The sequence below is a fragment of the Thermosynechococcus sp. M3746_W2019_013 genome (assembly GCF_015296045.1).
Taxonomy (GTDB): Bacteria; Cyanobacteriota; Cyanobacteriia; order Thermosynechococcales; family Thermosynechococcaceae; genus Thermosynechococcus.
Genome location: NZ_DVDW01000022.1, coordinates 1 through 55844 on the forward strand (window position 1 = coordinate 1; position 55844 = coordinate 55844).

General features: G+C 54.0%; 58 protein-coding genes and 2 tRNA genes (1 of these 60 running past the window's edge). 33 read left to right on the forward strand and 27 right to left on the reverse strand.

The annotated features are described in order from the left end of the window. The 3 genes from IGQ16_RS04160 to IGQ16_RS04170 form a co-directional block, all read left to right on the forward strand. Positions 1 to 260 (forward strand): DUF4351 domain-containing protein (locus tag IGQ16_RS04160; protein ID WP_297060352.1); only part of this gene is annotated, 260 nt, incomplete at its 5' end. Between the two features lie 128 nt (positions 261 to 388). Then, a complete protein-coding gene (gene fabG, locus IGQ16_RS04165; RefSeq protein WP_024124566.1) occupies positions 389 to 1126 on the forward strand; it encodes a 3-oxoacyl-[acyl-carrier-protein] reductase in 738 nt (245 codons plus the stop codon). A 25-nt stretch (positions 1127 to 1151) separates the two neighbouring features. Then, complete coding sequence (locus tag IGQ16_RS04170) at positions 1152 to 3893, forward strand: valine--tRNA ligase (protein ID WP_297060354.1); 2742 nt, start codon at positions 1152 to 1154, stop codon at positions 3891 to 3893. 139 nt (positions 3894 to 4032) lie between these two features. On the opposite strand, the gene IGQ16_RS04175 is transcribed toward IGQ16_RS04170, so the two are convergent. The 3 genes from IGQ16_RS04175 to IGQ16_RS04185 are packed head-to-tail and all read right to left on the reverse strand — an operon-like array spanning position 4033 to position 6281. Then, positions 4033 to 4389 carry a ribulose bisphosphate carboxylase small subunit gene (locus tag IGQ16_RS04175; RefSeq protein ID WP_024124568.1) on the reverse strand — a complete coding sequence of 119 codons (357 nt, stop codon included), beginning with the start codon at positions 4387 to 4389 and terminating at the stop codon, positions 4033 to 4035. A gap of 30 nt (positions 4390 to 4419) precedes the next feature. Then, positions 4420 to 4800 carry a chaperonin family protein RbcX gene (locus IGQ16_RS04180; RefSeq protein WP_024124569.1) on the reverse strand — a complete coding sequence of 127 codons (381 nt, stop codon included), beginning with the start codon at positions 4798 to 4800 and terminating at the stop codon, positions 4420 to 4422. A gap of 53 nt (positions 4801 to 4853) precedes the next feature. Continuing rightward, a complete protein-coding gene (locus tag IGQ16_RS04185; protein WP_297060357.1) occupies positions 4854 to 6281 on the reverse strand; it encodes a form I ribulose bisphosphate carboxylase large subunit in 1428 nt (475 codons plus the stop codon). 412 nt (positions 6282 to 6693) lie between these two features. On the opposite strand from IGQ16_RS04185, the gene ylqF reads away from it, so the two are divergent. Next, entirely contained in the window at positions 6694 to 7557 is an 864-nt protein-coding gene (gene ylqF / locus IGQ16_RS04190) for a ribosome biogenesis GTPase YlqF (RefSeq protein WP_024124571.1), read from the forward strand. A gap of 276 nt (positions 7558 to 7833) precedes the next feature. Next, complete coding sequence (locus tag IGQ16_RS04195; RefSeq protein WP_162147170.1) at positions 7834 to 7986, forward strand: hypothetical protein; 153 nt, start codon at positions 7834 to 7836, stop codon at positions 7984 to 7986. A gap of 21 nt (positions 7987 to 8007) precedes the next feature. On the opposite strand, the gene bchI is transcribed toward IGQ16_RS04195, so the two are convergent. Continuing rightward, positions 8008 to 9075: a magnesium chelatase ATPase subunit I gene (gene bchI, locus IGQ16_RS04200; RefSeq protein WP_200865518.1), complete on the reverse strand. Its 1068-nt coding sequence runs from the start codon at positions 9073 to 9075 to the stop codon at positions 8008 to 8010. A 341-nt stretch (positions 9076 to 9416) separates the two neighbouring features. On the opposite strand from bchI, the gene IGQ16_RS04205 reads away from it, so the two are divergent. From IGQ16_RS04205 to rsmI, 3 genes are read left to right on the forward strand one after another with little or no spacing between them, the layout of a single operon-like run. Next, the gene (locus tag IGQ16_RS04205) at positions 9417 to 9896 is read left to right on the forward strand and encodes an RNA-binding protein (protein ID WP_297060359.1); all 480 of its coding nucleotides are present in this window, start codon (positions 9417 to 9419) and stop codon (positions 9894 to 9896) included. A gap of 18 nt (positions 9897 to 9914) precedes the next feature. Further along, positions 9915 to 10517 carry a precorrin-6Y C5,15-methyltransferase subunit CbiT gene (cbiT, locus tag IGQ16_RS04210; protein ID WP_297060360.1) on the forward strand — a complete coding sequence of 201 codons (603 nt, stop codon included), beginning with the start codon at positions 9915 to 9917 and terminating at the stop codon, positions 10515 to 10517. Continuing rightward, positions 10517 to 11362, forward strand: a complete 846-nt coding sequence (gene rsmI / locus IGQ16_RS04215) for a 16S rRNA (cytidine(1402)-2'-O)-methyltransferase (protein ID WP_297060363.1) — start codon at positions 10517 to 10519, stop codon at positions 11360 to 11362. Before cbiT ends, rsmI begins: the two co-directional genes overlap by 1 nt. Here the strand turns inward: rsmI and cofG are convergent. From cofG to IGQ16_RS04240, 5 genes are all read right to left on the reverse strand, one after another. Next, complete coding sequence (cofG, locus tag IGQ16_RS04220) at positions 11343 to 12290, reverse strand: 7,8-didemethyl-8-hydroxy-5-deazariboflavin synthase subunit CofG (protein ID WP_024124575.1); 948 nt, start codon at positions 12288 to 12290, stop codon at positions 11343 to 11345. The two genes, rsmI and cofG, sit on opposite strands and share 20 nt — an antisense overlap. A 59-nt stretch (positions 12291 to 12349) precedes the next feature. Beyond that, the gene (locus tag IGQ16_RS04225; protein ID WP_024124576.1) at positions 12350 to 12583 is read right to left on the reverse strand and encodes a hypothetical protein; all 234 of its coding nucleotides are present in this window, start codon (positions 12581 to 12583) and stop codon (positions 12350 to 12352) included. Positions 12584 to 12592: 9 nt separating this feature from the next. Beyond that, positions 12593 to 12838 carry a ferredoxin-thioredoxin reductase variable chain gene (locus tag IGQ16_RS04230; protein WP_041429066.1) on the reverse strand — a complete coding sequence of 82 codons (246 nt, stop codon included), beginning with the start codon at positions 12836 to 12838 and terminating at the stop codon, positions 12593 to 12595. A 119-nt stretch (positions 12839 to 12957) separates the two neighbouring features. Further along, positions 12958 to 13950, reverse strand: coding sequence for a CHAD domain-containing protein (locus IGQ16_RS04235; RefSeq protein ID WP_297060365.1), 993 nt, complete (start codon positions 13948 to 13950; stop codon positions 12958 to 12960). 207 nt (positions 13951 to 14157) lie between these two features. After that, complete coding sequence (locus tag IGQ16_RS04240) at positions 14158 to 14760, reverse strand: superoxide dismutase (protein ID WP_024124579.1); 603 nt, start codon at positions 14758 to 14760, stop codon at positions 14158 to 14160. A 191-nt stretch (positions 14761 to 14951) separates the two neighbouring features. Between IGQ16_RS04240 and IGQ16_RS04245 the strand changes: the two genes are divergently transcribed. From IGQ16_RS04245 to IGQ16_RS04260, 4 genes are read left to right on the forward strand one after another with little or no spacing between them, the layout of a single operon-like run. Next, positions 14952 to 16430, forward strand: a complete 1479-nt coding sequence (locus IGQ16_RS04245; RefSeq protein WP_297060367.1) for a phosphoglucomutase/phosphomannomutase family protein — start codon at positions 14952 to 14954, stop codon at positions 16428 to 16430. A gap of 34 nt (positions 16431 to 16464) precedes the next feature. Continuing rightward, the gene (locus IGQ16_RS04250) at positions 16465 to 17898 is read left to right on the forward strand and encodes an MFS transporter (RefSeq protein ID WP_297060369.1); all 1434 of its coding nucleotides are present in this window, start codon (positions 16465 to 16467) and stop codon (positions 17896 to 17898) included. Beyond that, a complete protein-coding gene (folP, locus tag IGQ16_RS04255) occupies positions 17895 to 18737 on the forward strand; it encodes a dihydropteroate synthase (protein WP_024124582.1) in 843 nt (280 codons plus the stop codon). The genes IGQ16_RS04250 and folP overlap by 4 nt, the downstream gene beginning before the upstream one ends. Before the next feature lie 46 nt (positions 18738 to 18783). Beyond that, positions 18784 to 18948, forward strand: coding sequence for a hypothetical protein (locus IGQ16_RS04260; RefSeq protein ID WP_297040539.1), 165 nt, complete (start codon positions 18784 to 18786; stop codon positions 18946 to 18948). Positions 18949 to 18955: 7 nt separating this feature from the next. Here IGQ16_RS04260 and IGQ16_RS04265 read toward each other — a convergent pair whose 3' ends face one another. Genes IGQ16_RS04265 through IGQ16_RS04275 form a run of 3 tightly spaced genes read right to left on the reverse strand, consistent with a single transcriptional unit; the run spans position 18956 to position 20286 of the window. Further along, entirely contained in the window at positions 18956 to 19426 is a 471-nt protein-coding gene (locus IGQ16_RS04265) for a hypothetical protein (RefSeq protein WP_297060371.1), read from the reverse strand. An 11-nt stretch (positions 19427 to 19437) separates the two neighbouring features. Next, positions 19438 to 19731 carry an Asp-tRNA(Asn)/Glu-tRNA(Gln) amidotransferase subunit GatC gene (gene gatC, locus IGQ16_RS04270; RefSeq protein WP_297060372.1) on the reverse strand — a complete coding sequence of 98 codons (294 nt, stop codon included), beginning with the start codon at positions 19729 to 19731 and terminating at the stop codon, positions 19438 to 19440. Between the two features lie 33 nt (positions 19732 to 19764). Next, positions 19765 to 20286, reverse strand: coding sequence for a photosystem I assembly protein Ycf3 (locus IGQ16_RS04275; RefSeq protein WP_024124585.1), 522 nt, complete (start codon positions 20284 to 20286; stop codon positions 19765 to 19767). Positions 20287 to 20461: 175 nt separating this feature from the next. On the opposite strand from IGQ16_RS04275, the gene IGQ16_RS04280 reads away from it, so the two are divergent. From IGQ16_RS04280 to IGQ16_RS04290, 3 genes are read left to right on the forward strand one after another with little or no spacing between them, the layout of a single operon-like run. Further along, positions 20462 to 21316, forward strand: coding sequence for a universal stress protein (locus IGQ16_RS04280; protein WP_024124586.1), 855 nt, complete (start codon positions 20462 to 20464; stop codon positions 21314 to 21316). A gap of 15 nt (positions 21317 to 21331) precedes the next feature. Continuing rightward, positions 21332 to 21955, forward strand: a complete 624-nt coding sequence (locus IGQ16_RS04285; protein WP_024124587.1) for a DUF4129 domain-containing protein — start codon at positions 21332 to 21334, stop codon at positions 21953 to 21955. Then, on the forward strand, positions 21952 to 23079 hold the full coding sequence (locus tag IGQ16_RS04290) for a DUF4350 domain-containing protein (RefSeq protein WP_297060374.1): 1128 nt from the start codon (positions 21952 to 21954) through the stop codon (positions 23077 to 23079). The genes IGQ16_RS04285 and IGQ16_RS04290 overlap by 4 nt, the downstream gene beginning before the upstream one ends. A gap of 4 nt (positions 23080 to 23083) precedes the next feature. Here IGQ16_RS04290 and IGQ16_RS04295 read toward each other — a convergent pair whose 3' ends face one another. Continuing rightward, the gene (locus tag IGQ16_RS04295) at positions 23084 to 23410 is read right to left on the reverse strand and encodes a 2Fe-2S iron-sulfur cluster-binding protein (RefSeq protein WP_157869660.1); all 327 of its coding nucleotides are present in this window, start codon (positions 23408 to 23410) and stop codon (positions 23084 to 23086) included. Positions 23411 to 23599: 189 nt separating this feature from the next. On the opposite strand from IGQ16_RS04295, the gene psbB reads away from it, so the two are divergent. The 4 genes from psbB (at position 23600) to IGQ16_RS04315 (ending at position 28097) form a co-directional block, all read left to right on the forward strand. Further along, positions 23600 to 25132 carry a photosystem II chlorophyll-binding protein CP47 gene (gene psbB / locus IGQ16_RS04300; RefSeq protein WP_024124590.1) on the forward strand — a complete coding sequence of 511 codons (1533 nt, stop codon included), beginning with the start codon at positions 23600 to 23602 and terminating at the stop codon, positions 25130 to 25132. Positions 25133 to 25151: 19 nt separating this feature from the next. Further along, entirely contained in the window at positions 25152 to 25250 is a 99-nt protein-coding gene (locus IGQ16_RS04305) for a photosystem II reaction center protein T (protein WP_011057371.1), read from the forward strand. A gap of 147 nt (positions 25251 to 25397) precedes the next feature. Beyond that, positions 25398 to 26804: a histidine phosphatase family protein gene (locus IGQ16_RS04310; RefSeq protein ID WP_297060377.1), complete on the forward strand. Its 1407-nt coding sequence runs from the start codon at positions 25398 to 25400 to the stop codon at positions 26802 to 26804. A gap of 3 nt (positions 26805 to 26807) precedes the next feature. Continuing rightward, positions 26808 to 28097 carry a dihydroorotase gene (locus IGQ16_RS04315; RefSeq protein WP_297060379.1) on the forward strand — a complete coding sequence of 430 codons (1290 nt, stop codon included), beginning with the start codon at positions 26808 to 26810 and terminating at the stop codon, positions 28095 to 28097. On the opposite strand, the gene fumC is transcribed toward IGQ16_RS04315, so the two are convergent. Further along, complete coding sequence (gene fumC / locus IGQ16_RS04320; protein ID WP_297060381.1) at positions 28025 to 29428, reverse strand: class II fumarate hydratase; 1404 nt, start codon at positions 29426 to 29428, stop codon at positions 28025 to 28027. The two genes, IGQ16_RS04315 and fumC, sit on opposite strands and share 73 nt — an antisense overlap. A 423-nt stretch (positions 29429 to 29851) precedes the next feature. Between fumC and hisH the strand changes: the two genes are divergently transcribed. After that, entirely contained in the window at positions 29852 to 30481 is a 630-nt protein-coding gene (gene hisH, locus IGQ16_RS04325; RefSeq protein ID WP_024124594.1) for an imidazole glycerol phosphate synthase subunit HisH, read from the forward strand. 74 nt (positions 30482 to 30555) lie between these two features. Here the strand turns inward: hisH and IGQ16_RS04330 are convergent, their stop codons facing one another. Then, positions 30556 to 31860: a PrsW family glutamic-type intramembrane protease gene (locus tag IGQ16_RS04330; protein ID WP_225871785.1), complete on the reverse strand. Its 1305-nt coding sequence runs from the start codon at positions 31858 to 31860 to the stop codon at positions 30556 to 30558. A gap of 225 nt (positions 31861 to 32085) precedes the next feature. Between IGQ16_RS04330 and IGQ16_RS04335 the strand changes: the two genes are divergently transcribed. Then, a tRNA-Ala gene (locus IGQ16_RS04335) sits at positions 32086 to 32158 on the forward strand. Positions 32159 to 32582: 424 nt separating this feature from the next. On the opposite strand, the gene IGQ16_RS04340 is transcribed toward IGQ16_RS04335, so the two are convergent. After that, positions 32583 to 33518 carry an RluA family pseudouridine synthase gene (locus tag IGQ16_RS04340; RefSeq protein ID WP_024124596.1) on the reverse strand — a complete coding sequence of 312 codons (936 nt, stop codon included), beginning with the start codon at positions 33516 to 33518 and terminating at the stop codon, positions 32583 to 32585. Between the two features lie 9 nt (positions 33519 to 33527). Beyond that, a complete protein-coding gene (chlG, locus tag IGQ16_RS04345) occupies positions 33528 to 34523 on the reverse strand; it encodes a chlorophyll synthase ChlG (protein ID WP_024124597.1) in 996 nt (331 codons plus the stop codon). A 205-nt stretch (positions 34524 to 34728) separates the two neighbouring features. Here chlG and IGQ16_RS04350 point away from each other — a divergent pair, with 205 nt between their 5' ends. The 5 genes from IGQ16_RS04350 to IGQ16_RS04370 all read left to right on the forward strand — a co-directional run bounded on the left by IGQ16_RS04350 (position 34729) and on the right by IGQ16_RS04370 (position 38489). Further along, positions 34729 to 37662: a CHASE2 domain-containing protein gene (locus tag IGQ16_RS04350; protein WP_297060384.1), complete on the forward strand. Its 2934-nt coding sequence runs from the start codon at positions 34729 to 34731 to the stop codon at positions 37660 to 37662. A gap of 139 nt (positions 37663 to 37801) precedes the next feature. Further along, a complete protein-coding gene (gene psbE / locus IGQ16_RS04355) occupies positions 37802 to 38056 on the forward strand; it encodes a cytochrome b559 subunit alpha (protein ID WP_024124599.1) in 255 nt (84 codons plus the stop codon). Positions 38057 to 38063: 7 nt separating this feature from the next. Further along, on the forward strand, positions 38064 to 38201 hold the full coding sequence (gene psbF, locus IGQ16_RS04360) for a cytochrome b559 subunit beta (protein WP_011057382.1): 138 nt from the start codon (positions 38064 to 38066) through the stop codon (positions 38199 to 38201). 12 nt (positions 38202 to 38213) lie between these two features. Beyond that, positions 38214 to 38327, forward strand: coding sequence for a photosystem II reaction center protein L (locus tag IGQ16_RS04365; RefSeq protein ID WP_011057383.1), 114 nt, complete (start codon positions 38214 to 38216; stop codon positions 38325 to 38327). A gap of 42 nt (positions 38328 to 38369) precedes the next feature. Next, a complete protein-coding gene (locus IGQ16_RS04370; RefSeq protein WP_071823295.1) occupies positions 38370 to 38489 on the forward strand; it encodes a photosystem II reaction center protein J in 120 nt (39 codons plus the stop codon). Here IGQ16_RS04370 and IGQ16_RS04375 read toward each other — a convergent pair. Continuing rightward, complete coding sequence (locus tag IGQ16_RS04375; protein ID WP_365970950.1) at positions 38486 to 39382, reverse strand: sugar ABC transporter permease; 897 nt, start codon at positions 39380 to 39382, stop codon at positions 38486 to 38488. The genes IGQ16_RS04370 and IGQ16_RS04375 overlap by 4 nt on opposite strands. A gap of 74 nt (positions 39383 to 39456) precedes the next feature. On the opposite strand from IGQ16_RS04375, the gene IGQ16_RS04380 reads away from it, so the two are divergent. The 4 genes from IGQ16_RS04380 (at position 39457) to IGQ16_RS04395 (ending at position 44438) form a co-directional block, all read left to right on the forward strand. Next, positions 39457 to 40491: a ribose-phosphate pyrophosphokinase gene (locus IGQ16_RS04380; protein ID WP_051372882.1), complete on the forward strand. Its 1035-nt coding sequence runs from the start codon at positions 39457 to 39459 to the stop codon at positions 40489 to 40491. Positions 40492 to 40527: 36 nt separating this feature from the next. Next, a complete protein-coding gene (purH, locus tag IGQ16_RS04385; RefSeq protein WP_024124602.1) occupies positions 40528 to 42084 on the forward strand; it encodes a bifunctional phosphoribosylaminoimidazolecarboxamide formyltransferase/IMP cyclohydrolase in 1557 nt (518 codons plus the stop codon). A gap of 9 nt (positions 42085 to 42093) precedes the next feature. Next, positions 42094 to 43188, forward strand: coding sequence for a metallophosphoesterase (locus IGQ16_RS04390; RefSeq protein ID WP_297041143.1), 1095 nt, complete (start codon positions 42094 to 42096; stop codon positions 43186 to 43188). 110 nt (positions 43189 to 43298) lie between these two features. Then, entirely contained in the window at positions 43299 to 44438 is a 1140-nt protein-coding gene (locus tag IGQ16_RS04395; RefSeq protein WP_024124604.1) for an AI-2E family transporter, read from the forward strand. Positions 44439 to 45690: 1252 nt separating this feature from the next. Here the strand turns inward: IGQ16_RS04395 and apcD are convergent. Beyond that, positions 45691 to 46176 carry an allophycocyanin subunit alpha-B gene (apcD, locus tag IGQ16_RS04400; RefSeq protein ID WP_024124606.1) on the reverse strand — a complete coding sequence of 162 codons (486 nt, stop codon included), beginning with the start codon at positions 46174 to 46176 and terminating at the stop codon, positions 45691 to 45693. A gap of 197 nt (positions 46177 to 46373) precedes the next feature. Between apcD and serS the strand changes: the two genes are divergently transcribed. The 3 genes from serS (at position 46374) to IGQ16_RS04415 (ending at position 49126) form a co-directional block, all read left to right on the forward strand. After that, the gene (serS, locus tag IGQ16_RS04405; RefSeq protein WP_024124607.1) at positions 46374 to 47666 is read left to right on the forward strand and encodes a serine--tRNA ligase; all 1293 of its coding nucleotides are present in this window, start codon (positions 46374 to 46376) and stop codon (positions 47664 to 47666) included. After that, a complete protein-coding gene (gene murF, locus IGQ16_RS04410) occupies positions 47663 to 49006 on the forward strand; it encodes a UDP-N-acetylmuramoyl-tripeptide--D-alanyl-D-alanine ligase (protein WP_297060386.1) in 1344 nt (447 codons plus the stop codon). Before serS ends, murF begins: the two co-directional genes overlap by 4 nt. A 48-nt stretch (positions 49007 to 49054) precedes the next feature. Beyond that, positions 49055 to 49126 (forward strand) — tRNA-Asn (locus IGQ16_RS04415). Between the two features lies 1 nt (position 49127). Here the strand turns inward: IGQ16_RS04415 and IGQ16_RS04420 are convergent. The 8 genes from IGQ16_RS04420 to pds all read right to left on the reverse strand — a co-directional run. Further along, the gene (locus IGQ16_RS04420) at positions 49128 to 49742 is read right to left on the reverse strand and encodes a hypothetical protein (protein ID WP_024124609.1); all 615 of its coding nucleotides are present in this window, start codon (positions 49740 to 49742) and stop codon (positions 49128 to 49130) included. A gap of 119 nt (positions 49743 to 49861) precedes the next feature. After that, positions 49862 to 50770 (reverse strand): MoxR family ATPase, encoded by a 909-nt coding sequence (locus tag IGQ16_RS04425; RefSeq protein WP_024124610.1) that lies wholly within the window; start codon positions 50768 to 50770, stop codon positions 49862 to 49864. Then, on the reverse strand, positions 50763 to 51710 hold the full coding sequence (locus IGQ16_RS04430; protein WP_024124611.1) for a bifunctional riboflavin kinase/FAD synthetase: 948 nt from the start codon (positions 51708 to 51710) through the stop codon (positions 50763 to 50765). The genes IGQ16_RS04425 and IGQ16_RS04430 overlap by 8 nt, the downstream gene beginning before the upstream one ends. A 106-nt stretch (positions 51711 to 51816) precedes the next feature. Beyond that, on the reverse strand, positions 51817 to 52077 hold the full coding sequence (locus IGQ16_RS04435) for a 2Fe-2S iron-sulfur cluster-binding protein (protein WP_297060387.1): 261 nt from the start codon (positions 52075 to 52077) through the stop codon (positions 51817 to 51819). Continuing rightward, complete coding sequence (locus tag IGQ16_RS04440) at positions 52074 to 53069, reverse strand: aspartate carbamoyltransferase catalytic subunit (RefSeq protein ID WP_024124613.1); 996 nt, start codon at positions 53067 to 53069, stop codon at positions 52074 to 52076. The genes IGQ16_RS04435 and IGQ16_RS04440 overlap by 4 nt, the downstream gene beginning before the upstream one ends. Beyond that, entirely contained in the window at positions 53066 to 53584 is a 519-nt protein-coding gene (locus tag IGQ16_RS04445; RefSeq protein WP_024124614.1) for a phosphoribosyltransferase, read from the reverse strand. The genes IGQ16_RS04440 and IGQ16_RS04445 overlap by 4 nt, the downstream gene beginning before the upstream one ends. Before the next feature lie 5 nt (positions 53585 to 53589). Further along, positions 53590 to 54525, reverse strand: a complete 936-nt coding sequence (locus tag IGQ16_RS04450; RefSeq protein WP_024124615.1) for a phytoene synthase — start codon at positions 54523 to 54525, stop codon at positions 53590 to 53592. Continuing rightward, positions 54509 to 55844: the 3' portion of a 15-cis-phytoene desaturase gene (gene pds / locus IGQ16_RS04455; protein WP_024124616.1), read on the reverse strand. Its footprint extends 98 nt past the window's final position; 1336 of the gene's 1434 nt are visible here — the last part of the coding sequence; its start codon lies beyond the right edge, outside the window — the gene reads right to left on this strand; it ends in the stop codon at positions 54509 to 54511. Before pds ends, IGQ16_RS04450 begins: the two co-directional genes overlap by 17 nt.

The window sequence follows — 55844 nt, forward strand, 5'->3', positions numbered from 1 at the left end:
AGGCGCGGGAGGAAGGATTACAGCAGGGATTACAGCAGGGATTACAGCAGGGATTGCAACAGGGATTACAGCAAGGCTTGCAGGAGGGAGAAGTGCTAGTTGTCTTGCGCCTGCTGAGGCGGCGGTTTGGGAGTGTGCCTAGGGAGCTTGAAGAATGCATTCGTCACCTCTCTCCCAATCAAATCGAAGCTTTGGCAGAAGCACTTCTAGACTTCACTGACCTAGAGGAAGTATTTGCGTGGCTAAATCGCTCCGCCTAACAATACCGCCTCGATTGCTGATCAATTGCGATGACATGCCATAGCCCCAAGAGGGGTAACATCCGCTGTTAAAATTTGTGATGGGTTATTCATAGGTGGAGCATTTTTGCCCTTAGGAGAGAATTAATTTGAGCGAAGCAACCGTTGCCATTGTCACTGGTGCCTCACGGGGGATTGGTCGGGCGATCGCCCTCGAATTGGCCAAGGAAGGAGCCACTGTGGTTGTCAACTACGCCCGTTCTGCTGAAGCGGCCCTTGAAGTCGTTCAAATGATTGAACAACAAGGGGGGACAGCGATCGCGATCGCTGCCGATGTGTCTGTCCCTGAGCAGGTCGATACTCTCGTAGCCAAAACCGTAGAAACCTACGGCCGTGTGGATGTACTGGTCAACAATGCCGGTATTACCCGCGACACGCTGCTGCTGCGTATGAGCCTCGAGGACTGGCAGGCGGTGATTAACCTGAACCTGACAGGGGTTTTTCTGTGTACTCGGGCGGTAAGTAAACTGATGCTCAAGCAAAAGCGGGGACGGATTATCAACATTGCGTCGGTGGCAGGGCAAATGGGCAACCCCGGCCAAGCCAACTACAGTGCTGCCAAAGCTGGTGTGATTGGGTTTAGCAAAACCGTGGCCAAAGAACTCGCCAGTCGAGGTATTACCGTCAATGCCGTTGCCCCCGGCTTTATTGCCACTGAGATGACAGCTGGACTCAAAGCAGAGGAGATTCTTAAATTCATTCCCCTAGGACGGTATGGCGAACCCACAGAAGTGGCGGGGATGGTGCGCTTTTTAGCCTTGGATCCAGCAGCCGCCTACATTACGGGGCAAGTCTTCAATGTGGATGGTGGTATGGTGATGGCCTAGGCGCCTTGGAGTAGTGCAGCAACCCATGACCGACGCGATTACCCTCCCCAGTCAATACGATCCCAAGCAAACGGAGGCCAAGTGGCAACAGCTCTGGGAAAGCAGTGGTGTCTTTCACGCGGACCCCAACCACCCTGGTAAACCCTATTGCATTGTCATTCCGCCTCCTAATGTCACTGGTAGCTTACACATGGGGCACGCCTTTGAGCATGCCCTGATTGATGTTCTGATTCGCTATCACCGCATGATTGGCCGCAACGTTCTCTGGCTACCGGGGACAGACCATGCCAGTATTGCCGTTAGCACGATTTTGGATCAACAGTTGCAGGCGGAGGGCACCAACCGCTTTGCCTTGGGACGGGAGGCCTATCTAAAGCGAGCTTGGGCATGGAAAGAGTCCTCAGGGAAGACAATTGTCGGCCAAATTCGCCGCTTGGGGCTGTCGGTGGATTGGTCGCGGGAACGCTTTACGATGGATGAGGGGCTGTCGCGGGCAGTTCTTACAGCTTTTAATCAGCTTTATGAAGCAGGACTCATCTATCGCGGTAAGTATTTAGTAAACTGGTGTCCCTCCAGTCAATCGGCGGTCTCGGATTTAGAGGTAGAAAACCGTGAGGTGCAGGGGCATCTCTGGCATTTGCGCTATCCCCTGACAGATGGGTCAGGGTATTTGGAGGTGGCCACAACCCGTCCGGAAACGATGCTGGGGGATACGGCAGTGGCGGTTCACCCAGAGGACGATCGCTATCGCCATTTGATTGGCAAAACACTGCGCCTGCCGCTTATGAATCGGGAGATTCCGATTATTGGGGATCCCTTGGTGGATCCCACCTTTGGCACCGGCTGTGTCAAGGTCACCCCTGCTCACGATCCCAATGACTTTGTCATGGGGCAACGCCATCGCTTACCGATGATTAACCTGATGAACAAAGATGGCACGCTCAATGAGAATGCCGGCGAGTTTGCGGGTCTGGACCGCTTTGTGGCTCGTAAACAGGTGGTGGCTCGTCTAGAAGTGGAGGGCTTTTTGGTGCGGGTGGAGGACTATAAGCACACCGTTCCCTATAGCGATCGCGGCAAAGTACCCATTGAACCGCTGCTGTCTACCCAATGGTTTGTGAAAATTCGTCCCTTGGCGGATGCCGCCCTCAAAGCCTTGGATAGACGGCATTCCCCTCGCTTTATTCCGGATCGCTGGGCAAAGGTCTATCGCGATTGGCTGGTGAACTTGCGGGATTGGTGTATTTCACGGCAACTGTGGTGGGGGCATCAAATTCCCGCTTGGTACGTGGTCAGTGAAACCGAGGGCGAAGTGCGCGATGATACTCCCTTTGTGGTGGCAATGGATGAGACGGCTGCCCGCGCCAAGGCAATTGCCCAATTTGGCGAGGACATTCAACTCCAGCAGGATCAAGACGTATTGGATACGTGGTTTTCCTCTGGCCTATGGCCCTTTTCTACGTTGGGTTGGCCCGATGATACGCCAGACTATCGCCGCTATTACCCCAACACCACCCTTGTTACCGGGTTTGACATTATCTTTTTCTGGGTGGCACGGATGACAATGATGGGTCAGTACTTCACAGGTAAAATCCCCTTCCGTGATGTCTATATCCACGGCTTGGTGCGGGATGAAAACAACAAAAAAATGTCCAAGTCCGCCAATAATGGCATTGACCCGCTGATTTTAATTGAAAAATACGGCACCGATGCGCTGCGCTATAGCTTGGTCAAGGAAGTCGTGGGTGCTGGTCAGGATATTCGCTTGGCCTACAACCGCAAAACCGATGAGTCGGCAACCGTCGAGGCGGCGCGCAACTTTGCCAACAAACTTTGGAATGCCTCCCGCTTTGTGCTGCTGAATCTAGAGGGACAAACCCCTAGCCAGTTGGGAACCCCGCGACGCCAGGACCTGACCGCTAGCGATCGCTGGATTCTCAGTCGCTACCATACAGCCATTCAAACCACCCGCGAGCGCATTGAAAGCTATGGCCTGGGGGAGGCGGCCAAGGGACTCTACGAATTCATCTGGGGGGATTTTTGCGACTGGTACATTGAACTGGCGAAACCTCGTTTACAAGGGGAAAACGCCAAAGCCAAGCGCACTGCTCAGCAAGTACTGGCCACGGTTCTCGATGGCACCTTGAAGCTGCTCCATCCTTTCATGCCCCACATTACAGAGGAAATTTGGCACACGCTGCATCAGGTGGGAGACAGTGAAGTTTTAGCGGTACAACCCTACCCGAAAGTGAATCGCCGCGCCATTGACCCTGAGCTTGAAGCCAAATTTAGTCTTTTGATTGAAACCATCCGCACAATTCGGAATCTGCGGGCAGAGGCAGGGATTAAGCCGGGATTGTATATTGCCGCCCTGATTGAGGCAAGTGCTGAGGAAGCATCCATCTTCAAAGCTGGAGCTGCTGATATTCAACACTTGGCTCGCCTCGAGTCCCTAACCATTGGCACCGGGCTGCAAATTCCACAGCAGGTCTTTAGTGGTGTTGTTGGCAAGAGCGAGGTGCTCATTCCCCTAGGGGGGGTCGTAGATCTGGAGGCCTTGATAACGAAGCTCCAGAAGGAGAGCGATCGCCTGAGGAAAGACCTTCAATCTTTAACAGCTCGCCTCAACAACCCTAATTTTGTCAACAAAGCCCAGCCAGAGGTGGTTGCTACGGCCCAGGCACAATTGGCTGCCGCCCAACAGCAACTGGCAATTATTGAGCACCGACTCCAATCCTTGGGGGTCGATGACAAAACCCAACCCTGACGAGTAGAAAACGGCACAGCAAGCTCTCGTGTTGAGATCGCGAGCCTGTCAAACGTAGCGGAATGACTAGGGGGGAAACACCCCCCTAGTCTGCAATTCAACTGTAATGAACTGAGAAGATCTCAGCTTTAATTCAGCTTTAATAGCGATAACCGCTGTAGCCGCTGTTAGTCTGATTGGGCTTATAGACAATAAAGCCCATCACTTGGCACTGCTTGATATTGTCAAAGGCAACAACACGAATGAAGCAGTTGGGATATTCCGAGCGGCACTGCTGCACTTCATTCAGCACCTCTTGGGCATTAGTGCAGTTAAACAGCGGCAGTTTCCACATCGTCCAGTAGTGGGTTTCGGCATCGGAGGTCTCATTGAACTCCACACAGGGGTGATAGCCCTGATCAATCGCGTACTGGATTTGGCGAGCAATTTGGGCATCGCTGAGGGGAGGCAGGTAGGAGAAGGTTTCGTAACGACGCTCTTTAGGCAGTGTCTTCATAGCTTCCTCAATTGGTTCACAGTCAACAAACTATTCAGGGGTTTCTGGGTTGCTGCCCTCAACATTGGCTTCAGAGACTTGGGTCATCCGCTCCAGTTGTTGACAGCGCTGTTGCAAGTTGGCCTGCTGGATGCCCGCACGTAGCATTTCCGGTAGATAGTCCGCCACCATTTCCGCGAGATGTTCGCGTACCGTGAGAATGCGAAAACCGAGATCGGGCTGTTGGCGAAAGAGGGCTTCCAAGTAACGTTCACCATCTTGGACACTTTCTTGACTCGTGAACTGGTGTAGCCAGAGGGATCGCGGTGGATCAGTTTCGGCCAGTTGCCCAATCACGGTTCGCACCGCCTGATAGGTGAGATAACTAATCAGGGTTTTGGTGGTTTGCTTGGCAATGTGCTTGACATCCATAGACCTACGGGGAAATCGTTGCCTTAGCTCCGATTGAACCCCAACTCCACCAGCTAGATCGTGTCTTGCGCTTCAAACTCGAACTTGATTTCTTTCCAGAGTTCGCAGGCAGCAGCCAGTTCCGGACTCCAGCGAGCTGCTTCGCGGATAATGTCGCCGCCTTCGCGCATGAGGTCACGACCTTCGTTACGAGCTTGGATACAGGCTTCTAGGGCAACCCGGTTTGCAGTTGCTCCCGGTGCATTCCCCCAAGGGTGACCCAAGGTACCACCACCAAATTGCAGCACTGCATCATCACCGAAGATGTCCACGAGGGCAGGCATGTGCCAAACGTGAATCCCACCCGAGGCCACGGCCATCACACCGGGCATCGAGGCCCAGTCTTGGGTGAAGTAAATGCCACGGGAGCGATCCTGCTCAATGTAGTTTTCCCGCAGCAGATCGACAAAGCCGAGGGTAACGGCTTTATCCCCTTCGAGCTTACCGACAACGGTACCGGTGTGGATGTGGTCACCGCCAGACATCCGCAAGCACTTGGCCAATACCCGGAAGTGTATCCCATGGTTTTTCTGACGGTCAATCACAGCGTGCATGGCGCGGTGAATGTGCAACAGGATGCCGTTGTCGCGGCACCATTTCGAGAGGGTGGTGTTGGCGGTGAAGCCAGCGGTGAGAAAGTCGTGCATGATGATGGGCATTTCCAGTTCTTTAGCGAACTCTGCCCGTTTCAACATTTCCTCGCAGGTAGGAGCGGTGACGTTCAAATAGTGCCCTTTGATTTCACCGGTTTCTGCTTGGGCTTTGTGAATGGCATCAGCAACAAACAGGAAGCGATCGCGCCAGCGTTGGAAAGGCTGGGAGTTGATGTTTTCGTCATCTTTGGTGAAGTCCAGACCACCGCGCAAGCATTCATAAACGGCGCGGCCATAGTTTTTCGCCGACAGACCCAACTTCGGCTTAATGGTGCAGCCCAAGAGCGGACGACCATATTTGTTCAATTTGTCGCGTTCCACTTGGATACCGTGGGGTGGCCCTTGGAAGGTCTTCAGGTAAGCCACAGGAATGCGCAGGTCTTCAAGGCGCAGAGCTTTGAGGGCTTTGAAACCAAACACGTTCCCCACAATGGAGGTCAGCATGTTGGTAACAGAGCCTTCTTCAAAGAGATCCAGCGGGTAGGCAATGTAGGCGATGAACTGATTGTCTTCACCCGGCAGGGGTTCGATGTCGTAGCAGCGACCTTTGTAGCGATCCAAGTCGGTCAGCAGGTCGGTCCAGACGGTGGTCCATGTACCTGTCGAGGATTCTGCGGCAACGGCGGCGGCAGCTTCTTCAAAGGGCACACCTGGCTGCGGGGTGACACGAAAGGCCGCTAGAATATCGGTATCTTTGGGGGTGTAATCAGGGGTGTAGTAGGTCAGGCGGTAGTCTTTTACCCCTGCCTGATACCCAGCTTTCTGGGATTTGGATTGCGTATAGGCCATAGACGTTTTTCCTCTTTAACAGTTACTGTGCCAAATAGAGCAATCTCTACGGGCAACCTTTGCAATGGGTAGTGTGAACGCTACGATTCCCCGAAAATGGGGCAAAATTGAGCAATGCAAAACTCAGCGAGATGATGCAACCATCCGCAAGCCTGTGATATCGTCGTAGGTCTTATGCTTAGCATCAGCTTAGTTGATGCCCAATGCAATAACTTTTGCTTTGGAGATTCTTAATTATTCTATAGGTTTGGGTTATCAATCTTTAGATTTGTTTATAGGTTTCTAATCAGAGGTGCGCAACTATAGTCTTTTATCTATTCAAAAGACACTAATGATTACCTGAAATCAATTTAATGCCACTCATGGGGGGCGATCGCTCTATTGTTTTTGAAAAAAAGGGGGTGGAATTTCTATGGGTCCGATCATTCAATGGTATCCTGGCCACATTGCCAAGGCAGAACGTGCCCTCAAGGAACAACTGAAACAGGTGGATGTGATCTTTGAGGTGCGGGATGCACGCATTCCCCTTGCCAGTTGCCATCCCCAAATTCGTCAGTGGGCTAGTGGCAAGCAGCGCCTCTTAGTGCTCAATGGAATGGATAGGATTAGCGATCGCGATCGCCAGCAGTGGCTGACATGGTTTGAGACCCAAGGGGAAACAGTTTTTTTCACCAATGCGCAGCGGGGTGAAGGGATTCGCCGACTCGAACAGGCTGCGGTACGGGCGGGGGCGGCCATCAATCAACGCCGTCAACAGCGGGGCATGCAAGTAAGAGCCGTGCGAGCTGTGGTTTTGGGGTTTCCCAATGTGGGCAAATCAGCCCTCATTAATCGCCTCTTGCGGCAGCGGGTGGTTGAGAGTGCAGCGCGTCCGGGGGTGACGCGGCAACTGCGCTGGGTGCGCTTGTCCCCTGCCCTCGAACTCTTGGATGCCCCAGGGGTATTGCCCATGAATTTCAAGAATCAGGAGGCGGCGGTAAAACTGGCCATTTGCGATGACATTGGTCAAGCTGCCTACGATCCCTGTCGGGTGGCACCAATGCTTGTGGATATCATGCAACAGTTGGGGCATGCCGATCGCCTTAGGGAGCGCTACGGTCTGGCCCTTAGCAACACCGGTGAGACCTACCTTTATGACCTTGCTGCTAGCCGCTACCATGGTGACTTGGAACGGGCAGCCAGGCAACTGTTGCAGGACTATCGCCGCGGTTACCTGGGGGCGATCGCCCTTGAGCATCCTCCTCAATCCAGCAACAGCACCATAGCATCGTCCTGATGTAGCTTTATGTAGCTATTTCCAAATCAAGTTTTTATGAAAACACTTATCCTGACTGTGGGCAATCAGCAGGTCAGCTGGCGGTGCCGCAATGGAATTGTTCACAGTTTTGGGGCGGATGGCCCCCCCTCAACTGGATGAACTGTATCGGAAATTTGGCGTTGCGCCAGGTTTCCATGATCCTGAGGGAAACTACCGCCACAGGGTGCGCTATTGAAGTGAGATTAATATCGCAATGGCGTTGTTCACCGCAATCAAGGGATCAGCTGTGAAGAGTTGACTCAGTTGGCAGATGTTTCCCCAGCGGCATCCCCCGCAGAAATTCATCAAGGGCTGTTAAATGCCCTGCGCGAACTTCTCAAAAAGCAAACGCGTGAAGAACAAATGCCTGAAAAGGGGTGGCGCGATCGCTCTACGAGTGCGGACTAGGGCAATTGCAATCATCGGAGCCTAGGCAGGAATCTCCACACCAAAGACCTCTTGGAAGACTTTGCCCACCTTGTAGCCGGAGTCAATGGACTCTAGGGGATCCTTGCGCAGTCGGTGCCGCAGACAGAGGACAATCACCCGCGCAATGTCCTCAACGGTGACATCTGTGCGTCCCTCAAAGGCAGCCAAAGCCTTGGCGGCGCGGTTAGTGACAATGTCTCCCCGCAGGCCGTCCACATCCAGCTCAGCACACACTTGGGAAATTTTTACTCGCAGCTCGTGGTCAATGGTGACCTTGGGCAATAGGGCTTGGGCGGCGACTAACTTAGCTTGCAGGGCTTCCTGTTGCGCCTGGTATTTCGCCAAAAAGGCTTCGGGGTTTTGATCAAATTGCGATCGCTGTTCCACAATTTCCACGCGCAGGCTTGGATCCTTGACGGTGCGAATCTCAGCATGCATGCCAAAGCGATCCAGCAGTTGGGGTCGCAATTCCCCTTCTTCGGGGTTACCAGAGCCAACTAGGACAAAGCGTGCTGGGTGACGAATTGAAATGCCCTCACGCTCAACGGTATTCCAGCCGGAGGCAGCGGCATCCAGCAGGACATCCACTAAGTGATCATCCAGCAGGTTCACCTCATCCACATAGAGAATGCCGCGATTTGCCTTGGCCAAAAGTCCCGGCTCAAAGGCTTTTACTCCCTCCGCAAGGGCTTTTTCAATGTCAATCGTGCCGCACACGCGATCTTCTGTGGCTCCCAGGGGCAGATCCACCATGGGTACTTTTTTCTTGATGGTGTGAATGGGTTCACCGGCTGCTACGGCCACCTTCACGGCATCACTCATGAGATCGGGATCACTGGGGTGACTATTGAAGGGGTCATCGGCAACCACCTCAATTTCTGGCAGCAAATCTGCTAGGGCACGAATGGTGGTTGATTTGCCCGTGCCGCGATCGCCCATGATCATCACCCCACCAATTTTGGGGTCAATGACATTGAGCAACAATGACAGTTTCATTTCGTCTTGACCGACAATTGCCGCAAAGGGAAAAACCGGCCGACGAGGCACAGCAGTCGGAGTCACAGGCATCACATCGCAAAAACAGCATTGATTATTGTGCCACATTGCGTTTGTGCTGCCACAGCAAAATTTTTCCGCAAAATCCTAGCCCTAGGTGGAGAAAGCGTGATAACCTTAGGAGAGATAACTCAAGAGCTAAGTGCGCTCATTGCCTTTGCTCTGCCCCATCAATCAAGGTTCTCAATTAGCAACAATCGCTGTGAACCAATTTAGCCATTCCACACCACTAACAGCAGTAAGGTCTTTACATGCCATTCTTGGCTCTAGGCCTTGGTTACGAGCGGTTTCTCACGCCCGACTGTCCATTTTTCAACCGTGTTGTTTTTAAGCTGCCTAAGGGAGGTTTCTTTATGTCTGTGCGTTTATATGTGGGCAATCTGCCGCGTGATTTGAGCCGCGAAGAGTTAGAAGCCCTATTTAGCCAAGAAGTGGGCGAAGTGGCTACCACTAAACTGATTACGGATCGTAAGACGGGTAAGTGCCGGGGGTTTGGCTTTGTCACCGTCGAATCCGAAGAAGTAGCGGATCAAGTGATTGAGAAACTCAACGGCTACACCTTTAAGGACAATCCCCTCAAGATTGAGAAGGCCAACGACAAGCCCAAGTCTGAAGCTAAAGAAAAAGAGGAAGCAGCGGCAGAAAAAAACACTGCCAGCAACCGCAGCAATAACCGCAAAAATAACAAAAACAATGGGCGGCGTACTCAAGTCAATTCTGCGCCGGCTGAATATAGCTCCATGGATACGGAAGCTGCGCAACCCGATCCCCGCTGGGCAGATGCCTTAGCACAGCTCAAAGAGCGGCTCCTCGCTCAAAGCAGCAACGCTTAAGGATTTTAGGCTGTTGCTATGACGGTGGATCCCTGGCCATTTGTCACTCCGGGTATCCCCGATAGTCTGTTTGCGCGATTACCAGGTATTCCCCTCACCCAACGGGAAACGCGGTTATTGATGCTCTCCTATTTGCGGCTTGAACCGGACTCTTGCCTTTGGGATGTGGGAGCAGGCACAGGGACGATCGCTGTTGAGGCAGCCCGTTTGGCAAAGCGGGGACAGGTGATTGCAATTGAACGGGATGAAGAAGTCGTTGATCTGATTCAGCGCAATTGCGATCGCTTTGGGGTCAAGAATGTACAGATTGTTGCTGGTTTGGCTCCAGACTGCTTTCCTCAGTTACGTCAAACACCGCAGCGGATTTGCCTGGAGGGGGGGCGCCCCATCAAAGAAGTTTTACTGCGAGCGTGGGAGTATCTTGCCCCCGGTGGTCGCTTGGTGGCGATCGCCAGTAGCTTAGAAAATCTCTATGCCCTCTCTGAGGGTTTCGCGACCGTCCAAGCCCGCAGCCTAGAGGTGGTGCAATCGGTGATCAATCGTCTGGAAACGCGGGGCGGCCACCAAATTTTTGCAGCCGTGGAACCAATCTTTATTCTCAGTGCAGAAAAAATCTCCTAATGGGCATTGGGCAATTGTGGGTGGTGGGCACCCCCATTGGCAACCTTGAGGACATGAGCGCTCGTGCCCTGCGTATTCTCAAGGAAGTGGATCTGATAGCCGCCGAGGATACACGCCACACTGGCCGCCTGTTACAGCATTTTGGCATTACCACACCCCAAATTAGTCTCCATGGGCACAATACCCAACAGCGAGTCCCCCAATTGCTTCAGCGCCTAGAGGCGGGTCAACAGATCGCGCTCGTCAGTGATGCGGGCCTACCGGGGGTGTCGGATCCCGGTTATGAATTAATTAGCGCCTGCATTGCTGCAGCGATTCCCGTGACGCCGATTCCCGGCGCGAATGCTGCCTTAACAGCTTTGATGGCCGCAGGATTACCGATGAATCGCTTTTGTTTTGAAGGGTTTTTGCCGACTAAGGGGCGCGATCGCCAGCAGCGACTAGCAGTCCTGCAACAGGAAACGCGCACGATTCTTCTCTATGAAGCCCCCCATCGCTTGGTGCAAACAGTAACAGAGTTATGTCAGGTTTTGGGGAGCGATCGCCCTGTTGTACTTGCCCGCGAACTTACCAAACGCCACGAAGAATTTTGGCGGGGAACCCTCGGTACTGCCTGCACTTATCTACAGGAGCATCCCCCCCGGGGCGAATACACACTGGTTTTAGCCGGTGCCCCTGAACATTCTCTGGCCGTGAACCCCAATTATCTCGCCAGCGAATTGGCAACACTGCTCAACCAAGGTCTTTCTCTCACCCAAGCCAGCCGTCAACTGGCGACTCTGACGGGGCTTTCGCGGCGTGACATCTATCAACTAGGGCTGCAGCTTAAACAGGAATCTCCTTAACCTTCTCCTGCAAGGGCCGTGGCAACCAATCCACAAACTGCGGATAAACTGGCAGTCGTGGCCCTAATTCCCATCCCCAAGCTGCTAATTGTTCCCTGAGCACTGCTAGATCGGTGTGGGGATAGTCTGGATTGACATGATCTAAGGGGACAATACCCCCCAAGTCGCGAGCGCCGGCCTCTAGGCACGCGCGAAAGACCGCTGGTTCTGTGACTAGATTGGCAGGAATTTGAATCGTGATGTCCTCAGGCAAGAGCGATCGCGCCCACTGCACCACCTGGGGTAATTGCTCCAGATCAAAAGGGGGTAGCCTCTCTGCCTGCTGCTGCCCAGGACTGTGGGGCTGCAGAATCACCTCCTGAATGTGTCCCCACCGCCGATGACACTCAGCAATGGCCGTGAGAGTCTCTGCCCAATCCTGGGGCGCTTCACCAATCCCCAAGAGCAATCCCGTGGTGAAGGGAATGCCCAGTTCTCCGGCCTGTTCCAGTTGGTGTAAACGAAGTTGCGGAGCCTTACTGGGGGCATGGCGATGGACACTTTGCAACAACTTGGGTGTCAACTGCTCCAGCATCAGCCCCATGGAGACATTCACTGTCTTGAGGACGGTCATTTCTGCTCGACTCAGGGGGCCCGCATTGGTATGGGGCAAAAATCCCTGATCCAACGCTAAGGCTGCTACATCATAGAGACGCTCTAACCATTTGGCACGCTGGGGACTGTTGGGGGCAACTTCGCCACTGAGAATGAGGATTTCCCGTACCTGTTGCGGATCAAGCTCTGCCAACTGTTTGGCCGCCGCCTCTAAACTCAACCAACCACTCGTGCCAATGTCCTGACGAAAATTACAGTAGGTACAGCGATTAAAACACTCATAGGTCGGCACAAGGGTGAAGGCTGGACTGTAGGTGATGGTGCGATCGCCCATAGGAGACTAACGAAAAAGTGCTCTTATCTCAGCATCAGCGCCCTCAGGGGGATGAGTTCTTAATAACGGGCGATCGCGAACACGTAGAGGGCATGGCCTGCCAACAAGGTGAACCACAGGAGCGTTACCGTCGGCATAAAAGGCACCGCCGTGGGTTGTAGCTGATGCCAAAACCAGCCACCAGAATTAAACGCAGCAAAAAGGGCAACATGGACAGCAAAATTCATGCGATCGTCCAAGCGGCGGTAGCTCGGATCGCGACGATCGGGCTTACGGGGCCAACGGGGAGGCATAGAGGGTACCTAAATCACTGCCAGCTCATCGGGGTGCAAATGGGCAACAAACTTGGGACTAAACCGCACTTGAATCGGGTAGTTGGGACTAATGGGACGGCCTTGCCAGTCGCTGAGAATAGCGCAAATTTCCCCTTCCATCCCTTGAATATCAAAAGGTTCATTGCGGTGATCGGGATGGTGATAGACAATGGTGGGGGTCTTGACGCGGACCCGCAGCCCAACACTTAAAGTTTGTGGCTCCATAACGCTCATTTGTTGTGTGCTCTCCTCGACTGGCAGGGGTTTTATTTTTATCGTCGCATACGGACTGGCAAGGGCGATCGCCCTCGGACAATTGAAAATCAATTGTTACCATTACCCACCAACCTCTGTCAGTTGGCAGAGGAGATGATTGGGTGATCGAGGGGGCTGCCATTGGCACTGATTGTCATTGGTGGCATCAGGAGCAGCGAGCGCACTTGATGGCGTTTTTCGGGGCTGAGGTATTCCTGCTGGACACAGCGCCAAGTTTGCCACTGGCGTGTTTGCTCAAGGGCAATCATTTCTGCCAGGCAAGGAGAGGCTTGACGGAGATTGAGGCCAAGTTGGGTACGGAAAAAGTCATCAAGGACAACGCCATCGTGAAGGGTCCCTAGGAGTTCTTGCAACTGCGCAAAAGCACTCACCTGTTCGTTGAAGGCGTCTCCATAGACACCGCTAAAGAGTTCCATTTGGTAGCGTACCCGTTTGGTTTGCTTGCGCAGATCGTGGAGATCTTCACCCGCCGTTTGTAACCACTGGGGTGGGTTACTGACTGCCAAAAAGAGGGGGCGATCGCCCTGCCATTCAATAGCCACTTGCCACCCCGGATGGAGCAGGAGCTCACACACCAAGGGCAATAAAATGTCTGGGGCAATCAGTTCCGTGGGTAAGTTGGCAATTTCACGATATTGAGGGTCAGCTAGCCATTCTTCTAGACCCTGTTGCAATTTGCGATAGCGATCGCTCCGCAGCAATTGAAGCGCTTTTTGCAGCAGTTCTGCCCGCTGCTTTTCGAGCTTTTTAATGAGCTTGGCCAGTTGTTGTTGCTCACAGCGGGGCAGGTGAGGGTAATACTGCTCTTTGAGCGCCAGCATCATCACATCCAAATCCCGTACGGGACTGAGGCTGCCGGCGATCGCCCGTACCCGCTGAATGGAGACCCCCTTGGGCAAACGTACCGTATTACAAAACACCTCCAGAGCCGTTCGCAGGCGGCGCAGACCAACGCGCATCTGATGAATCGCCTCAACATCGCGATCGCGAATCACCCCCGGCTCGTGTTTACTAATTTTGCGGTAGTACTTTTCAAAAGCGGCATAGGCAATATGCCCTAGGATCTCCATAGGACCCCCTCCCTGCTCAACGCCCAAAGGAATACCACCATCAAACTAACGTTTATTAACCAAGGTTACTTTATTTCTTAAGTTTCACTTAACCCTATTCTACCGTTGTGGCTGAATCACTGCTTGGCAACAAAAAACCCCGCTCAACTGGAACGGGGATTCAGTGAAGTCATTCAGTAACAGCCAAATAGAAAAAAACTGGGAATCTTAGGCAGCTGCCAAGTTCTTAGCAACAAAATCCCAGTTCACCAGTTGGTTCAGGAAGTTATCAATGAAGTCGGGACGACGGTTTTGGTAGTCGAGATAGTAGGCGTGCTCCCAAACATCAATCGTCAGTAGGGGCACTTGACCGTGAACCAAGGGGTTTTCGGCATTGGGCGTTTTAGTCACTTTCAGTGTGCCAGCTTCAAGCACCAGCCATGCCCAACCGCTGCCAAATTGGGTCGCTGCGGCATTTTTGAACTGGGACTTGAATTCGTCGTAGCTACCAAAAGCACTGTTGATCCGAGCAGCCACATCACCCGTAGGAGTACCGCCGCCACCTGGCTTGAGGCTATTCCAGAAGAAGGTGTGATTCCACACTTGAGCGGCATTGTTGAAGATGCCCACTTTGGCAGCATCGCCATAGGTCATGCGAATGACATCTTCAAGGGATTTGTCAGCGAGTTCCGTATCTTGAGTCAGTTTATTGAGGTTATCCAGGTAGCCTTTATGGTGTTTGCCATAGTGAAATTCAAGGGTTTTTGCAGACATTCCATAGGGTTCAAGGGCACCCGGATCAAAGGGAAGGGGTTCTTGTACAAATGCCATAGTGTTCAATACCTCTCTGAAAGTGATGCAAGTTTAGGCTACTAGAGATCAGTCATCGCCAAAAGGCACCTAGCGGCAGTGCCCATCGCCTAATTAACAATTCGCAATAATTATATCATCCTCCTTTCTCCTTCGGAAAAGGGCTGTGCCGCAGCATGATATGTTCAGAGGGGTTTTGGGTCTTGCGCTCTATGGTTGGTTCTGTCCTGCGCCTAGATCAAGTTTTGATTCCTGAGGAGGCCCCAATTCGCTTTGGTACCGACGGTTGGCGCGGCATCATTGGGGCTGAGTTTACCTTTAACCGTCTGCTGCGGGCAGCTAAGGCAGCGGCGGCAGTACTTTACCAAACCTATGGCGATGGCAGGACGCCGCGAATTATTGTCGGTTACGATCACCGGTTTTTAGCGGAACACTTTGGTACAGCCGTTGCCCAATTGCTGACAAGCCAAGGCTATGAGGTTTGGCTTTCTAACTGTGCGGCACCCACACCGGCCTTTAGCTGGGCTGTCAAAGCAGAGGGAGCCATTGGCGGCTTGGTCATTACGGCAAGTCACAATCCCGCTATCTATGCAGGACTGAAGGTGAAGGGCGCCTTTGGTGGATCAGTCCCCACACCTGTTACCCAAGCCATTGAAGCGCAGTTAGCTCAAGGGGAGCCGCCACCCGTGGGGGAGGCCAAAACAGACTATCAAGTCTTTGATCCGTGGCCCAGCTATTGTGCGGCGTTGCGCACTCATGTTGATCCCAGCCCCATTCGTGAGGCGATCGCCACGGGTAAACTGCGCGTCTGTGCCGATGTCATGCATGGGGTTGCCGCCGGGGGACTGGAGCGATTGTTGGATTGGCCCATAGAAGAGTTTCGGCGCGATCGCGACCCCCTCTTTGGCGGCGGTGCCCCTGAACCCATTGGCCGTTATTTAGCCGCTACCCAAGAACAACTGCGGCAACAGCCCAGTGCCACCCCTACAGTATGTTTAGTCTTCGACGGTGATGCCGATCGCCTGGCAGTCATTGATGGCGAGGGGGTACTGTACACTGCCCAAGAAATGATTCCCATCTTGATTGACCATTTAGCACAGCACAGTCCCTATCGGGGGGCAGTGATTAAATCCATTAGCAGTTCGGATCTGGTGGCACGAGTGGCAGCCCACCATGGCTTAGCCGTGATTGAAACGCCCATTGGCTTCAAGTACATTGGCGATCGCATGCTGGCCGGCGAAGCTGTCCTCTTAGGCGGTGAAGAATCAGGGGGAATCGGCTATGGCCACCATCTCCCCGAGCGGGATGCCCTCCTGTCGGCACTGTACCTATTACAAGCCCTGGTGACCTCCGGCTTAAGCGTGGGGGAATACTATCAGCAGTTGCAGGTAACGACAAACTTTTACAGTGCCTACGATCGCGTTGATCTCACCCTCACGTCCTTGGCACAGCGGCAAAAACTAGAAGCACTCCTAGGGGAGCATCCCTTCACCCAGATTTTGGAGAGTCCCGTGAGCCATTGGGACACCATTGACGGCTACAAGTTTCATCTGGCCGATGGCGGTTGGCTACTGATTCGCTTTAGTGGCACCGAACCTCTGCTGCGCCTCTACTGCCAAGGGAAAACCCCTGAACAGGTGCAGCGCATTCTACAATGGGCCAGTCAATGGGCAGTTGCAGTTGCTGGCTAATCGTTAAAAAAAACAATCCAATGGACAAAGTATCATGCCATCAGACCCATTCAGCCAAAATTCCGCTGCCACCAGTGCCCGTCCGCCCCTTTCCCTGTGGACAAAACTTGCCTTTGGCGCCGGCGATCTTGGAACTGCCATCACTGCCAATTTACAGGTGTTTTTCCTGATGGTGTTCTTGACCAATGTGGCTGGACTCAATGCTGGCTTGGCGGGAAGCGTGCTCATGATTGGCAAAATTTGGGATGCCATGAATGACCCGATCATCGGCTACCTGAGCGATCGCACCCCCGTGGGCAAGTGGGGACGCCGCCACATCTGGATGATGGCAGCCGCGATTCCCTTTGGCTTGAGTTTTTGCTTGAACTGGTGGGTACCAACGACGGATCAAGGGTTGCTCTTTGGCTACTACGTCCTCATTGGCCTATTGTTTAACACGTTTTACACGGCGGTAAACCTGCCCTACACTGCCCTCACACCAGAGCTCACTGAAGATTACAACGAACGCACCCATCTCAATAGTTTTCGCTTTGCCTTTTCCATTGGGGGTAGCATTGGCTCCTTACTTCTTGCTCAGGTCGTCTTCCAGAACATTCCCGATCCCCAAGCCCAATACTTGATCCTCGGGGGCATTGCCGCCGTCTTGTCTGTTTTGCCCATCTATTGGTGTGTCTGGGGAACACGGCAGCGGGTGCAAGCCTTTGAACGCGGTATTCGCAATCCTGAGCACCGCCCCTTACCGCTGCAAACGCAACTGCGGCTGGTGTTTAGCAATCGTCCCTTTCTTTATGTAATGGGAATCTACCTGTGTTCTTGGCTGGCGGTGCAAATTACTGCCTCGCTGATTCCCTTTTTTATTGGCGATTGGTTGCAAATGTCCGCCGCTGCCTATACCCAAGTGGCGCTGACGGTTCAAGGAACCGCTATGATCATGCTCTTTGTCTGGAGTGCTGTGAGTCGTCGCCTGGGTAAGAAGGCAGTGTATTTCATGGGAATGAGCCTGTGGATCATTGCCCAGGGCGGTCTCTTTTTGTTGCAGCCAGGACAGACAGTGCTGGTATATGTCTGTGCAATTCTGGCGGGCTTTGGGGTTGCGACCGCTTATCTTATCCCTTGGTCAATGATTCCGGATGTGATTGATCTGGACGAACTTGAGAGTGGCCAGCGGCGGGAGGGGATCTTCTATGCCTTTATGGTGCTGCTGCAAAAAATTGGTCTTGCCCTGGGTCTGTTCTTTGTGGGTCAGGCTTTGCAGTGGGCGGGTTACATTTCTACTGTCGCCGGTGCCCCACCCCCAGTGCAACCCCCTTCGGCACTCTTGGCAATTCGCGTTGCCATTGGACCTTTGCCAACCTTCTTTCTCATTGTGGGGATGATTTTGGCCTATCTCTATCCCATTACCCACGCTGTCCACCAAGAGATTCTTTTGCAGTTGCACGCCAGACGCCAAGGAGAGACTGAGGCATGAAGGGTTGGTCTGTGGGCGATCGCACCTTTGTGTGGGGAGAGCGCACCTACATTATGGGCATCTTGAATATCACCCCCGACAGTTTTAGCGATGGTGGTGACTTTTTTAATCCTGCCAGTGCCGTTGCCCATGCCCTAGAAATGGTTGCCGCCGGTGTTGATGTCATTGATGTAGGGGGGGAGTCCACCCGTCCGGGAGCTAGTGAAGTGCCCATTAGCGCTGAGTTGGCTCGGGTGTTGCCCGTGATTGAGGGCATCCGTCAGCAGTCCCAGATTCCCATTTCCATTGATACCACCCATGCGGTGGTTGCCCAGGCAGCGGTGGCAGCAGGTGCCAATATTGTTAACGATGTTTCAGGGGGGCAGGCGGATCCTGAGATGTTGGCCACGGTAGCGGCATTGGGGGTGCCCTATATCCTCATGCATCGGCGGGGAACCCCAGCCACCATGCAGCAATTAACTGACTACGAGGATTTGATCGGCGATTTGCTTCGCTATTTTCAGGAACAAACCCAGCGGGCGATCGCCAGCGGCATTCCTCCTGAGCACCTGATGATTGATCCTGGCATTGGCTTTGCGAAAACCACGCCCCAAAACCTCACCCTTTTACGGGAATTGCCGCAATTTCACACCCTTGGCTACCCAATCCTCCTTGGCCCCTCGCGCAAACGCTTTATTGGCGATGTCCTAAACCTGCCCCATCCTAAGGACCGAGTTTGGGGTACCGCAGCAGTCTGCTGCCATGCCATTGCCCAAGGGGTGGCGATGGTGCGCGTCCATGATGTGGCAGCCATGGTGCAGGTGTGTCGGATGGCCGATGTGCTCTGGCGATCGCCCTAGGGAGACTCCAACCATTTGAGGACACTAACCGCCATCAGAAAATGTCGTGGTTGCAACCGCAGAAACCTTTGAGGCCCGCGGCGAAGCCACGGCTGTAGGGCTCACCCATCCTGAAGTCATTGGTGGTGCCCTGGGGATCAGGGAGCGGATAGTGCACTTGAGCGCTTTTCCCAGGGAAATTCCCCAATCGAAGCGCCGCCGGCTTGATTAGGTAAGCCCTAGGGGCAATTGCTGCGCCCCGGAGCAGGCACACACAGTTCCCACTCGGCATTAAAGGGTTCGTAGCCCAGGGCCACTCCCGCTCGTTCCGCTTGGTAGCGCACCTCCTCAAAGCAGTCAAAGCCATCGGGGCGCACGGCAATGATAATGTACTCGCGATCGCTCTGACGACGTAGATTAGCCAACAAAATTGCCAAGGTGGAAGTGGGCTTGTCGAGGTCTGCTTTGGGCACAAGCACTTTTTGGGGATGCATGATCACCCCCTCGCGACGGCACTCTAAATAGCGAGGGGTACGTTCCGCATTTTGGGCGTTTTCCCGTGCCAAAATTTGCACATTAGTGCGTTCTCGCCCAAGGCTACTGGCACTGATGACCACCACTAATAGGATCAGGGTGCCAATGGTGCAGGCCAAGATCGAGAGGAAGGGAAATAAGTCCAGTTGCAAATGGTGGGATTGACGCCGCCGCACAGACTGATGCCTTACATAATTTTGGGCACGCGGAAAAAGTCATCTTCGCGCTCGGGGGCGATCGCTAGCAAGTCCTCCCGATGTGGCCAAGGTTCCAACACATCAGGACGGGTTACATTACTCACCTCAATGGCTCGCGTTGTTGGCGGCACCTCCGTAACATCCAGTTCACTCAGTTGATTGACATAGTCGAGGATGCTATCTAGTTGCTGGGTCAGTGCTTCAATTTCACTGTCATCAATGGCAAGGCGAGCTAAATGAGCCACCTTGCGCACATCTTCTGCAGTAATGACTTTGGTTGCCATTGGTGATCCTTATAGAAATTTTCGAGAAGTTTTTTAGAAATACACATCAATATTGGAGCGGCCAGTGGTTTTCAGCCAGTTCTGCGCCTCTATATAGTTATTGGGCGCCAGTTGAATTGCCCGCTTCCAATAGTCGGCGGCACGATCAAAGAGTTGTTCAGCCTCCTCCAAGCGCTGCTGCTCTTGTGCCTGTGTCCCCAAGTAGTGGTAGATCACTGCGATATTGTTGAGGGCTTGGGGCATGCGGGGATTGAGTTCAAGGGCTTGGTGGTAATACTCCAAGGCTTTTTCATGCTCGCCATTGCTGGCATGGATCAGGCCAATATTGTAGAGAATGTAGCTGCGATCGGTGGGGTCTTCCTCTAGTTCTAGGGCTGCCTGGTAGTTCTCCAGCGCCTCGGCATATTCTCCATCCGCTTGGGCAGACATGCCATCGCGATAATAGGCAAAGGCAGTTTTTGACTGCGAACTGGTGGGCAAGACCTTGAGAATGAGGTCAGCCATGACCGTAAAGGTTTTGTCAATAAAATTGTCGTTCCGTTGCGATCGCGGCATAGGGCTTCCTTGAACGGCCTCTTGCCTAGTGTATCAAAAGCACCACCCGCGATCGCCCCTCTAGCCAATGCCTAAGATTTGTAGCGTTCCGCCAAGAAGCTCCTAAGGCAGCCCTAAGATCGTCCTAGTGGCCCTCCGTGCCGTGATACTCACCAGCTTTGGGAGTTTAAGATTTATGATTGAAAATATTCTATTGGCAGACTCAGGAACTGGACAATCCGAACAAATGCTCAAGTCGCTGATGGAGTTGCCAGCGATTCAACGGGCTGCCGTCACCGTTTTGCACGTGATTCCACCGAAAATTACTGCCGAGGAGATGGCCGAACAACGTCAAGCAGGTGCCAAACTCCTAGCGGAAGCTGTTGCCCGACTGCACCTTGACCCCGTCATTAGCGTCAATACTATGCTGCGGGAGGGCGATCCTAAGGATACAGTGCTCCACGTGGCCGATGAAATCAATGCCGACTTGATCATTATGGGATCGCGGGGACTCAAGCGCCTGCAATCCATTCTCGAAAACTCCGTTAGCCAGTATGTGTTTCAACTGTCTTCGCGGCCGATGCTCCTAGTGCGCGATGACATCTACGTCAAGAAAATCAACCGCATCATGGTGGCACTCAATCATTCTGCTGCAGCCAAAGCCTCCTTGGACTTAGCAGTGCGCCTAATGGAGGGGGTCAAGGGCGGCAAACTCATTCTTGCCCACGTCAATCCTGACCTCAAGGGTCATGCTGATACCCCCAGCAGTGCTGCCGAAAAAGAGCCGCTTCTTGCCGAAGCCGCAACGGTGGCTAAGCAGCGGGGTGTGGAATACCAGTGTGTCCTGACCACCGGCAAACCCGCTGAAGAAATCTGCCGCATTGCTGCTGATACCAATGCCGATCTCCTGGTTCTGGGTTCTCCGGATCGGCGGCCCTCGATCGCTCGCAGTTTACCCGACTTGGATCGCCTTTTGGGCACTTCCCTTTCTGACTATGTCCGGGTCTATGCCGAGTGTCCCGTGCTCTTTGTGCGACAAGCGGAGGCCTAGGCGGGTCTAGCGGCGGTGACTTTTTGGGATGATTTGCGCTGGCAGAGCGATCGCCAGTGGCAACAACTGCGTGAAGCCCTTGAGTACACCTTTCTCCAACTCTTTCGCCAGCAAACAGAGCCCTTTTGGCAAGACCACCCCTCCTTAGAGGGATGGCTACGCTGGTTCCTTCAGGGGGTCTTGCTGATTGGCCTCGGCGTAGGCCTCTATTTCCTAGGACGCAGCCTCTGGCGATGGTGGCAACGGCGATCGCGCTCCTCTTCACCAACAGCAATTTCTACCCTTGGGGAGCGACCCAGACCGGTGCGGGAATGGCTGGAACTTGCCCAAAACCTACAATTGGCGGGGGACTATAGAGGGGCCTGCCGCGCCTTTTACATGGCCTTGTTGTATCGGTTGCAGGAGGCAGGCTGGCTGCGGCTTCAGACCCACTGGACCAATGGCGACTACCTGGGGGAATTGGAGCGGCTCTTTCAACTGGGGGAGCGATCGCCAACTGTAGGGCGGAGTATCCAGCATCTCTTTCAAGTTCACAGTCGCAGTTACTATGGCGCCGAGCCAGTGGATGCCCAAACCCTAGCCAGCTGTCAAGCGGCCTATTTTGAGGTGGAACCCTTCCTGCGGGAGACCCAGCAATGATCGCGATCAAGCGTCGGCAGTGGTTTTTCCTTGGCTTCGCTGTCCTTGTGCTGTTGGCGATCGGCCTCCTGATGGTGGCGGTGGCTCCCAGTAGCCGCGCTGGCTCCTCCTTTGATTCCTCTCCGTGGGGCACGCAGCAGTTTTATACTTACCTAGAGCAGCAGGGGTTGCGGGTGGAGCGCTGGCAGCATAACTATAGCAACCTCAAGGGCAAAGGGCACATTCTCATTCAAATCAGTGGTCGTCCCATCGGTTGGCCACCGACCCTTGTGGCGTGGCTGGCTCAGGGCAATACGCTGGTGCGCTTTTACTGGCACGGCGAACCCACGGCAGCCCCCTTTGAGACGCGGCTCTCAATGCCCCTGGGCACTGTCTTGATTGAAACCCGCCGCCGCGTTCCTTTGCAACAGGGCGATCGCTCTCTCCTTAGGGATGATCACGGTTTGATTGTCTATCTCAGACGCTCTAATACTCCCCATAACCATGAACAGCGCATCCTTGGCGTCTATCCCTGGTTAGTGGCCAATGCCTATGGCGGTGAAACCGGTCTTGCCAACTTTGCGGTTGTAGCTCAGCTCCTGCAGGAGATAGCCGAACCGCGAACAACACTATACTTTGATGAATGGCTCCACGGCTACCGCCAACGCACTTCAGAGGAGGTGCTTAGGGAGAGGGTGCCTCAAACCCTCTTCGACTACTTCAGTCGCACCCCTTGGTTGGCTGTGGGGTTGCAGTTTGCCCTGTTGCTCCTCCTTTTGCTATGGCAGCAAAGTCAGCGCTTTGGGCCACCGCTACTGGAAAAGGAACCTGTCACCAGTAATAGTGCTGCCTATATTGAGGCCCTCGCGGGGGTTCTGCGGCGGGCACAGCAGCGGCAGTTTGTCCTAGAACAGCTTCAAGATCGCTTTCGCTACGACTTAGCTCAGCAACTCGGCCTTGCAGCCAGTCCCCCTCATCTGCCTCAAGATTCTGAACTCCTTCAAGCATGGCAGAGTGCAACGGGGCGATCGCCTGACCCCCTTCAAGACCTGCTCCGTATCCGCCATAGGGTTGACGATGCCCAGTTGCTCAGGTGGCTAGAGCAGGCCGCTAATGTCCTACAAACTCTGAAAACGACTGTTTGATTACCTAGCCCTTTGGCTTTGTCTTCACAGACACTGGCCCATAGACAAGGGTTTGACAAGCCAAACGATAATTTTCGGGCTTACGGCGGAGCTTGCGCTCTTCCACAGGGGTGCGGGGCGAGAGGTTTTCCATGCCTTCGACAATCTCAACAATACAGGTGCCACACTGGCCATAGCCCCCACAATTAAAGAGCTTGCCCTTAAGGGTATAGAGGTCAACCCCCGTTTCCATTGCTTTTAAGCGCAGATTCGCACCATCAGCAGCAACAATTTCCTTGTTTTCGTTAACAAACTTAATATTTGTGCCCACGAATTCAGCTTTGCTTGCCATAGGAACCTAGGCTAGTTACCATTCTTAATACATTCTCATTTTGGCAGAAAAACTGCCCAACCGTAGCTGAAGTTACGGGTAAATTGGCCGTTAAACTCTTAGTAGGGAAGCGGTTGTTACCGTGATCCGGCTGCTTAATAAAATTTGTTCATGCAAACGCTAAATTTTTGTATAGGAGGAGCGTAGTCAATGGGACTACCCTGGTACCGAGTCCACACTGTCCTGATCAATGATCCAGGGCGGTTGATTGCGGCCCACCTGATGCACACGGCATTGGTCGCCGGTTGGGCAGGGTCGATGGCTCTTTATGAGCTCGCTATTTTTGATCCCAGTGATCCCGTTCTCAACCCCATGTGGCGGCAGGGAATGTTTGTGCTGCCCTTTATGGCACGGTTGGGGGTCACGGGGTCTTGGAGCGGTTGGAGCATTACTGGCGAAACGGGGATTGACCCCGGTTTCTGGAGCTTTGAGGGGGTTGCCCTAGCCCACATCGTCCTGTCGGGTCTGTTATTCTTGGCAGCCTGTTGGCACTGGGTCTATTGGGATCTCGAACTCTTTCGTGATCCTCGCACCGGTGAGCCTGCCCTCGATTTGCCGAAAATGTTCGGGATTCACCTGTTCCTTGCTGGTCTGCTGTGCTTTAGCTTTGGCGCCTTTCACCTGACGGGTCTGTTTGGCCCTGGGATGTGGGTTTCTGACCCCTATGGCTTGACGGGCAGCGTCCAGCCTGTTGCCCCCGAATGGGGACCCGATGGCTTTAACCCCTACAATCCCGGTGGTGTTGTGGCTCACCATATCGCCGCAGGCATTGTCGGTATTATTGCTGGCCTCTTTCACATACTGGTGCGTCCACCCCAGCGGCTTTACAAAGCTCTGCGCATGGGGAATATCGAAACCGTCCTCTCCAGCAGTATTGCGGCCGTCTTCTTTGCCGCCTTTGTCGTTGCTGGCACGATGTGGTATGGCAGTGCCACCACGCCCATTGAACTCTTTGGGCCGACTCGCTATCAGTGGGACAGTAGCTACTTCCAACAGGAAATTAACCGGCGCGTGCAGGCCTCTCTCGCCAGTGGCGCCACCCTGGAAGAAGCTTGGTCGGCTATTCCAGAGAAACTGGCCTTCTACGATTACATTGGCAATAACCCCGCTAAAGGTGGTCTCTTCCGTACTGGCCCGATGAATAAAGGGGATGGAATTGCCCAAGCTTGGAAAGGCCATGCCGTCTTCCGCAACAAAGAGGGTGAAGAACTCTTTGTGCGTCGGATGCCTGCCTTCTTTGAAACCTTCCCGGTCATCCTCACCGATAAAAACGGCGTTGTCAAAGCCGACATTCCCTTCCGTCGTGCGGAGTCGAAGTATAGCTTTGAGCAACAGGGGGTTACCGTCAGCTTCTACGGTGGTGAATTGAACGGCCAAACCTTCACTGATCCACCCACCGTCAAGAGCTATGCCCGTAAGGCCATCTTCGGTGAGATCTTCGAATTCGATCAGGAAACCCTGAACTCCGACGGGATTTTCCGCACCAGTCCCCGTGGCTGGTTCACCTTTGCCCATGCGGTGTTTGCCTTGCTCTTCTTCTTTGGTCACATTTGGCACGGTGCCCGTACCCTGTTCCGCGATGTCTTCTCTGGGATTGATCCAGAACTGTCGCCGGAGCAAGTGGAATGGGGCTTCTATCAAAAAGTGGGCGATGTCACCACTCGCCGCAAGGAAGCTGTTTAGTCATTCCTAGGGGACTACTATGGAAACCATCACCTACGTTTTCATCTTTGCCTGCATTATCGCCCTGTTCTTCTTTGCCATCTTCTTTCGTGAGCCGCCGCGGATCACTAAGAAGTAGCCTCTGACCCATCCCTAAAGAGGGCTTTAATACTTGCCGATCGCCCCTGCGGTCGGTTTTTTGATGTTTATTTGATCTTCAGGGAGATGAGGGGCGCCGATTCCTGAATCTTTCGCTTCCGACGCCGCGGTTTCTGGTACAGTCTTTATGGCACAGTGGGATGCCCAAGGTTGTTGTCTGTCAATCGCTAAGGAGAAACCTCTGAGTACCCGAGTCATTATTGTCCGCCACGGTGAAAGCACGTTTAATGTCCAAGAGCGAGTGCAAGGTCACAGTGATGCCTCTGCACTCACGGAGCGCGGTCGTTGGATGGCGGCCCAAGTGGGTCTAGCGCTGCGGGGTATTCCCATTCGCAAAATTTACACCAGTCCCCTGAAACGGGCAAAGGAAACCGCAGAGGTCATCCATGCTCAGCTCCAAAACACCGAACTCAAGCCACCCCATTCCCTTGATCTGCTCAAAGAGATTGCGCTGCCAGCTTGGGAAGATCTCCCCTTTGCCGAAGTGAAGGCTCGGTTTCCAGAGGACTATCGCCGCTGGCAGGAAGCCCCAGACACTTTGATGATGAAAATCACCACAGACAGTGGCCAAACCAAGGAGTTTTTCCCCCTACTGGATCTCTACGATCGCGCGGGCATGGTCTTGGAAAGGCTGCTAGCGGCTCACGCCAATGAAACGATTGTCATTGTGGGGCATAGTGGCATGAACCGTGCCTTGATCTGCACGGGCCTCGGCTTGGGGGTCAAGGGTTACCTGCGGCTGCAGCAGGCCAATGGTGGCATTAGTGTCTTAAATTTCAGCAACGGCTTGCGGCAACCCGCTCAACTGGAAGCTCTCAATCTCACTAGCCATCTCAATGATCCCTTTCCACAGCCCCGCTTCAAGGAGCAAACGCTGCGGGTCTTTCTTGTCCGCCACGGTGAAACGGACTGGAACCGTGCAGGACGCTTCCAAGGGCAAATGGATGTGCCCCTCAATGAAAATGGCCGTGCCCAAGCGGCGGCAGTGGCTGAGTTTCTCAAGGATGTCCCCTTCCACCATGCCTTGAGTAGTCCACTCCTGCGTCCCAAGGATACGGCCTTGGCAATTTTGCAGTACCACCCCAATGTGCAGCTGGAGTTAGAGCCAGCCCTTGCAGAGATTAGCCATGGGGACTGGGAGGGCAAGTTTGAACCCGAGGTGGAGGCGGCCTACCCGGGTGAACTGGAACGTTGGCGGACCACCCCTGCCCTTGTACAAATGCCCAATGGCGAAAACCTCGAACAGGTGCGCGATCGCGTGGTCAAGGCCTGGGAACTCTGGCTGCAGCGCTGGAAAACCAATGCTCCCACCCCCCACAATGTCTTGGTCGTGGCCCACGATGCCACCAATAAGGTCTTGCTCTGCCACATTGTTGGTCTTGGCATTGAAAACTTCTGGCTCTTTAAGCAGGGAAATGGCAGCGTCACGGTGATTGACTATCCCCTCAAGGGAGGTCTGCCGCGCTTGCAGGCAGTGAATATCACCACCCATTTGGGAGGGGTACTGGATCGGACGGCGGCGGGAGCGCTGTAGGGGATGGTGTGGCGATTGTTGCAACAGGTGCGGCTGCTGGATCCCGTCAACCGCCAAGACCAACGCGCGGATGTGCTGCTAGAAGAGGATCAACTGGTGGCGATCGCCCCCGCAGCGGTTCCCCCGGATGCCGAAGTTATTGATGCCTCAGACTGGGTTTTGGCACCGCCTCTGGTGGATCTCTACAGCCACAGTGGTCAACCGGGCTACGAGGCACGAGAAACCCTAGATAGCCTTTTGGCCGCCGCTGCTGCCGGGGGGGTGCAGTATTTAAACCTATTGCCCACCACGGAACCTGTGATTGATGATCCTGCCCTTTGGCAAGCACTACAACGGCAGATACCCCCCACCGCTTGGCCACAGGTACGGGTTTGGGGCGCACTCACCCAAGGATGCAAGGGAGCCGCCCTAACGAATTTAGCTGAACTGGCGGCCAGTGGTGTGGTTGGTTTTTGTGATGACCGCGGCTTGACCCATTGGCCCTTAGTACAGCGGGCACTAACCTATGTCCAGCCCCTGGGAAAACCCGTTGCCCTTTGGCCCTTTGATTCGGCCTTGGCGGCGAAGGGTGTGGCGCGGCAAAGTGGGGTTGCCACGCGTTTAGGCTTGGCGGAGCAACTGGTCTGCTGTGAAACCATTCCGCTATTGGCGATTTTGGAATTGGCACGCACGGTCTCAACGCCGATTCACCTAATGCGCCTGTCAACCGCTCGCAGTGTCGAGATTCTCGCTAAGGACAAACCCGAACAGGTGAGTGCCAGTGTGTGTTGGTTGCATCTACTTTTTGAGGTTGAGGACTTAGCCAACTACGATCCGAATCTCCGCCTTGACCCACCCCTAGGAACGGCCAGCGATCGCCAAGCGTTGATTGAAGGCATCAAAACGGGAATCATTGAGGCGATCGCCATTGACCACACCCCCCTGCTCTACGAAGAAAAAATGGTTTCCTTTGCCGAGGCACTCCCCGGCGCCATTGGCCTTGAATTAGCCCTACCGGCTCTGTGGCAGGAACTGGTTGCCAAGGAGTACGTGAGCGCCCTGCAGCTTTGGCACGCCCTCAGCACGGCACCGGCGCGTATTTTGGGCATGGAGCCACCCCGCCTAGAACCCCACAGTCGCAACTTTGTTCTCTTTGATTCCAGCGTTACTTGGACAGTCACGCCCCAAAGCCTGCGATCGCGCGCTCGCAACACCCCTTTTTGGCAACAATCCCTGCGGGGTCAACTGGTGCCCTTTTCGCCAAGCATCCGCTCTGGTCGTACCCACCGGTCAAACTCCTCAGCAGTGAGATAGCCCAATTCCACAGCCGCTTCCTTAAGGGTTTTACCCTCACTGTAGGCCTTTTTCGCGACTGCTGCCGCCTTGTCATAGCCTATGTGGGGATTGAGAGCCGTCACCAACATCAGCGATCGCTCCACATAGGTTTGAATTTGCTGCCGATTTGGCTCAACTCCCACCAAGCAATGGTCGGTAAACGATTGAACCGCATCACTCAGGAGGGCAATAGATTGCAGCACATTGTGAATGATCAAGGGCTTATAGACATTTAACTCAAAATTTCCTTGGCTGCCCGCTATCCCCACCGCTGCATCGTTGCCCATGACCTGAACGCACACCATCGTCAAGGCTTCGCATTGGGTGGGGTTCACCTTGCCGGGCATAATCGATGACCCCGGTTCATTGGCAGGTAACGTCAATTCCCCCAGACCACAGCGCGGTCCCGAGCCCAACCAACGAATATCGTTGGCTATTTTCATCAGTGCGGCAGCCAGGGTTTTGAGAGTACCACTGAGCATCACGAGGGGATCATGGGCTGCCAAGGCGGCAAAGGGATTTTCAGCTTTGCGAAAGGGATACCCCGTCATTTGGGCTAATTCTGCTGCCACGCGATCGCCAAAACCAGCGGGTGCATTCAACCCCGTCCCTACTGCTGTAGCGCCAATGGCAAGGGGATACAGATGCTGCAGGGCATATTCAATATGGGCTTGACCGGCCGCAATTTGACTGGCGTAACCAGTGAATTCCTGACCTAGGGTCAAGGGGACGGCATCCATTAAATGGGTACGGCCAATTTTGATAATCTCCGCAAAGGCAGCTGCCTTTTCCTGCAATACCGTCAAGAGATGGCGCAGCGTTGGCAGCAGGCGCTCCTGCAGGGCAAGGACTGTGGCAACATGCATGGCCGTGGGAAAGGTGTCATTGGAGGACTGGCTACAGTTCACATGATCGTTGGGATGGATGGGGCTTTTGCTCCCCTTCACTCCTCCCGCCAGCTCAATGGCACGGTTGGCAATTACCTCATTGACATTCATATTCGTTTGAGTGCCGCTACCCGTCTGCCAGATGGAGAGGGGAAACTGATCATCCCACTGTCCTGCAATGACTTCATCGGCGGCTTGAATAATCCATTTGGCTTTCTCAGGGTCTAAAACCCCCAAATCACGGTTGGCGATCGCCGCCGCCCTCTTGAGCCGTGCCATGGCATGGATCACCTCTAGGGGCATGGGCTGACTGCCAATGGCAAAGTACTTGAGGGAACGTGCCGTCTGAGCCCCCCAATAGCAATCCGCAGGCACCTCAACGGCACCGAGGGAATCGTATTCTAGGCGAGTTTCAGTTGTCATGCAGAACGATTCAACCAATCATTACAATCATTAATAGAGAATTATCCCAACTCACTGCCCATTCCTTCCTTGCGTGCCCCTTAAAGGACTTCATGGCTGACACCATGGTGCTTAAGACTGGCATATAGATAATTACAGATAATACAGACAATGTGGCGTTCCTCTCTAAAGGCTCTAGATTGCTGGGCAATCCTTGCCCAATATAAGCTGGCACAGACGGTTGATACTCTGACAAGCGAAGTAGGGGATCAACCGGTTTTAAGTCCTCAATCACCTCCTCAGGCATCGGAGGGGGAATTGTTCTCAGCGGAGGGCTCTTGCTTAGGCACTTTTGAGCACTTCAGGGTCCATAGTACAGCCCTTTTCAGGCGGTGGTGAACACCCCTGTAGAATTAGGTAGGGTTAATTTTGGGGGAATCTCCTGTGAGCGCACCAGCGATCGCCATCATTGACTACGATATGGGAAATTTGCACTCCGTCAGCAAAGCCCTTGAGGTCGTCGGCGCCAGCCCTCTCATTAGCGATCGCCCCTCGGAGATTTTCGCAGCGGATGCGGTGGTGCTTCCCGGCGTTGGTGCCTTTGATCCCGCCATGGCTCAGCTTCAAGAGCGAGAACTGGTGCCCGTCATTGAGCAGATCATTGCGCAGGGAATGCCCTTTTTGGGGATTTGCCTTGGTCTCCAAGTGCTCTTTGAATGTAGTGAAGAGGGAACAGAACCTGGCCTTGGTATTTTTGCAGGCAAAGTCAAACGCTTTCAGTCTGAACCCGGCCTCACAATCCCCCACATGGGCTGGAACCAACTGACCTTGACGCAATCCGCCTCTCCCCTTTGGCAACATCTACCACCGAGCCCTTGGGTCTATTTTGTCCACTCCTACTTTGTTGCCCCTGAGGATCCTTCATTAGTGGCGGCAACGGTGTGCCATGGTCGGCAAACGGTAACGGCAGCGATCGCCCGCAACAATCTATTTGCTTGTCAATTTCACCCCGAAAAGTCCGGTGCGGTGGGTCTGCAATTACTGCGCAACTTTGTTGCCTTGGCCAAAGATTGATAGCTAAGCTCTTGAGTCTTAAATCGATTGACGCCATTGAATTGACTCCATTGAAGCAGTGACAGCCAGTTGGCCTAACGGTACCCATAAAAGCGGGTGGCAAAGTTTTGCGATCGGGTAGGGGACAGTTGACGTGCTTTCAAAATAGCAGCGGTGAGAAAGACATAGGCGACAATCCCCACCACTGCCAAACCCATCGGACCAAAACGGGCAGCAGCCGTATTCCAAAGGGCGTGGAGGCCGGCGGCAAAACCAAGGCCAACGGTTAAAATCAAGGCAGCGCGACGGGGTCGCAAGACACTCAGCCCCACACAATAGCCTAAATAGCCCGTATAGGCCATATGTCCCGTCAATGAACCTAACACCCGCGGAATGAGCACTTGCAGACCGGCTAAATTACCAAATTGACCTGCAATACTGGGGACGTACTGCCCAAGGGTTTCTGTCCACGTAAAACCGAGGCCAGCAGCCGCTCCCAAAAGAATGCCATCTAGGGGTTCCCATACGCCCACCTTTTGTTTCCACGGACTAGGGAGCCATCGCCCCACCCCATAGGCCACGCCAATTGGTAAGGCCTTGAGTAGCTCTTCCATTAATCCGGCACCAATGAAGTTACGGCTGAATAACACCCAAAATGAAGGATGGGGCGGATGCAGTTGGCCGGGTAAGACGGTGCGGAAAAGATAGATCATGACTGGCAAAATCGGGCTTTGGAGAATCAAAATTTCCAGCGTCAAGGTGCCTAGTAAAACCCATATCGGTTTGGGTTTGCCACAGAGTTGATAGATGAAGTAATAGGCAGCACTCCCTAAGTAGAGCGCCAAGATGACTTTGAAGGCATCGGGGGAGCCGGCAGTGGCAAAGAGTAGGATGACCGCAATAACAGTAACCATCCCCGGTACCAGATAGGCTTTGCGTACCCAGTCGGGATGAATCGCAAAAATAGGCAGGAGTTGGGTGAGGGTGAGGGGTTGATCGGGCTGGGTGCTCACGACTTCGGTCAGGGGTAGGTATTCGAGGACAAATTCGGGTCCTTGGCGTCCTAATTGAATGCGATCGCCCGCATTGAGCACAGTTAAGGTTTCCACCCGCTGTTGATTGACATAGGTACCATTGACACTCCCCAGGTCAGCGATCGCCCACACGGGAATCGCGCCCCGCTTTTGACAGGTGAATTGGGCATGGTGGCGAGAAACAGAGGTATAGATGTGAGCGTCAAGGACAATATGACAAGTATCGGGATCGCGGCCAATGATCGTCACATCCTCTTGGGAGAGCCAAAACTGCCCTCTTTCAGGGGAGACTTGTCGCAGCACACCCGCATACTTCAGGGTTGGATTGAGGGGAGAGCGATCGCAATTCATTAGTACCCGTGTCAACTGCAAGGGGACGATGAGAATCCCAAAGTCCTACCTGCTTAGCACTCACACCCACTATACACTGGCCGCTTGATACTTCCTTATGATCGGGCTTTGATCGGGAGGGCGATCGCACCAGCACAGGGAACGGGAAAACTGGGGTAGCGCTTTTGAGTAGAGGTTTGCTTTATAACTAGGAGTTGACAAAGGTCAGTACTTTGGGTGATGATAAAGTTCTGCTGATTCGGGGCTATAGCTCAGTTGGTAGAGCACTTCAATGGCATTGAAGGGGTCAGCGGTTCGAATCCGCTTAGCTCCATCGAAATGAGTAAAGTTTCTTGTTTTTTCTCATTGCCCCCTAGGCACAGTCATTCAGCAGACTTTCGCTACTGTCGTCAAAGGATGAATGCGTAGCCCCCAATTTGAACTCAACCAAGTCTTGGAAACTATCCAAGGCATGCAGGCTGCTATTCAGACAATTCACAAAAGCTAGACATGCCACCGCGAACGAGCGCTTTCAATACCTTAAAAATTGATGCTCCCAAGTCAAAGCTAAAGCAGCCAATTAAGGTCGTGGAAGCTCAATGGGGACAGCCCATTGACACCCTTAAGTCACATTGCAGGACATCTCTAAACAGCACACAGGAACTGCTCCGCGGCCATGGGGCTTTCTTGTTGGACTATTGGTAGCCACTGGTAGCCACAGTGGGCTTGTTGGCAAGGCTTTTGATATTGGACTTGCCTCAACCTTGATTGAGGGCTTGCTGGCGCAATATTCGCAGTAGTTTTTCTAAATGCCCTGGGAGAGGAGCGATCGCCACAATCTCTTCGCCACTCCGGGGATGCTGCAATTGTAAGCGATAGGCATGGAGAGCTTGGCCGGGAAGCTTCACTTTTAGGGGGCTGCCGCGGCCATAGAGGGGATCCCCCAACAGCGGCCAACCTAAATGGGCCGCATGGACGCGGATTTGATGGGTGCGCCCCGTTTCTAGGCGAAACTCCACAAGCGCACAGTGGCGAAAGCGCTCCTTCACGTACCAGTGGGTAATGGCAGTGCGGCCTTTTTCAGGGGGCACTACCGCCATCTTTTTGCGATCCACCGGGTGACGACCCATGGGCGTCATGATGGTTCCACTGTCCTCGGGGGGTTGGCCATAGACAACACCAAGGTAGTGGCGCTGCATTTGCCGCGTTTTCAATTGCTGTTGCAAATGGTGTAGGGCAAACGCTGTTTTGGCGACAACCATCACCCCAGAGGTGTCTTTGTCTAGGCGATGCACAATCCCTGGTCGCTGGACACCACCAATGCCCGTCAAATCAGGACAATGAGCTAATAAGCCGTGAACTAGCGTGCCGTGGCTATGACCGGGGGCAGGATGCACCACTAAATCCACGGGTTTATTGAGAATCAGTAACTCCTCATCCTCGTAGAGAATACTCAGGGGCAGGGGTTCAGGGACTAGATCCAATGGCTCTGGCGTAGGGAGCACCACCTCCAGTACCTCACCACCACTGAGGGGCTGATTTTTGCGATCGCAAACTTGACCATTGAGGCGTACGTGGCCCCGTTGGATTAACTGCTGCCAGCGCGATCGCGAGAACTCAGGATGCTGTTGGGCAAGGAACGCATCGAGGCGATCGCCCCCCTTTTCGACCCTGAAGGTTAGCGATGTCGTCATGCCCCCCAACTACACCAGCGTATGCCCAAGGGCTAAACCCACCACTAGCATCCCTAAAACCAGAAAGGGTTGAGCACTGGCTTGGTACTTCACATCGTTTTTTAGGGGATCCCGCAGGAAGTACATATCCTGAAAGACAATTTGGGGAATAATCAGCAAAATCAGCAGCACAGCATAAAGATTGGCATGGATCGCCATCAGGTAGCCCGCAATCCCCAACTGGAAAACGTCAATCATCAGGACGCAGATCCAAGCTGCCGTGGTAATACCAAACATCACAGGCAGAGACGCCAAACCCAGTTGGCGATCGCCCTCGACGCTTTTGAAGTCATTGACAATGGCAATCCCCAAGCCCGCCAGACTGTAAATCAAGGTCAAGATCACAATTGTTGGCGTCAATTCACCAAAAAGGGCGTGACCTGCCCACCACGGTAGGGCCATGTAGCTTGCTCCGAGGGCATAATTTCCCAACCAACCATTCTTTTTTAGTTTCAGGGGCGGTGCAGAGTAAATATAGGCCAAAAAGCCCCCCAGCAAGGCAATTTTGGTCACGGGGAACGTGGGATGGTCAGCCCATAGATCGAGTAGAACCGCTACAGCCAAACCCGCAACAACAAGGAAAATAATCTGCGCCCGCACTTGATTCAGGGAAATGGCTCCCGAAGGAATGGGACGGTAAGGTTCATTGATCGCATCAATCTCGCGATCGTAGTAATCGTTGAGCGTTTGCGTATAGCCAGCCATCAAAGGCCCCGACAGGAACATACAGGTGGCTGCCTTGAGAATATCCTCCAGACTCCATGTAAATCCCCCCGAGGAGGCTGCACCACACACCACCCCCCAAATCAGGGGAATCCATGTAATTGGCTTCATTAATTGCAGGCGAATTTTCCAGATATTGGTCTCACCGCTTTTGGCACCCTTCATGCCCAGCAGTTGACGTGCCGCTGCTGTTGTACTTTCTGAAGAGGTTGGAGTCGTCGTTGAATCGGGGGTTTCCGTCATAGCGCTTGTTGTGCTCAGCAATCACCTCAATGATTATAGTCGTTTCACTTTCCTCCACCTAGGGGGATATTGTTTGCCTCTGGCGTGGGCAGGATGTTAAGAGTTGCCCTCCTCAATTTGCCGATCGCCCGTGGTGTAGGTCAGGATAGAAGCGAAACTGCTTTTAGGATCTTGCAGCGTCAGCGGAACAGTTCCAAGTTGTGCTATGACCCCTGTATCCATCCCTAATCATCTTAAACGTGCTTTACCGGCGGTTATTGCAACAGCAATTGCCACGCTGGGTGTCCTTGCCCTGCGGGTGGGTGGCTTCCTGCAACCCTTGGAATTAAAAGTCTATGACCAATGGCTGCGCTGGCGATCGACACCCGCCACCTCCCAGCGACTCCTGATTGTTGAGATTACCGAGGCAGACATTCAAGCCCTCAAGCAGTACCCAATTCCTGACGAAGTGCTCATTCAAGCTATCAATGAATTGCAGGAGTACCAACCTAGGGTCATTGGCATTGATATTTTTCGCGATTTTCCGGTTCCTGATCGCTTCAAATTGCCGACCGATGGGCTGCCCTCCCTCGGACGGATGATGATAACCCAACCCAACACCGTCATTGTCTGTAAAGTGGGAAGCAAAGCGGCTCCCGGCATTTCCCCCCCCGCTGGACTGCTGAATGATCAGGTGGGGTTTGCTGATATTCCCATTGATGATGATGGGGTGGTGCGCCGTGCTGTTTTAGCCACTCAACCAGAAGCTAGTGATCGCTGTTCTACCCCTCAATCCTTTGCCCTTGCCTTGGCGCGTCTTTTTCTGGGGGTTAATCCCCAATCCGTTACTCAAAACCGCCTTGACTTGGGAACCGCTCGCTTTCAGGCCTTAACCAGCAACTGGGGGGGCTACAACAACCTAGACGCCACCGGCTTTCAAATCCTGATCAACTATGCCCACCCAACCCAGCCCTATGAAACAGTCACCCTGAGCGAAGTGCTCAAGGGTCAAGTGCTGCCCTCCAAGGTGCGCGATCGCGCCGTCCTCATTGGCGTCACTGGCAGCAGCAGTAACGATAAATTTTTGATTCCAATTGCCCTGCTAGGGCAAACCAACCGCCTTACTCCCGGTGTTGTGGTTCAAGCAGCCATCCTTGAAGATTTGCTAGCAGCGGCTCTCGATAATCGCTCCCCCATTGGTACATGGCCACAGGCGGCGATCGCCCTTTGGATTCTCGCTTGGTCTGGCCTCGGTGCCCTGATTATTGCCAAGGGACACCGCTGGGTAATTGTGCCGCTATTGGTTGCTGGGGGACTGGGTCTAAGTGGTCTCACCTTTGTGCTCTTTTTACAGGGGAGTTGGATTCCGCTGGTGGCTCCTCTCGTTAGCTTTGGCAGTGCAGCGATTTTGATGCTTGGCTATCGCGCTTTGGGTCCTGCTGAATCAATCTCTACGCCAACGGCTGTCTCCAGTAGCCCCCTAGGAACTCCCTTGGAGTTAATCACTGGAGACATGGGTCAATTCACTCCACCTGAATCAGCCCCCCTTTCGCAAATTCCCGCAGTCTCCCCAACGGCAGTTTCTCGCCTCGAGACGGATACCAAGGCAACGGTGGTGCAACCGGAAACGGCAATTTCCTTGACCCCCATTGAACCCACCCCGCCCCCTGGGGATCAATCCCCCACAGCGCCGACTCTCCTCACCGCCGTCGCGGATCAAACTTCGCCCACAGAAAGTCGTCAGACACCACCACAACCTATTGCCGAGAGGGAAACCTTCTTAGTGGTTTACCCTGATGACGGTGTAACTTCCGCCACCAAATTACCAGAAACCCCTGAACCGACCCCTGTAGATCTTCCTGAAACCCTGGTGGGGGTTCCTGCCCCGCAGCCAACCGCTCCCTCAGCGATACCCCTAACACTGCCCCCTGATTTACCAGAAACCCAACTGCCGGTTCCCGAAGCCTTGAGAACAATGCCGCCGACCCCTAGCGTCCCCAGTGTTGATTTGCCTGAAACACCACTGACGCCACCAGAACCACTGACCACCCCAGAACTGACCTCGACACCATCCACCCCATTCACCACCAGGGTGGACTTGCCTGAAACCCAATTGTCAACCCCAGATGCCCCTAGGGGAGAGCGGTCGGAAAGAGAGCCATCTAACCCTGACCTCTTGACCTCGATGCCTGCGGAGCCCACCCCGCTTTCAGGGATGATTCCCCCCAGGACAGTCCCCTCCCCTCCACCCCCAACCACAGAAACGCAAGAAACGCAAACACCGACTGGCACCGAGCCCAAAACCACCGCCATTTCTGACATCGCCACAGAACCCAGTGAACCGCTGCCACAAACGGTTGGCGGACGCTACCGAGTCCTGAGTCAACTGGGGCAAGGTGGATTTGGCCGCACGTTCTTGGCTGCGGATTTACACCTGCCGGATCATCCGATTTGCGTCGTCAAGCAGTTGGTGCCCTCCCGTAAGGATGAACGCTTTTTGGCCATTGCCCGTCGCCTCTTTCAGCGGGAAGCAGAAACCTTAGCCCAATTGGGTGAGCACCAGCGCATCCCTCGATTACTGGCCTACTTTGAGGAGGGGGGATATTTCTATCTCACCCAAGAGTATGTGGATGGCGAATCCCTCAAAGAGGAGTTTGAAAAGAAAGTTACTCTCTCCCAAGGGGAAGCGGTTGTGATTCTCAAGAGTATTCTGGAAATTTTGCAGTACGTGCATCAGTTTGGCGTCGTGCATCGGGATATTAAGCCCGCCAACATCATACGCCGCCGCAGTGATCAACAGCTGTTTTTGATTGACTTTGGCGCAGTCCGCCATGTCCAGCCAGAGGATCTGCTCCAGCATGGCAAATATACGATCTCGATTGGTACCCGTGGTTATGCGCCTAGCGAGCAAATGGCAGGACGCCCCGTGATTGCCAGTGATATTTACTCTTTGGGCATGGTAATTGTTGAAGGTCTGACGGGCCTCGCTCCGATGGATTTACCCTCTGATCCCCACAGTGGTGATATTGTCTGGCAGCCGGGACGGCATCTTTCGCCGCAGTTTGTTGCCATTATCAATAAAATGATCAAGTATAACTTTCGCGATCGCTACCAGAGTGCTGTGGAAGTGCTCACTGACCTCGCCAAAGCTGGTTTATAGCCTCAAAGATGGTATGTTCTTGCCTGAGGGAACAGGTGTGGGCTTCCGATGGCCAAAGCTCAATCCTTGTGAAAAAAGGCTGTATGATAGAAAGTAGCGTTTCCTTTTTTAACATTAGACACTTTGGAGGCATCGCAACGTGGCTGGAACGACAGGAGAACGACCATTTTCCGACATTATTACCAGTGTCCGTTATTGGGTGATTCATAGCATCACCATTCCGGCGTTGTTCATTGCTGGCTGGCTCTTTGTCAGCACCGGTTTGGCCTATGATGTGTTTGGCACACCACGCCCCGATAGCTACTATGCTCAGGAACAGCGGTCGATTCCTCTGGTGACCGATCGCTTTGAAGCCAAACAACAAGTCGAAACCTTCTTAGAAGAGTTGAAGTAGGATTGCCATGACCAGTAACACACCCAATCAAGAACCCGTTTCTTACCCAATTTTTACGGTCCGCTGGGTGGCCGTTCACACTCTCGCTGTGCCCACGATTTTCTTCCTCGGGGCGATCGCGGCAATGCAGTTTATCCAACGTTAGGAGGGTGCACCCATGGAACCGAATCCCAATCGTCAGCCGGTCGAACTGAATCGCACCTCCCTGTACCTAGGGTTGCTGCTGATCTTGGTTCTTGCGTTGCTCTTTTCAAGCTACTTCTTTAACTAAATTTCTGCATCTATAACTGAATCTGCTTAGGAGGAATTGATGATGTCTGAAGGCGGACGCATTCCCCTCTGGATTGTGGCTACAGTGGCCGGCATGGGAGTGATTGTGATTGTGGGGCTGTTCTTCTACGGTGCTTACGCTGGTCTGGGCTCCTCTCTCTAGAGATTGGGGTCTTGACGCGTGCGCAATTGTAGCCACAGGAGTCCAAGGGTAACCCCCAAAAGCAGCGTTGCTGCAGCAGCCGCATAGCCAAAGTCAAATAATGCAAACGCCTGTTGGTAAATATAAAATACCAGCAGGTTTGTTGTATCCAGGGGGCCGCCACCCGTTACCACATAGACCTGCTCAAAACTGCGTAACGTGAAAATCGTTGTTGTTACAAACACTAGAACTAAAGTGGGTCGCAGCCCCGGCAGCGTAATGTGGCGAAATTGTTGCCAAGCATTGGCACCATCGAGAAGTGCGGCTTCATAGCGATCGCGGGGAATCGTTTGCAGCCCCGCCAAAAAGACAACCAAATTAAATCCCAACTGCTTCCAGCTACTGAGCAAAATCAGCACTGGCATTGCCCAGGTCGGATCACTGAGCCAAGCAATCGGTTGCCCCCCGAAGGTTTGTACCAGTTGATTCACGGGGCCGTCGGTTTGAAACAGCCACCGAAACCCTAGGCCTGCGGCCACAATTGAGGTCATAGTGGGTAAAAAGTAGGCCGTACGGAGCCAATCCCGTCCCTTGATCCCTTGGTTGAGACCCACCGCCAAGAATAAGGGCAGCACCATCGTCGGTAGCACCGTTGCCACTGTGAAATAGAGAGTATTGCCAATCACCTGCCAAAAGTCTGGACTGAGGAGTAACTGTTGATAATTGTGCAGGCCAACCCAACGCGCCCCCTCTTGACTAAAACCACCCGTCGTAAAACTGAGATAGACAAGGTACAAAATTGGCAAAAAAACAAAAATTGTCAGAAACAAAAGTGCAGGTAGAAGGAATAACCAAGCTACCCCGGTTGATGACAAAAAAACATTCCCCAATCGTAGGAATTGCGATCGCGCCATTAGCAAAGATGATGACCTCAAAATTTCGTCTGGCTATAAATTCAATCCTAGGGGAGTGGCGCCCGAAATTGGAAATGATAAGATCAAAATCAAAACGCACGCCAGCTTGGGGAGATGCTGTGATTCACACTGCGCCATTGCCCACGACTAGCCCCTCTCACATTTCTGACCATAGTCGTCTAAAGCTGTTTTCGGGTTCTGCCAACATTGCCCTTGCTCAGGAAATTGCCTGCTACCTTGGTATTGATCTCGGCCCAATGGTGCGTAAGCGATTTGCCGATGGCGAGCTGTATGTGCAGATTCAAGAGTCGATTCGCGGTTGTGATGTCTACCTGATTCAGCCCTGTTGCCGACCTGTCAATGACCACCTGATGGAATTGCTGATCATGGTGGATGCCTGCCGCCGCGCCTCAGCTCGTCAAGTGACTGCAGTGATTCCCTACTATGGCTATGCCCGTGCCGATCGCAAGACAGCAGGCCGCGAATCCATTACCGCCAAACTAGTGGCCAACCTGATTACCCAAGCAGGTGCCAGTCGTGTCTTGGCTATGGACCTGCACTCAGCCCAAATTCAAGGCTACTTCGACATTCCCGTGGATCACGTCTATGGTTCACCCGTGCTCCTTGACTACCTGCGCAGCAAAAATCTAGAGGATATTGTGGTGGTCTCACCGGATGTGGGTGGAGTAGCGCGGGCCCGTGCCTTTGCCAATAAGCTTGATGATGCGCCCCTAGCGATTATTGATAAGCGCCGCCAAGCCCACAATGTGGCCGAGGTGATGAATGTGGTGGGTGATGTTAAGGGCAAAACAGCGGTACTCGTGGATGACATGATTGATACAGCCGGCACCATTTTAGAGGGGGCGCGACTCCTACGCCGCGAAGGTGCCAAAGAAGTCTATGCCTGTGCCACCCATGCCGTCTTTTCGCCACCGGCGATTGAGCGGCTCCAAGGGGGCGATTTTGAAGAGGTGATTGTGACCAATACGATCCCTGTGCCGGAAACGCAACGCTTTCCCCAGCTCACGGTGCTCTCGGTGGCTAGTATTCTTGGAGAAACCATTTGGCGGATCCATGAAGATAGCTCTGTGAGCAGCATGTTCCGCTAAAATAGGGGTTCTTGGTCGCCGAGGAGGATTGCAGGCATGGGGCGAATTGCCTTGCTCAGCACCAGTAATAAGCAGGGACTGGTGGAGTTGGCTACGGCCTTGGTGCAGGAGTTTGGCTTTACGCTCCTGAGTAGTGGTGGCACCGCAAAGACCTTGCAGGCGGCGGGGATTCCTGTGACAACAGTCTCTGAGTACACAGGGGCACCAGAAATTCTTGGTGGACGGGTCAAGACCCTGCACCCGAAAATCCATGGCGGCATTTTGGCACGGCGCGATCGCCCCCAAGACGAGGCCGATCTGCAAGCCCAAGCCATTCATCCCATTGATTTAGTGGTTGTTAACCTCTACCCCTTTGCCGAAACAATTGCCCAACCCAACGTCACCCTTGCCGAGGCCATCGAGCAAATTGATATTGGTGGGCCGACGCTGATTCGCGCTGCCGCGAAAAACCATGCCCATGTGACAGTGTTGGTAGATCCCAGTCAGTATGAAACTTACCTTCAGGAATTACGATTATACGGGGAAGCCCAACCTGCCTTCCGCCTAGCCTGTGCCCAACAAGCGTTTGCTCTAACAGCCAGTTACGATCAGGCGATCGCTGAGTATCTTCAAGAAATAACGTCCGCCGGTACGGAACCAGACATTCTCCCCCCCGTTTTTCACCTCACCGGACGGCAAAAACAAGTCCTGCGCTATGGCGAAAACCCCCATCAACGGGCTTCTTGGTACATCCGTGGGGCACACCCCAGGGGTTGGGCCGCTGCCCACCTGCTCCAGGGAAAAGAACTCAGTTACAATAACCTGCTAGATTTAGAAGCCGCACGGGCAGTGATCAGTGAATTCCTAGGGGACAGTGCCCCCGCTGCCGTCATTATTAAACACACCAATCCCTGTGGCGTCGCTGAAGGCAAAACCCTAGTGGAAGCCTATGAACGGGCCTTTGCAGCCGATAGTGTCTCTGCCTTTGGCGGTATTGTTGCCCTAAATCGCCCCTTGGATGTGGCCACTGCTGAAGCCTTAACCCGTACTTTTTTAGAGTGTGTGGTGGCTCCCGCCTGTGAGGAAGCGGCACTGCCGATCCTGAAAACCAAGCCCAAGATGCGGGTTCTCACCTTACCTGAGTTGCATACTGCTCCGACTACGGCAATTCAAACTATTGCCGGCGGCTTTCTTGTCCAAGATATTCACCCCCTCCCCATTGATCCAGAGGCATGGCAGGTGGTCACAGCCACTGAACCCAGCCCAGAGTTGATGGCGGAACTGATCTTTGCCTGGAAAGTTGTGAAGCACGTCAAGTCCAATGCCATTGTTGTCAGTCGCGATCGCCAAACCCAAGGGATTGGGGCTGGTCAAATGAATCGGGTCGGTGCTGTGGAAATTGCCCTCAGTCATGCTGGTGAGGCGGCGCGGGGGGGAGTGCTGGCCAGTGATGGCTTCTTCCCTTTTGCCGATTCTGTGGAAGCGGCTGCCCTTGCCGGTATTGCTGCCATTATTCAACCGGGGGGCAGTCTGCGCGATAGTGAATCTATCGAAGCAGCTAATGCAGCGGGAATTGCTATGGTCTTTACCAACCGGCGACACTTCCGCCACTAGGAAAGCGCAATGGCAGTGCGGCTTGGCATTATCAGTGATCCCCACATTGCCCTGCCGGAGACAATTCCGACAGATTACCCGCCTATTTTTCTTTATGAAATTAGTATCCCTGCCTTTGAAGCCGCCGTCACCCATCTCCTTGATCTCGGCATTGATGCCCTGCTGATTCCTGGCGACCTGACACGGGATGGCGAAGTGGCAAACCACCACTGGCTCAGTACCTATTTACAAACACTGTCGGTGCCCTGTTATGTGATTCCCGGAAACCACGATGTGCCTCTACCGCTAGGGGACAACAGCCGCATTGGCTGGGCTGACTTTCCCCAGTGGTATGCCCATGCGGGCTATGGCAACGCTGGCAAGCATTACTACCAAGCCCTACTTGCAGAAAATCTGCAACTGATTGCCCTCAACTCCAACCAATTCAGTCCAACAGGACAACAGCTGGGAGTCGTCGATCAAGGGCAGTTGGCATGGTTAGCGGCTCTATTGGCAGAACCCTTTGCCGGACTGCGCCTGGTCATGATTCACCACAATGTCCTTGAGCACTGGCCACAGCAGAGCCAAAGCCCGATGGGGCAGCGCTACCTCTTGGAGAATCGGGCAGAGCTATTGAACCTGTTGCGCTCGGCGGGGGTGGCGTTGGTCTTAACCGGACATCTCCATGTCCAAGACATTGCCTATGAGCAGGGGTTGTTTGACCTAACGACCGGTTCCCTCGTCAGCTATCCCCATCCCTATCGTCGTCTCATTTTGCAGGAACACCCCCAAGGGGGCTGGCAGGTGGCCGTGGAATCCTACCGCATTGAATCCCTGAAGGCCTATCCCACCTTGAGTGACCTCTCCCGCCAATGGATGCTGCAGCGCGGCGCGGGGTTTATGGTGCGCTTTCTGACATTGCCGCCCTTTAATTTATCGGAAACTGAGGCCAAGCCCCTCGCCCAAGCCCTATCCTCCCTCTGGCCAGACATTGCCCAAGGAGATACCCAAGTCATGCTACCGACTTTGCCGGAACCCTTGGCCGCCTACTTTGCTCAGTTTAACCACAGGCCACCAACGGAGCATCCCCAGCTCCGGGACAACAATACAGTCTTTGTGATTTAAGTCTTTGCGATTTAGCTGATGCAAATTCCCTTTGCTTTCCCTTTGCTTTGACGGCATTGTCCCAAAACCTGTTCTAATAGGGGGTTGAGGCAGGAATTGGATGCAAAGTAGTGACATTTGGTCAGTGGATTGGCTTGCTGGTACTGGGGATGTGTCTTTACATCCTCTGGGAAATTCGCCAAGTGTTACTCTTGGTCTTTTTGGCGGTAGTCTTGGCAACGGCCCTCAACTGGCTGCAACTGCGGCTCCAAGGCTGGGGACTGCAACGGGGGCGGGCGATCGCCATCAGTATTAGCTTGACTTTCCTGATCATCTTTGGCTTCTTTTGGATGATTATTCCTCCCTTTTTACAGGAAGCGCAGCAACTGGGTGTGTTGATTCCCAAGGGTCTAGAACGGGTGGAAGCATGGCTGGATGGCATGGCTCATCTCTTACCCAGTGGTGGCCTTGACGACACACCGATGATCAATCGACTGATCGCCCAATTGGAACCATTTCTCCAGCAAATCCTTAACAATTTCTTTGCTCTGTTTTCCAATACCCTGGCGGTCTTACTAAATACGCTGTTGGTCCTGGTGCTGACGGTGATGCTAGTGATTGATCCTCAGCCCTATCGCCGAGGGTTTATTCGCCTGTTTCCAGCATTTTACCGTTCTCGCATTGACACCATCCTCAGGGAAAGTGAACAGGCACTCTTGGCTTGGCTAGCAGGGACAGGCTTGAATATGGTGGTGATTGGCGTCGTCAGTGGCCTTGCGCTGGCTCTATTGGGAGTGCGGTTGGTCTTAGCCAATGCCTTCCTCGCAGGACTTCTAGAAGCTATTCCCAATATCGGCCCTGCCCTCAGTGTAATTCCGCCAATGATTATTGCGTTTATTGATGATCCATGGCAGTCGGTGGCTGTTCTCATTGCCTACATTCTGATTCAACAGTTGGAACAATACCTGCTGGTGCCCGTTGTCATGGCCAAACAGGTGGCTCTACTGCCTGCTGTGACGCTGGTGTCCCAAATTATTTTTGCTATCTTCTTTGGTTTTCTAGGCTTACTACTGGCACTGCCTCTAGTGATTGTGGGTCAGATTTGGTTTACGGAAATTGTGCTCAAGGACATTCTGGATCGCTGGCAGGCCAGCCCGCCACCTGAAGTGTCAAATCCACCAATTTTGCCCCTGCCCCCGGCGAGCCCACCTGCTCCCGCAAGTCCTGCCGCATCTGCTCCAATTTCTGAGGATGATTCAGTAGATCAATAATTTGTTGGGCAACGGTCTGCGGGTCAATGGGACCCACCAGCTCTGGGACAATTTCTCTGCCTGCCCAGATATTAGGCCACGCCTTGTAGCCGAGACCCTGTTTCACCAAGTCCCAATCTATCTCTGGCGATCGCCACAGCTGCCAAAATCGCCACCAGCCCAATCCCTTGGCAACAAGTGCCCAAAACACCAACGCTGTCCACTGCCGCCCGATCGCCGGCAAGCCCACCAGCAACCCAGCCAATCCATCCCAAGGGTGTGCCCGCTGTACCCGCAGTTGTTGTGCAGGCAACAGAACAATCATCGGCACATTCAAGGCAGCCAGTTCAGCAGTATTGGCGCCAACCGTCGTCACACAGAGAGCAACCTGCCGCAGCAGGGGATAGTTGGGTAACTGCTGCCAGAGATAGATCTTTGTACCCCTCGGCGTCTCCAGATAGGGCAGGCCTTCCCTTGGCTGGATCAGTGTGGCAGTTGTGCCCTCAACGTGCTTGAGTTCGGGGTTAAAGCGAGGATTGGCATAGCAACTGAGGGTGTTGAGCGTCAGGGTCGGTGCCACTGGAATCACACAGTGAATCGGGGGATAAGCAGCCGCTAAATGGTCGGCGATCGCCAAGGAAAGGGGAACCCCCAGCTTGAGCTTATTGGGCTTGGATCCTACCATCAACCCCACAAGGGGAGCATCTGGGGCAACGCCCAACTGTTGGCGGACATTGGGGAGAGAATCGAGGGCAAGGGCTTGCGCATCGGTCATCAGGTCCCCCACCACCGCCACCTTGGCCTTGGTGTTGCCCACGGCTAGAGGACGCCGCAGCCCAATGCCATCCACCCATCCTTGCCAGCGTGGCTGCCACTCGCAGTAGAGCACACAGCGATAGCCCAAGCGCTTGGCCAACAGTACCGCAAAGAGTTGATCTCCCCCCAAAAAGACCACAACCCCCTGGGGAAACCAATCCCAATTGCTGCGAGTGGTCTTTGTGCGTAGGAGGTGCCAAAATTCGGTGGCTGGCAGCACCCGAGCTACCCCTGGATAGCGGCGAGCAATCTCTGCTTCCTGACCACTTGCATGGGGACAGGGAACCATCACCACTGAAACCCGCCACCCCTGTTTGACCTGTTGCTGCAGCGTTGTTACAAAAGGGTAGACCCAAGTGGCCAGTTCACCGGGACCATTGCTGACAACCACAATTTCAAGGGGAGATGTCATAGGTTCTCTTCCCCTTGAAGGAAGAATTGACTGCCGCCCGTCGCCCTAGGACATTTCCTGAATAATGTAGTCAAAGTAGGGTGCCGCCACTTCAGCATCTTCAGTGCTCAAGAGGGCCAAGGAGGCGTCCTTGAGGCAACGTATGGCTTCTGCCATCCCTGTCATCGGCACACCAAGGGAGTTGTACATTTCCCGTACCCCAATAATACCCGTGCGCTCAATGGGGTCTTTGTCACCGGCGAGGATGCCATAGGTAATCAGGCGCATATACCAGCTATAGTCCCGCAGACACAGGGCACGCTGTTTCTGGCCGTAGGCGTTGCCCCCCGGTGAGATAAAGTCAGGCCGCTTCTGCCACAGTTGCTTGCTGGCTTGCTCTACAATCCGTTTCTCATTTTCGGCCAGGGTTGTGGCAATGCGGAGGCGTTGCTCACCCGTTTGGAAAAAGTCACTAATCGTCTGGAGTTCGCCCGTGGTGGGGTAGCGCAATTCATCGTCCGCTTTAAGAAGAACCTGACTAATGACACTCATATTGCTAACACCGCTTAATACATCCCTCATTTTAGAGGACGGCGACCCCTTGTTGACACCACCAATGATCAAAATCTCAACGGTTGGTAGGAGGAATTTAGTCATCTCGATAGTCAACAACAGTAAGACAGCTCCCTAGAGTCAATTTCCCCCTTGGTGATAGGATCAATGCGGTTTGCGCTGGTTTTCGTCCACCTGTGATTGATCTAAAACAACTGCGAGAAAATCCCCAAGCCTTTGGCGATCGCCTGCGGCGGCGCGGCGGTGACTTTGACCTCGACCGCATTTTAGAATTGGATGCGCAGCAGCGACAGCTTGAACAACAGCGATCGCAACTCCAAGCCCGCAGTAATGAGATTGGTGCCCTCGTCGGCAAAAAGATCAAGTCCGGCGTTGCCCCCACTGACCCCGAAATTCAAGCCCTCAAAGCCGAGGCCAACGATCTCAAGCAAAAACTCAGTGATCTGGAGCCCCAGGAACGGCAGTTGAAAGAGGAGCTAGAGAGCCTGCTGCTGACGATTCCCAACCCCCCCAGTGAGACCACCCCCATTGGCCGTGATGAAACTGACAACGTTGAGGTGCGGCGGTGGGGGGAGGAGTATAAACCCACCTACCCTTGCCAGCCCCACTGGGACATTGGGACTCAATTGGGACTCTGGGATGTGGAGCGATCGGTCAAAGTAGCTCAGAGTCGTTTTGTTACCCTATTAGGCATGGGGGCTGCCCTTGAGCGGGCCTTGATCCAATTCATGCTCGATAGCCACCGCGAACGCGGCTATGTGGAAGTCTTGCCGCCTTTGCTGGTCAATAGTGCCTCGCTGACGGGAACAGGGCAGTTACCGAAGTTTGCTGAGGAGAGTTTTCGCTGTGCCGATGACGATCTCTGGCTAATTCCGACAGCGGAAGTACCCGTGACGAATCTCTACCGTGATGAAATTTTAGCCGCCGATCAACTCCCCATTTACCACTGTGCCTATACCCCCTGTTTTCGCCGCGAAGCAGGCAGCTACGGCAAAGATACCCGCGGTCTGATTCGACTGCACCAATTTAACAAAGTGGAGTTGGTCAAGTTTGTTCACCCGGAAACCTCTGCCGCTGAACATGAAGCCCTGGTGGCGGATGCCGAGTCCATTCTCCAAGCCCTGAAGCTGCCCTATCGAGTGATTGAACTGTGTACTGGGGATTTGGGGTTTGGTGCTATGAAGTGCTACGACCTGGAGGTGTGGCTCCCCGCTGCGGGTTGCTACCGTGAAATTTCCAGTTGCTCTAACTTTGGCGATTTTCAGGCGCGGCGTGCCAAGATTCGCTTCAAAGGGGCTAAGCAAAAGGGAACGCAGTTTGTCCACACTCTCAATGGCTCTGGCCTAGCTGTTGGGCGAACCATGGCGGCCATTCTCGAAAACTACCAACAACCCGATGGAACGGTGCGGGTACCGGAGGTGCTGCAACCTTATCTGAAGTGCAGCCACATTGGCGGGGCAACATCGTGAAGACCACCCTAGGGGCGATCGCCCAAGCTTTGGGGTTAGACACGACTCATCCAAATCTGCCCATCACAGGAATTTGCACCGACTCTCGCCAAGTCGCCGCTGGCAACCTGTTTGTCGCCCTGCGGGGGGCAACCTTTGATGGCCATCAATTTGTCGATCAGGCAGCTGCCGCTGGAGCGATCGCCCTGATGGTCGAAGCACCGCTGTCTGCTCCGCTTCCCCAACTTCAGGTGGCCAATACCCTGAGTGCCTATCAGCGCTTGGGACAGTGGTGGCGGCAGCAATGTCCAGCCAAAGTTATTGCCGTCACTGGCTCCGTGGGCAAAACCACCACCAAGGAAATGATTGCTGCTGTCCTCCGTCACTATGGCACGGTCCTCAAGACCGAAGCCAACTTCAACAACGAGATTGGCGTGCCCAAAACACTTTTACAACTGGAACCCCACCACCAATTTGCAGTGATTGAAATGGGGATGCGTGCTCGCGGTGAAATTGCCCTGTTGAGCCAGATTGCCCAACCGGATGTTGCGGTGATTACCAACGTTGGCACTGCCCATATTGGCCGCCTTGGTTCGCGGGAAGCCATTGCCCAAGCCAAATGCGAACTTCTTGCGGAAATGCCCCCAGGGGGAACAGCGGTGCTCAATGCCGATAGTCCCCTACTTTTGCCGACAGCGGTGCAGGTCTGGTCAGGGCGCACTATCACCTATGGCCTTGAGGGGGGCACCCTACGGGGAATCTACCAACCGCCCCAAACCCTCCATGTGGGTGGACGCACCTACACCGTCCCCCTTGCGGGGGCACACCATGCCCTGAACTTTCTGGCTGCCCTTGGGGTGCTGCAAGCCTTGGACATCGAGGGCGATCGCCTGCCTTCACAGTTGACGCTAGAATTGCCCGGTGGTCGCGGTGGTCGCTATCGCCTCGAACCAGATATTCTGCTTTTAGATGAAACCTACAATGCGGGCCTGGAATCCATGGTGGCGGCTTTGCACCTGTTGCGATCGCTCCCCGGTCAGCGACATCTGGCGGTTCTTGGCCCGATGCGGGAATTAGGCGCCTTTTCTCTCTCCTTCCATGAGCAGGTGGGGGCAACTGTTGCCCAATTGGACCTCGATGGCCTCTTAATCCTCGATCAAGGTGACGAAGGGGCAGCCCTTGCGCAGGGAGCAGGGCGGATTCCCACTCAACAATTTGGTTCCCATGAAGAATTGGTGGAGTACCTATTGCGGGAGTTACAAGCAGGCGATCGCCTCCTCTTTAAGGCCTCCCATGCCGTTGCCCTTGATCGAGTGGTCACTGAACTGCGGCAGCGCTGGCCAAAACTGCAGTCGGGTTGAGACTTGCCAACAGCGGTGAACTACGCTACATTAGAAAATTGCTGATATTCCTCAGTAGCTCAGCGGTAGAGCGGTCGGCTGTTAACCGATTGGTCGCTGGTTCGAATCCAGCCTGGGGAGTTTAGTAACTTGAGCCGCGATAGCGCCGGCGAGGCTGGCCGTTATCTTCACTCTTTGGTGCCGGAGCTGTGTCGGCAACGGTGCGAATGCCGCGATATTGGGTATTGGGTGGAGCAGCCAGAGGCAGGGGCGCGGGTACTGACGGGGTTGGGACTGGTGTCGGTGCTGTTAAGCAACTGAGGCTTTGCATTAGGGCATCCTGCTGAATTGGTAGGGCATCGAGGATCTCTAACACTCGAGTTAGATGGGAAACAGCTGTAGCAATGAGACTCGACTCTTCGATACGGGGCAAGAGATCCACAGCCCCCATACGCAAGGCCCAGCGCCGTTCTACTGCACTAATTTGGCGATCCTGACCCGCTGTAATGACCACAGGCATCCCCGGAAAACGAGACTGTGCCACCTGACAAAAGCGGTAGGGATTGGTGACCGTCATCCCCATATCCAACAGGAGCAATTGGGGCAATGCTAAGCCAGCCGCTTCCATCTCCTCTAGCAAAGTAAGAACGTCAGCATCAAGGTTTTCCCAAATGACAGTAATGCTTTGACTGCTGAGGATGTTGTGCCAAATTTCTCCCTGCCGTTGGAGGGCTTGTATCATGAATATCGTTGTCATAAATGCTTAAATCCTTCGACGGTTGCGAGGGCAATCGCAATGTTAAAAAGACTTAAACACTACAATGACAGGTTGGCGATTGCAGAGATGTTCATAGAGAACAGTCGCACCAACTCTCCCTAGGGAACCGCTACCGTTTCCAACAATTCTGCCACACAGGCACGGCCTGAGCGCCCGGCGGCTGTAATCAAACGATGAGCCAAGACGTGGGGAGCCAATTGCTTCACATCATCGGGGAGGACATAGTCACGGCCATTCAGGAAAGCCAAGGCCTGAGCGGTGCGCTGCAGCATCACCGTACCGCGAGGACTGACCCCCAAGGTAATGCAATCACTTTCGCGGCTCGCCCGCACAAGGGCAAGAATGTACTTTTGCAAGACTGAATCTACCCGCACCTGTAGCACCTGCTGCCGCAACTGTTGAATCGCCGCCAAGCTCAGGCACGGTTCCAGTTGATTGACATCTAAGCCCCCCTGCACCCGTTGCAGCATTTGTAGCTCCTCTTCCTCGGTGGGGTAGCCCAAACTAAAACAGAGGGCAAAACGATCCAACTGCGCCTCCGGCAGTGGAAATGTGCCTTGGTACTCCACCGGGTTTTGGGTGGCAATGACGAAAAAAGGCTGAGGCAGGGGGTAGGTGACACCATCAATGGTGACCTGGTACTCTTCCATGACCTCTAGAAGTGCTGATTGGGTCCGCGGCGTAGCACGGTTAATTTCATCCGCCAGCAGGATATTGCAGAACACAGGACCTGGGCGAAACTCAAACTCCGCTGTTTTGGGATTCCAGATATTAGTGCCCGATAAGTCGGTGGGCAGGAGATCGGGGGTGGCTTGGATGCGCTGAAAGGTGCCCGCCAGCGATCGCGCCAGGGCTTTAGCTAAGAGGGTTTTTCCCACCCCTGGTACATCCTCCAGCAAGACGTGTCCCCCCGCCAGCAATCCCACCAACAGCAGTTCAATGGCCGCTTCTTTGCCCACCATGACTTGTCCAAGGTTATTCACCAGTCGCTGTAGGGGTTCACGCATAGGAGACTACTCGTTCTAAGAGATCAGCCGCTACTTGGCAATCGGCAGCAATTTGCGCTTGTAGGGCAGCCAAACTGGAAAATCTGAGCTCAGGACGAATAAATGCCTCCAGGTGGAGCGTGATCTCTTGGTTGTAGAGATTTCCCTGCCAGTGCAGTAGGTGCACTTCCGTCCTGACCTCCTGCCCCCTCACTGTGGGTCGCACGCCGATATTCACGACCCCCACCTGCTCCCTGGGGAGAGCTGCCCCGCTGACACGGCAGGCATAGACACCGTAGCGAGGCAATAATTTTTCGGGAGGGAGGGCTAAATTGGCCGTAGGAAATCCCAACTGGCGGCCCAACTGTTCCCCTTGAGTTACCGTGCCTGTTAAGGTATAGGCGCGTCCCAACAGCTCCCGTGCCAAAGCCACATCTCCCGCGGCCAGGGCGGCTCGTACTGCTGAACTACTGACGCGATCGCTCCCCCAACAAAAGGGGGGCACAATATGCACCGCAATGCCAAAGGCAGCACAGAGGGTGCGCAAATCTTCCGCTGTCCCCGATCGCCCCCGGCCAAAGCCAAAATTAAAACCAACACTCAACACCTTGGCCTGCAACTGCTGTACCAAAATCTGCTCAACAAACTCTAAAGGCGAGAGTTGGGCCAGGGCCTGGGTAAAAGGCAGCACAATCACCTGTTCAATACCATACTGGTTCAAAAGGGCCCGTTTTTCGGCCTCTGGGGTCAGCAGCAATCGCTGTTCTCCCGTAAAAAATGCTTGGGGATGGGGCGAAAACGTAATCACTGAAGGGCAACAGTCGGCAGGCGCTGCCTCAAGGAGAGTACGGATAACCTCTTGATGCCCTCGATGGACACCGTCAAAGTTGCCCAGGGCGATCGCCGTTGGAGTTTGCAAGGGTAGGGCACTCTTAAATTGACACAGAAAACATTTTGACACATCGCACCCAAGTGCAACACGCCAGAAAACCGCCATTGGAATTTTCTATTCACTTCATAGAATAGATTCCCATTTGGTCTTGACCACTGTCGAAGCTTGCCTTGCCTCACCAGGTGGGATCCCGAAAAACATAAGCCGTAATGTGGGGGCAGTCGTCTAAAGTGGCGGGGGCGCGATCGCCCGCAATCGTGGAGATACAGGCGCGAATTTCCGCGCCGTCCTCCAGTTCAAGGGTACAGGCACCGCAACTGCCCATGCGACAACCCGTGGGAATCTCTACCCCCGCGCGTGCTGCCACGCTCAGCCAACCTTCACCCGCTGCCGCTTCCACAGACACCTGATCCGGCAGAAACGTTACTCTAATCATGGCTTGACTCCGTGGTACGTTCCCATCAAATACAGTAATGCCATCCGCACTGCCACCCCACTGGCTACCTGCTGATTCACTAAGCTGAACTGGGGATCATCCAGTAAGGCCGAACTCAATTCCACACCGCGATTCACCGGTCCCGGATGCAATACTCGCACATCGGGTCGGCACAGGCGCAGCCGCTCATGGGTAATGCCAAAGTGTTGATGGTATTCCCGCAAACTGGGAATTAAGTGCTGATCCATGCGTTCCTGTTGCAGGCGCAGGGTCATGACAATATCGGCATCGGTTAGGGCGGGTTCCAGCGTCCAGTGGAGGGTTGCCCCATAGTCTGCAAATTCTGGCGGCAAAAGGGTGGGCGGCCCTGCCAAGTGAACATCGGCCCCAGCGGTCTTGAGGCTATAGAGGTTCGATCGCGCCACGCGGGAATGACGAATATCGCCAACAATGGCAATTTTTTTTCCCTGCAACAGGGCACAGCGGGGCTGACGCGGATCGTAGAGTTGGCAGAGGGTAAACAGATCAAGGAGCGCTTGGGAGGGATGCTCGTGCAAGCCATCGCCGGCATTGAGAACCGCCACTTGGCCGCCCAGGCGATCCATTTCCGCAGCAATCGTATGGGGTACGCCCGACTGCTGATGGCGAATCACCATGAATTCTGCCCCCATCGCCCACAGGGTCTTAGCGGTATCCAGGATGGTTTCCCCTTTGTTGAGGGCTGAGGTGCCAGGAGAAAAGTTGAGAATATCGGCAGAAAGACGTTTGGCCGCCAGTTCAAAGCTATTGCGAGTGCGCGTCGAGCTTTCAAAGAAGAGATTGGCCACAACCCGCGCTTGGAGGGTGGGGACTTTTTTGGTGCGACGATTCAGGACTTCCTGAAAGCTCAGTGCTGTTTGCAAAACAATATCCAGCTCCGCCAGTGTAAAGTCTTGGAGGGAGAGGACGTGGCGACGCTGCCATTGCAGAGGTGGAGGGAGGGTAGGCGTCATGGACAGGAGGTTAGCGTTTGAGCAAGATCAGCGGCTGTCAGGTGTTCGTAGCGTTCAAAGGGTTGATGGATCCAAGGATTTTCGGGCAGGTAATGAACGTAGTAGTCCGGACGAATGCAAGAGGCCGCTTTGTACCAGAGGACAGCGGTGCGCACTTCCTCCACTGCAAAACCATATTTAACCTCCAGCCAGCGCCGGCTTTTTTGCAATGAAAGACCAGAGTCCACCAAATCATCCACCAAAAGGACATGGCTGCCCAGGGTAGCGGTGGTCATCGTTAAGTCCTGCGCAAAGGTAAGGCGACCCCGCTCTTGATTATTGACACCGCCATAGGAGGACACTGCCAGAATTGCCAGGGGTTGATTAAAGAGGCGGCTGAGAATGTCCCCCACCCGCAGGCCGCCCCTAGCCAGGCAGAGAATTTGATTGAACTGCCATCCTGATTCATAGATGGCGATCGCCAACCGTTCAATTGTACGATGATACTCTTCCCAATCTACGTACAAATCTGCCATGGTACCTAGAAGCTGGCCTTGAACCAAGAAATGGGAATAGAAAGCAGCTTGCGCCAGTCAGAAACAAAGGCGCGCCGATTAAAGACATCGTAATCGTTAGCTTCGATGACATCAAGAATCTGGCGATAGAGCATCAGCGCTGACCACACGGGCCAACGGGCATCCCGCTCGAGGTAGGCAACCCCCACTTCTGCTTCTCGATAAAATTGCCGTGCCCGCTGAATTTGAAAGCGCATTAGTGCCCGCCAGCGATCGTCAATGACTCCGCGCTGTAGGTCTTCTTCGGTGTAGTCAAAGGCAGCCAAGTCCTCTAGGGGCAGATAGATACGCCCCCGCCGCATATCTTCGCCCACATCCCGCAGGATATTAGTGAGTTGATTGGCAATGCCAAGGGCAATGGCCTGATCCTTGAGGGTACCTTTGGCCCGATAGGGATCCACCCAAGGGGCACAGAGGCGATCGCTATAGGGGTCTCCCCCCATCACCCCAAGGGACATTAAGCCAACGGTACCAGCCACGCGATAGCAGTAGAGTTCTAACTCAGCAAAGGTTTCATAGCGACTGCGGTGCAAGTCCATCCGCTGCCCAGCAATCATGTCCCGAAAGGGTTGGATGTCGAGGGGATAGTGCTCCAGGGTTGCCGTCAAGGCCAAGTCCATACCATCGTGGGGGCGACCGGCAAAAATGTCTTCAAGGCGGGCTTCCCATTCATCGAGGGTGGCAATTGTTGTCGTTGCTGCTTGCGGGCCATCCACCAGTTCATCGGTGCGTCGACACCAAACGTAAATCGCCCAAATGGCCCGGCGCTTGGCCAGGGGCATCAACAGTGTGCCGAGGTAAAACGTCTTGGCGTAGGTGGCAGTGACCTGACGACACAACTCGTAGGCTTCGTCGAGGGAAATCAGGGGAGGGACGTACTCGGCTCTAGGCAGTTGCAGCATTGGCGACAGTCTGAGTAGAGGGTTGGGGGGGCTGTGGGGCGTTGCTCTCTGCAAGCCGCTTCGCGATCGCCTGCGCTGTCAGCTTACCAGAAAGCACGGCACCTTCCATACTCCCTAGGTAGGGCTGCAGGGTGTAGCTCCCCGATAGGAAGAAGTTAGGAATGGGCGTGGCCTGATCCGGGCGAAAGGCTTGGCGGCCGGGGGTGGCTTTATAGACTGAGCGGGGGGTTTTTACCACCGCTGTTTTCAGCACTTTAGCAGGTTCCGGTAGGTGATTGGGGAAGAGCTTGGCCAGTTCCGCAAGGGTTGCCTCAATAATGTCCTCATCACTACGACCAATCCACTCCGCGGCAGGCGCCAATACCAGCTCTAGCATTGACTTGGCGGGATCGGCATAGCCCTTGCAGGTTTCGCTCATATCGGCATAAACACTCAGCAGAGGCGATCGCGAGAAGAGCAGGTGATCCACCGTAGGCAATTTGCGATCAAACCAGATTTGGACGTTAATCACAGGGACGCCTTCGAGGCCATTCAGCTTCTGGAAGAAAGGCAGGTCTTGCCACGGCTTCGGCAGCAACAGTTTAATCGCATCCACAGACATTGCCGACACGTAGGCATCGGCAGTCACTTCAAAGCGCTGTTGTCCCTCGCGATCGGCCATCACAAAACTCTGCACTGAAAGGTCCTCCTTGAGAACAATTTCCCGCAGGGCAACATTGGTATGGACTTCACCCCCCCGCGCTGTCACGTAATCCACAATGGGCTGACACAGCCGTTCTGGGGGTGCCCCATCCAAGAAAGCAATTTTTGAGCCATAGCGCTCCCGCAGGAAGCGGTTCATCGCCGTCAGGGGAATCGTGGCCGAGACTTCATCGGGGTTCAGGAAGGTGAGTGCCTTGGAAGCCGCAATAAAAATGTCGGAGTTTACCCGCTCATCGATCCCTTGGCGTTGTAGCCACTCTAGAAGGGTGTACTGATCCATTGCCTCGACGTATTTTTGGCCGCGCACAATCGCTGGCCACAGCCCCAAGGCAAAGCGGCACTTCTGCTCCCACGTCAGCATATCGTTGTTGCGCAAAATGGAGAGCAGCACATTAAAGGGGGCAGGAATATCCGGGACATCAAACCACGAGAGGACCCCTGGCTTTTCCGGTTGGTTAAAAATCAGGGCATGGCGTTTCCATTGTAGGCGATCGCTAATCCCCAATTCCTCTAGGAGTTGCAGCATATTGGGGTAGGCGCCAAAAAAGGCGTGCAAGCCTGTTTCCACCCAATCGCCATCGGCATCCTGCCATGCCGCCACCAAGCCCCCAAGAACA

Bases quoted from the DNA above. Each gene is read 5' to 3' on its own strand.
- IGQ16_RS04310 (WP_297060377.1), top strand. From the start codon at position 25,398: ATGGCACAGTGGGATGCCCAAGGTTGTTGTCTGTCAATCGCTAAGGAG.
- chlG (WP_024124597.1), bottom strand. From the start codon at position 34,523: ATGACGGAAACCCCCGATTCAACGACGACTCCAACCTCTTCAGAAAGT.
- psbF (WP_011057382.1), top strand. From the start codon at position 38,064: ATGACCAGTAACACACCCAATCAAGAACCCGTTTCTTACCCAATTTTT.
- IGQ16_RS04235 (WP_297060365.1), bottom strand. From the start codon at position 13,950: ATGGAGATCCTAGGGCATATTGCCTATGCCGCTTTTGAAAAGTACTAC.
- IGQ16_RS04305 (WP_011057371.1), top strand. From the start codon at position 25,152: ATGGAAACCATCACCTACGTTTTCATCTTTGCCTGCATTATCGCCCTG.
- IGQ16_RS04230 (WP_041429066.1), bottom strand. From the start codon at position 12,838: ATGAGCGTTATGGAGCCACAAACTTTAAGTGTTGGGCTGCGGGTCCGC.
- IGQ16_RS04340 (WP_024124596.1), bottom strand. From the start codon at position 33,518: ATGACGACATCGCTAACCTTCAGGGTCGAAAAGGGGGGCGATCGCCTC.
- IGQ16_RS04205 (WP_297060359.1), top strand. From the start codon at position 9,417: ATGTCTGTGCGTTTATATGTGGGCAATCTGCCGCGTGATTTGAGCCGC.
- IGQ16_RS04350 (WP_297060384.1), top strand. From the start codon at position 34,729: ATGACCCCTGTATCCATCCCTAATCATCTTAAACGTGCTTTACCGGCG.
- IGQ16_RS04390 (WP_297041143.1), top strand. From the start codon at position 42,094: ATGGCAGTGCGGCTTGGCATTATCAGTGATCCCCACATTGCCCTGCCG.
- IGQ16_RS04225 (WP_024124576.1), bottom strand. From the start codon at position 12,583: ATGCCTCCCCGTTGGCCCCGTAAGCCCGATCGTCGCGATCCGAGCTAC.
- IGQ16_RS04175 (WP_024124568.1), bottom strand. From the start codon at position 4,389: ATGAAGACACTGCCTAAAGAGCGTCGTTACGAAACCTTCTCCTACCTG.
- IGQ16_RS04450 (WP_024124615.1), bottom strand. From the start codon at position 54,525: ATGCTGCAACTGCCTAGAGCCGAGTACGTCCCTCCCCTGATTTCCCTC.
- IGQ16_RS04370 (WP_071823295.1), top strand. From the start codon at position 38,370: ATGTCTGAAGGCGGACGCATTCCCCTCTGGATTGTGGCTACAGTGGCC.
- IGQ16_RS04365 (WP_011057383.1), top strand. From the start codon at position 38,214: ATGGAACCGAATCCCAATCGTCAGCCGGTCGAACTGAATCGCACCTCC.
- IGQ16_RS04245 (WP_297060367.1), top strand. From the start codon at position 14,952: ATGGTTGGTTCTGTCCTGCGCCTAGATCAAGTTTTGATTCCTGAGGAG.
- rsmI (WP_297060363.1), top strand. From the start codon at position 10,517: ATGGGCATTGGGCAATTGTGGGTGGTGGGCACCCCCATTGGCAACCTT.
- bchI (WP_200865518.1), bottom strand. From the start codon at position 9,075: ATGCCTGTGACTCCGACTGCTGTGCCTCGTCGGCCGGTTTTTCCCTTT.
- cbiT (WP_297060360.1), top strand. From the start codon at position 9,915: ATGACGGTGGATCCCTGGCCATTTGTCACTCCGGGTATCCCCGATAGT.
- fumC (WP_297060381.1), bottom strand. From the start codon at position 29,428: ATGACAACTGAAACTCGCCTAGAATACGATTCCCTCGGTGCCGTTGAG.
- gatC (WP_297060372.1), bottom strand. From the start codon at position 19,731: ATGGCAACCAAAGTCATTACTGCAGAAGATGTGCGCAAGGTGGCTCAT.
- IGQ16_RS04290 (WP_297060374.1), top strand. From the start codon at position 21,952: ATGATCGCGATCAAGCGTCGGCAGTGGTTTTTCCTTGGCTTCGCTGTC.
- psbB (WP_024124590.1), top strand. From the start codon at position 23,600: ATGGGACTACCCTGGTACCGAGTCCACACTGTCCTGATCAATGATCCA.
- IGQ16_RS04240 (WP_024124579.1), bottom strand. From the start codon at position 14,760: ATGGCATTTGTACAAGAACCCCTTCCCTTTGATCCGGGTGCCCTTGAA.
- IGQ16_RS04280 (WP_024124586.1), top strand. From the start codon at position 20,462: ATGATTGAAAATATTCTATTGGCAGACTCAGGAACTGGACAATCCGAA.
- IGQ16_RS04440 (WP_024124613.1), bottom strand. From the start codon at position 53,069: ATGACGCCTACCCTCCCTCCACCTCTGCAATGGCAGCGTCGCCACGTC.
- IGQ16_RS04420 (WP_024124609.1), bottom strand. From the start codon at position 49,742: ATGACAACGATATTCATGATACAAGCCCTCCAACGGCAGGGAGAAATT.
- cofG (WP_024124575.1), bottom strand. From the start codon at position 12,290: ATGGGCGATCGCACCATCACCTACAGTCCAGCCTTCACCCTTGTGCCG.
- IGQ16_RS04380 (WP_051372882.1), top strand. From the start codon at position 39,457: ATGATAAGATCAAAATCAAAACGCACGCCAGCTTGGGGAGATGCTGTG.
- IGQ16_RS04425 (WP_024124610.1), bottom strand. From the start codon at position 50,770: ATGCGTGAACCCCTACAGCGACTGGTGAATAACCTTGGACAAGTCATG.
- IGQ16_RS04170 (WP_297060354.1), top strand. From the start codon at position 1,152: ATGACCGACGCGATTACCCTCCCCAGTCAATACGATCCCAAGCAAACG.
- ylqF (WP_024124571.1), top strand. From the start codon at position 6,694: ATGGGTCCGATCATTCAATGGTATCCTGGCCACATTGCCAAGGCAGAA.
- IGQ16_RS04435 (WP_297060387.1), bottom strand. From the start codon at position 52,077: ATGATTAGAGTAACGTTTCTGCCGGATCAGGTGTCTGTGGAAGCGGCA.
- apcD (WP_024124606.1), bottom strand. From the start codon at position 46,176: ATGAGTGTCATTAGTCAGGTTCTTCTTAAAGCGGACGATGAATTGCGC.
- IGQ16_RS04180 (WP_024124569.1), bottom strand. From the start codon at position 4,800: ATGGATGTCAAGCACATTGCCAAGCAAACCACCAAAACCCTGATTAGT.
- IGQ16_RS04295 (WP_157869660.1), bottom strand. From the start codon at position 23,410: ATGGCAAGCAAAGCTGAATTCGTGGGCACAAATATTAAGTTTGTTAAC.
- IGQ16_RS04250 (WP_297060369.1), top strand. From the start codon at position 16,465: ATGCCATCAGACCCATTCAGCCAAAATTCCGCTGCCACCAGTGCCCGT.
- IGQ16_RS04445 (WP_024124614.1), bottom strand. From the start codon at position 53,584: ATGGCAGATTTGTACGTAGATTGGGAAGAGTATCATCGTACAATTGAA.
- IGQ16_RS04185 (WP_297060357.1), bottom strand. From the start codon at position 6,281: ATGGCCTATACGCAATCCAAATCCCAGAAAGCTGGGTATCAGGCAGGG.
- IGQ16_RS04275 (WP_024124585.1), bottom strand. From the start codon at position 20,286: ATGCCGCGATCGCAACGGAACGACAATTTTATTGACAAAACCTTTACG.
- purH (WP_024124602.1), top strand. From the start codon at position 40,528: ATGGGGCGAATTGCCTTGCTCAGCACCAGTAATAAGCAGGGACTGGTG.
- IGQ16_RS04315 (WP_297060379.1), top strand. From the start codon at position 26,808: ATGGTGTGGCGATTGTTGCAACAGGTGCGGCTGCTGGATCCCGTCAAC.
- folP (WP_024124582.1), top strand. From the start codon at position 17,895: ATGAAGGGTTGGTCTGTGGGCGATCGCACCTTTGTGTGGGGAGAGCGC.
- IGQ16_RS04375 (WP_365970950.1), bottom strand. From the start codon at position 39,382: ATGGCGCGATCGCAATTCCTACGATTGGGGAATGTTTTTTTGTCATCA.